We start from the raw sequence: 56,390 nt of genomic DNA, 5'->3' as shown, positions 1-56,390 counted from the left end.
GTAGCGCGCGTCCCAGCCCATGTACAGGTGGGCGCCGCCCGCCAATTCGTCCCAGTCGCCGTTCCAGGCGCGCGCGGGGTACACCGGACCACCTCGCTGGGCGCTGAACTCCTCGACGGCGCCGCGCGAATCCGCCCACAGGCGCCTGAAGACGCGGTTGAAGAGGTCACGGATGTTGTAGATCTCCCAGTGCTCACCGCGGTACTCGGTGTATTCGTACTCGCGCTCCCAGCCGCGCGGCCAGCCGCGCCGCGAGATCGCATCGAGGATCGGCGTGAGCCCGTCGTCGTCGATCGCCGCCGCTCCCGGCCGCGGCCACACCTCGACGAACCGGCCGGTCAGCTCGGCGCTGCGCTGCGAGATGGCGGCCGTGTTCCACGTTTCGACGTCCGCGATCGCACGCGTCGCCGCGACGGAGCTGCGGCGGTAGACATCGCGCTGGTCGGGGAACGAGGCATCCAGCGCCCGCTCGGCCAGCTCGGGTTCGAGGACCACCAGATTCCCCAGCGTGGGGGCGAGGGCGCGGTGGCTGTTCTGCTCGTCCTCGCTGTACTCCGCCCAGGTGCGCATGCCGTCGCCGGTCCAGGTGTCCGGGGGCGCGAGCGGAAAGACATGCAGGAGATCGTGGTCGACGCCGGGGTCCACGTCCGCGATGCGTTCCAGCACGTAGCGTGCGTGGGGCAGCTCGCCGAACTTGAGGGCGATGCGCACGCGCTCGTCGGAGGGCGTCACACGCGAGACCGCCGCCACGAGCGCCTCGTGTCCGTCGTCCCGGGCCCGGCACAGTCGGGCGACGAGTCGCGCATTGCCCAGGCCGGAGACGGCACGGCGCAGCAGAAGAGCCTGGATCATCTCGAGCGTGCCGATGGCGGCATCCGTCTGCAGAACGCCCTGTTCAAGGTCGCGCATCACGCGCATGACCAGCGGGAACATCCCGGTGCCGAAGGTCGCCGTATACGCCAGATGACGGCCCAGGCGAGGATCGGCCGCCTGCGGGGGATCGAGCAGGATGCGGTAGATGGCCGAGAAGTCCCGCCACTGTGCGGCGTACAGCCGCAGGGAATCGATGTCGAGCCGCGGGAACAGGGCGCGGAACGCGTCGTAGGCGGCATGTTCGCCCGAGACCTCGCGTCCGGTCTTCATCACCAGGTAGTGGCGCCAGAACTCACCGATCGCGTCGCCCGTGTTGCGCTCGATCGGCAGCCAGAACACATCCTCGATCTCACTCTGCTCCGCATGCGTCAGACCCATGAGCACGTAGTTGTGGATGAGCTCGTGGTCACGCAGCGGCTCACCCGTCGAGTTCAGGCTGGCGAAGATCTGCTGCGCGTTGGCCCCCGGGCCGAGCGTGATCGCGACGTGCTCGAGCTTCTGCAGCCCGCGCCAGATGCGTGGCGCCTCGTCGGCACTGATCTGGCTGCGGAAGAAGGCGTAGTTGTCGTCGAAGCGCGACTGGCGGCTCTCGCCCTCGGCCAGGTCGGTACCGAGGACGACGCGCTCGAAGACCCGTTCCCACTCCCGGTGGGGCTGGAGCTTGGTGCGCCCCGGTTCGTTCGACCGCACGAGCACGCGCTCGAGTTCGCCGGCCAGCCGCGGATCGGTCGCGCGGATGGTGTGATGCAGGGCGGCCACGAGCAGCATCAGGGTCGTCACGCGCTGCTGCCCGTCGATCAGGACCAGCTCGGGCGCCGGCGCATCGGAGGTGAGCGATGACAGCACCGAGCCGAGGAAATGCATGTGCTGCCCGTCGCTGTCGGCGACCGCGCGGATGTCGGCGAGCAGCTGCTCGCACCCGCCGATGTCCCACCGGTACTGACGCTGGTACACCGGCACCACGATCGTCGCGTCGGTCGCCGAGAGCCAGCGGATGGTGTTCACCGCGGTCGCATCGATGTTGGTTGCGCTCGTCGTCATGTGCCGTTGTCCTCGGTGCCGTCGATCCGTGCCTGCCTGCCCTGGCGCACCACCCAGCCGGCACGCCGCAACACTCGACTCTAGTTGCCCGTGCACCCCATTCCGGCGCGAAACGATGCGGTGGAACGGATGCCGCGGCACCGCCCGATATTCACGGCCCTGCTGCCCTGGCGCGTGCAGACGCCGAAGGTAGGGTGGCCTAAGTCGGGCCTGTAAAAACTTCGCTGGCCCCCTACGAAAGGTCATGATTCATCTCATGAGTTACATCAAGTCCGCCGCTCTCGAAGAGACCGGCTACGTCGTGCTCGATCGCTACAACAAGCAGATCGATCCCAAGGAGTGGCTCGACGTCGAGTACAACGACTGGAAGTCCTCCGGCGACACCCGGTTCGCCCCGCTCGCCAGCGCCTTCGGCGACATCGAGTGCAACGGCTTCTGGAACCACAAGCCGCCGCGCACCGACAAAGACGGAGTGTGGATCGACTCGCAGACCGAGAAGGCACCCACTCTCACGCAGCGCGCGAAGGAACCGGGGGCGAACGTCGGCCGGTGCCGCATCATCGAACTGCAGCCCAACACCTACGCGGACTGCCTCTACAACCTGCACCAGGACGACAACAACCGTCTCAACCCCGACGGCACCGGCTGGGTCGTGCGCGGCTTCTTCAACCTCACCGACGACAAGGACAGCTACTTCGTCCTGCGCGACAACCGCACCGACCCGGAGGGCGAGGTGCGCATCGCGCTCCCCGCCGGAGCCCAGCTGATCGTCGACACACAGCGCCTCTGGCACGCCGCGACGCACCCGGGCACCGAGCCGCGCTACTGCCTGATCACGTCGTGGACCTCGGGGCCCGAGCTCGACGCGTACATCGAGAAGTACAACGGCGTGCCCCGCGTGCCGAATGTCGAGGTGCCGCAGGACGAGCTCGACGCCGGTCAGGCGGAACAGACACGTCGGATCGCCGCCCGCGCCGCGTACTACGCCGCCAAGGGCCAGGCCGAGAAGACGGCGATGAGCGAGGCCTGAGCCGGCCCGATCATGACGGGGAGGGCCCGGTTGCCTGACCGCCGGGTCCTTCCCGCCCACGCCGGCCGCGCGGGCGGCGCGGCGTTGTTGTGAATCACGGCGGCACCGGGGCATAATGGCCCCACAACCGCACACGCCACCACTTCATCACCCCAGGTCGTAGGGGAAGACGCACCTGAGGAAACGGAATGTGGATATGGCGACATCACAAGCGCGCGGAGTGATCTATGTCCACTCCGCGCCGAAAGCACTGTGCCCCCACCTCGAGTGGGCGGTCGGTCGCGCCCTCGGGCGCGCCGTCAACTTCGAGTGGGCTGAGCAGCCCGTGCTCCCGGGTGCACGGCGCACCGAGTTCTATTGGGAGGCGCCGGCCGGCACGGGAGCCTCACTCGCCAGTGCGATCCGCGGCTGGGAGCATCTGCGGTTCGAGGTGACCGAGGATCCGACGCCCCGCTCGGACGGTGGCCGGTGGCTGCACACGCCGGATCTCGGCATCCACTACGCCCAGACGGATGCCGCAGGCAACGTCGTCATCGGCGAGGATCGCGTGCGCTACGCCATGGACATCGCCGCCGGAGACGCCCGCGAACTGCAGCGCGAACTCCAGGTGGCGCTCGGCGCCGCCTGGGACGACGAACTCGAGCCGTTCCGGCACGCCAGCGACGAAGCCCCGGTGGTGTGGCTGCACAAGGTTGGCTGACCCGGCGTCGGCTGACCTGTCGCGCGTCGTCGGTCAGATGGAGCGGAACGCGACGACGGCGTTGTGGCCGCCGAAGCCGAACGAGTTGCTGATCACGACCTGATCGCGCTCGCCGAGCGGCTGCGGCGTACCCGAGATCGACAGCGGAATCTCGGGGTCCTGCTCCGTCAGGTTGATCGTGGGCGGCGCCTGCCGGTCCCGGATCGCCAGCACCGAGAAGACCGCCTCGAGCGCACCGGTGCCACCGAGCAGGTGGCCGGTGGAGCCCTTCGTGCCCGAGACCGGGATCTCGTGCAGACGCTCGCCGAAGACGTTGCGCAGGGCGACGTACTCGGCGATGTCGCCCACCGGCGTCGAGGTCGCGTGCGCATTGATGTGGGTGACGTCGTCGGAGGAGAGGTCCGCCGCGTCCAGCGCGAGCTGCACGGCCCGCGCAGCACCCCGGCCTTCGGGGTCGTTGGCGGTGATGTGATACGAATCGGCGGTCACTCCGCCGCCCGCGACGACCGCGTAGATGTGCGCCCCGCGTGCGCGGGCGTGCTCCTCGGTCTCGAGCACAAGTGCGGCGGCCCCCTCGCCCATGACGAATCCGTCGCGGTCCACGCTGTAGGGTCGCGAGGCCGTCTCGGGTGCATCGTTGCGCCGTGAGAGAGCCTGCATCGACGCGAAGGACGCGATCGTGATGGGGTGCACGGCGGACTCGGTGCCGCCCGCGATCACCACATCCGCCAGTCCCGCGCGCAGGTGCTCGTAGGCGTTCACGATCGACTCGGTGCTCGAGGCGCAGGCCGACGCGACGGTGCGCGCGTACGCCCGGGCCTCGAAGTGCATCGAGACGGCCGCGGCCGCCGCGTTCGGCATCAGCATCGGCACGGTCATGGGCATGACCCGTCGGGGCCCCTTCTCCCGCAGTGTGTCCCAGGCGTCCAGCAGCGTCCAGACGCCGCCGATGCCGGTGGCGAAATCCACCCCGAGCCGCTCGGATGCGACCTCCGGTGCACCGGCATCCGCCCATGCCTCCTTCGCAGCGATCAGCCCGAACTGCGACGCGGGGTCGAGTCGACGGGCCTCGGGACGCGCCAGCACCTCTTCGGGGCGCACCTTGGCCTGTGCGGCGAAGGTGACGGGAAGCGCGTACTCCGACACCCAGTCGTACTCGAGGGAGCGTGCGCCCGAGGCGCCGGAGAGAAGGGCGTCCCAGCTCTCGCGCGCGGTTCCGCCGATGGGAGTGCTGGCGCCGATGCCGGTGACGACGATGCGGGGGGTGGTCATGACACGAATCCTCACGGATGACGAACTTCACTCCCGGGGGCGGACGCCCCCGGGAGTCGGGATCAGGACTGGTTGGTCGTGATGTAGGTGACGGCGTCGCCGACGGTCTTGAGGTTCTTGACCTCGTCGTCGGGGATCGTGACGCCGAACTTCTCCTCTGCGTTGACGACGATGGTCATCATCGAGATCGAGTCGATGTCGAGGTCGTCGGTGAACGACTTCTCCGCGGCTACCTCGTCGGCCGAGATGCCGGTCTCGTCGGTGATGAGCTCGGCGAGGCCTGCGAGCACCTCTTCCTGGGAAAGGGCCATGGTTTCTCCTTCTTCTTCGGTAATCGTGAACGTCAAAGTCGTGTCGGCGACCGCAGAACAGCCTACTGCGGCCCTGCGGGGGCGCCCGGCAGCACCACGACCTGCGCGCCGAAGACGAGGCCGGCGCCGAATCCGATCTGCAGCGCCAGACCACCGGCCAGCTCGGGGTGCTCCTCGAGCAGGCGATGCGTCGCGAGGGGGATGGACGCGGCAGACGTATTGCCCGTCGTCTCGATGTCGCGGGCGATCTCGACGCTGTCGGGCAGTTCGAGCTGCTTGGCGAACTCGTCGATGATCCGCATGTTCGCCTGGTGTGGCACGAACGCCGCCAGGTCCGCCGCCGTGATGCCGGCGGCCTCGAGGGCCTGCCGTGCGACCTTGACCATCTCCCACACCGCCCAGCGGAAGACCGTGGGACCTTCCTGCCGGAGGGTCGGCCACGGGGCGACCCCGTCGCGGAACTCGGTGAGCGTGTGGTTCATGCCGACGGCATCCGCCTTCGATCCGTCCGAGCCCCAGATCGTCGGTCCGATGCCCGGGGTGTCGCTCGGGCCCACCACGATCGCGCCGGCGCCGTCGCCGAGCAGGAACGAGATGCTGCGGTCGGCCGGGTCGACGATATCGCTGAGCTTCTCGGCTCCGACGACGACCGCGTGCGTCGCAGCTCCCGAGCGGATGAGGGCGTCGGCCTGCGCGACACCGTAGGAGAACCCCGCACACGCGGCGTTCAGATCGTACGCCGCCGCGGGGTTCGCGCCGATGCGATCGGCCACGATCGCCGATACCGACGGCGTCTGCTTGGGGTTGCTTACGGTGGCGACGATCACGAGATCGATCTGCGAGCGCTCCAGCCCCGACCGCACGACCGCCTCGTCGGCGGCACGGGTCGCGAGATCGATCGCGTCGGTGCCCTGGTCGGCCCGCATCCGGGTCACGATTCCGGTGCGCTGCCGAATCCACTCGTCACTGGAGTCGATGGGCCCGACGAGGTCATCGTTGACGACCGCGTTCTCCCCTCGCGCTGCTCCATAGGAGAGGATGCGGGTGTGCGCGGCGCCGGAACGCTGCGTGAGGGGTCGCGGGTTCATGCGGTCTCTTCCTGGAGCAGCGCCACGGCGGCGCCGATGTCTTCGGGGGTCTTCACGGCCACCGTCGGCACGCCGCGCAAGCCACGCTTGGCCAGCCCCACGAGCGTTCCCGCCGGAGCCAGTTCGATCAGACCGGTGATGCCGGCGTCGGCGAACCCCGCCATGCAGAGGTCCCAGCGCACCGGAGACGCGACCTGTCCGACGAGCAGATGGAGCGCCGCGTCGCCGCTCCCGACGACCGACCCGTCGCGATTCGACCAGAGGCTGATGCGCGGCTCCGCCGGTGTGACGTCGGCGGCCGCATCCTGGAGCGCGCTCACGGCGGAGGACATGTAGGCGGTGTGGAAGGCGCCGGCGACCTGCAGCGGGATCACTCGCGCGCCCCGGGGCGCGGCCTCGGCCAGCTCGGCCAGGGCCGACAGCGAGCCCGCCGCCACGATCTGCCCCGCCCCGTTGTGGTTCGCCGGGGTGAGCGACAGCTCGTCGATCCGGGCGAGCACCGCCGCTTCGTCGCCCCCGACGACCGCGCTCATGCCCGTCGGCTCGAGAGCCGCGGCATCCGCCATCGCCCGTCCCCGAACGCCGACGAGCCGCATGCCCTCTTCGGCCGAGAGCACGCCCGCGAGCACCAGGGCGGTGATCTCACCCACCGAGTGCCCGGCCACGCCGCCCGCCTGTGGCGCGTCGGCGCCCCCGCGAGCCTCGGCGAGGGTCTCGGCGGCGAGCAGTCCCGCCGCGACGATCAGCGGCTGGGCGATCTTCGTGTCACGGATCGCGTCTGCGTCCCATGTCGTGCCCGCGGCGACCAGATCGACGCCCGCGGCGTCGGCGAACGCCTCGATGCGCTCACGGCCGGCGGGCTGCTCGATCCAGGGTGCGAGAAAACCGGGGGTCTGCGAGCCCTGACCAGGGCATGCGAGGACGATCACTTGACTAGTCTGCCAATCTGCGGGGGCCGCTTTCTGGACACCTACGACGAAGAAGTCGCGGAACGTTTGTGGACACCCGACATCCCGGCGCGTCGCCAGGCGCCGTCCGGCGGGGCAACGTGGCCGAGCACCAGCGCCGCCTGCAGGATCAGCGCCTCGCGGGGTCCGGTCGCGTCCCAGCCGATCACGTCGCTGACCCGCTTGAGCCGGTAGCGCACCGTGTTCGGGTGCACGAAGAGCTCGCGGGCGGTCGCCTCGAGCGAACGACCGTTGTCGAGGTAGCTCCAGAGCGTCGTGACGAGGTCGGACGAATGCGCTTCGAGGGGGCGGTAGACGCGTTCGACCAGCGTCTGCTTGGCCAGCGCATCGCCCGCGAGTGCGCGTTCGGGGAGCAGGTCGTCGGCCTCCACGGGACGGGGAGCGTGGCGCCAGGCGCGCGCCACGGCGAATCCGGCCAGGGCGGCCCGGGCGCTGGTGCTCGCATCCACGAGCGCGGGCACGGCGGGTCCGAGCACGAGGTGCCCCGATCCGAATCCCGGTTCGAGACGCGCCGCGATGTCGGGGAAAGGCAGCTCCGGCCCTTGATCCTCGCCGCGCACCCCGGGTTCGGAGCGTCCCATCACGACGACCAGCCGCGAGCCCTGCACGCCGATGAGCACGTCGACGCCGAGCTTGCGCGCCATCCGGCGCAGCTGGTCGACGTCGAACTGCGGGGGAGTGGTGCCGACCAGCACGCTCACCTCGCCGTGCCCGTGCCAGCCGAGGGCGGCGATGCGGCTCGGCAGCTCGGCGTCGGCTTCGCCGGTGAGGATCGAGTCGACGACGAGGGCCTCGAGACGCGCGTCCCACAGTCCGCGCGCCTCGGCGGCTCGCGCGTAGACATCCGCCGCCGCGAAGGCGACGTCGCGCGAGTACTTGAGGATCGCCTCTCGAACGTTGCCACCGCGCCCGGCCACCCGCTCCTCGGTGACCTCGACGGTGACGCGGATCAGCTGGAGCGTCTGCTGCAGCGAGACACTGCGCAGCAGCTCGCGGGGCGCGGCCGCGAAGATGTCCGCAGCGATCCAGGGCGTGGCGTCAGGGTCCTCGTACCACTGGATGAACGACGTGATGCCCGCCTGGGCGACGAGTCCGACGGCGGAGCGACGCGCCGGCGGCATCTCGCGGTACCAGGGGAGCGTGTCCTCCAGCCGCTTGAGGGTGGCCGTCGCCAGGTCGCCCGAGATCCGTCGCAGCCAGGCGAGGGTCTCGATCCTCCGCTCGGCGGACGTCGTTGCGCCCACCCGCGCGTCAGCTCTCGCCGCCGGCGTTGCCGGTCGTGCCGGCCGCGACCTCGTGCAGTCGGTACTTCTCGATCGCTTCGGCGACGACGGCGCGCTCGATCGTGCCCTCGTCGGCCAGCGCCTGCAGCGTGCGGACCACCATGGACGGGCCGTCGATCTTGAAGTAGCGACGCGCCGCCGCCCGGGTGTCGGAGAAGCCGAAGCCGTCCGCGCCGAGCGTCCAGAAGTTGTGCTCCACCCAGGGGCGGATCTGGTCCTGCACGGCGTGCATGAAGTCGCTCACCGCGATGACCGGCCCGGGGGTGTCGCGCAGCTTCTCGGTGACGTAGGCGGTGCGCGGCTCCGCCTCGGGGTTCAAGAAGTTGTGCTCGTCGGCCGCGAGTCCGTCGCGGCGCAGCTCACCCCACGAGGTCACCGACCAGACGTCGGACGCGACGCCCCAGTCGTCCCGCAGCAGCTGCTGCGCCTCGAGCGCCCACGGCACGCCCACGCCGGAGGCGAGCAGCTGTGCACGCTTGTCGCCGCTCTGCGCGGGAGAGATGCGGTGGATGCCGCGCAGGATGCCGTCGACATCCACGTCCTCCGGCTCGGCCGGCTGCACGATCGGCTCGTTGTACACCGTGAGGTAGTACATGACGTTCGGGTCGGGGTGCTCGCCGCCGTACATGCGCTCGATGCCCGCACGCACGATGTGGGCGATCTCGTAGCCGTACGCCGGGTCGTACGACACCGTCGCCGGGTTCGTCGACGCCAGCAGCAGGGAGTGCCCGTCGGCGTGCTGCAGGCCTTCGCCGGTCAGCGTGGTGCGCCCCGCCGTCGCGCCGATCACGAACCCGCGCGCCATCTGGTCACCTGCCGCCCACTGGGCGTCACCGGTGCGCTGGAAGCCGAACATCGAATAGAAGACGTAGACCGGGATCAGCGGCTCGCCGTGCGTGGAGTACGACGTGCCGGTCGCGGTGAACGCCGCCACCGCGCCCGCCTCGTTGATGCCGACGTGCAGGATCTGACCCTCGGGGCTCTCCTTGTACGCCAGCAGCAGCTCGCGGTCGACGGAGGTGTAGTGCTGCCCGTGCGGGTTGTAGATCTTCGCGGTCGGGAAGAAGGCGTCCATGCCGAACGTGCGCGCCTCGTCCGGGATGATCGGCACGATCCGGTGGCCGAAGTCCTTCGCCCGCAGCAGGTCCTTCAGCAGACGCACGAACGCCATCGTCGTCGCGACCTCCTGCGTTCCCGAGCCCTTCTTGGGCTGCTTGTACGCGGAATCGTCGGGAAGAGTCAGGCCGACGTGGGTCGTGCGGCGCTCGGGGATGAACCCGCCGAGCTCGTTGCGACGCTCGAGCATGTACTGGATCGTCTTGTCGTCCGTGCCGGGGTTGTAGTACGGCGGCAGGTAGGGGTCCTTCTCGAGTTCGGCGTCGCTGACCGGGATGTGCATCGCGTCGCGGAACAGCTTGAGGTCGTCGAGCGTCATCTTCTTCATCTGGTGCGTCGCGTTGCGCCCCTCGAAGTGAGGACCCAGGCCGTAACCCTTGATCGTCTTCGCCAGGATGACGGTCGGCTGCCCCTTGTGCTCGACGGCCGCCTTGAACGCGGCGTACACCTTGCGGTAATCGTGCCCGCCGCGCTTGAGGCCCCAGATCTTGTCGTCGCTGTAATCCTTGACGAGCGCCGCGGCGCGCTCGTCGCGGCCGAAGAAGTGCTCCCGGACGTACGCGCCGTCCTCCGTCTTGTAGGTCTGGAAGTCGCCGTCGGGCGTGACGTTCATCAGATTGCGGAGGGCGCCGTCCTCGTCGCGCTCGAGCAGGTCGTCCCACTCGCGACCCCACACGACCTTGATGACGTTCCAGCCTGCGCCGCGGAAGTAGCTCTCGAGCTCCTGGATGATCTTGCCGTTGCCGCGCACCGGACCGTCGAGCCGCTGCAGGTTGCAGTTGACGATGAAGGTGAGGTTGTCGAGTCCTTCGTTCGCTGCGACCTGCAGCTGCCCGCGGCTCTCGACCTCGTCCATCTCGCCGTCGCCGAGGAACGCCCAGACATGGCCGTCGGAGACGTCTTTGATGCCGCGGCTCGTGAGGTACTTGTTGGCCATCGCCTGATAGATCGCGTTGATCGGGCCCAGGCCCATCGACACGGTCGGGAACTGCCAGAACTCCGGCATCAGGCGGGGGTGCGGGTAGGACGGGATGCCGTTCGGCGCGGCCGACTTCTCCTGGCGGAAGCCGTCGAGCTGCGCCTCGGTGAGCCGGCCCTCGAGGTAGGCGCGCGCGTAGGTGCCGGGGGAGGCGTGCCCCTGGATGAAGATCTGGTCGCCCCCGGACGGGTGGTCCTGACCGCGGAAGAAGTGGTTGAAGCCCACCTCGTAGAGCGCGGCGGACGAGGCATACGTCGAGATGTGCCCGCCCACGCCGATGCCGGGGCGCTGCGCGCGGTGCACCGTGACCGCCGCGTTCCAGCGGATCCAGGCCCGGTAGCGGCGCTCGATCTCTTCGTCACCGGGGAAAGCGGGCTCGTTCTCGGGGGCGATCGTGTTGAGATAGTCCGTCGTCGGAACCATCGGAACACCGAGGTGCAGGTCGTGCGAGGACTTCAGCAGGCTGAGCATGATCTCGCGCGCACGCCCGTGGCCCTTGGCCTGGACGAGCTGCTGCAGGGACTCCTGCCATTCCGAGGTCTCTTCGGGATCGCTGTCGGACGCGTCCTGCGAATAGGGGTCCTGGTCGTGAACAGTCACAGTGGGTGACCTTTCTTCGAGCCGGCAGGTCGTGCCGGGGTAACCGGGCATGAGGCGACGGGGGCCTTTGTCGGCTCCGCACAAATCGCGCACCGCGAACAGCCTAGCCATTCCCGCTCACCCCCGGCGCCGTGGCTGCGGAACACGCGGCATAGACTGGCGCCGAGGGCCTTTAGCTCAGCTGGTAGAGCGCCACGTTTACACCGTGGATGTCGTCGGTTCGATCCCGGCAGGGCCCACATGAACGCCAGCCCCGCCGACCAGCGCACGCTGCTCGAGATCGCCGACCTCGACGCCCGCATCACCCAGGCCGACAGCGCACGCCGAACACCCCCGCAGGCCGCTCGCGTCAAAGAGCTCGTCGCACAGCGCCAGAGCGTGTCGCAGGAACTCGTGACCCGCCTGGCCGCGCGCGACGACCTGCAGGCCGAGTTGAAACGGATCGAGAGCGATGTGAGCGTCGTCGAGGCGCGCCGCGCCCGCGACACCGAGATGCTGAAGACCGTGAGCAGCCCGAAGGATGCCGCGGGCCTCGAGCACGAGCTCGCTTCGCTCGCGAAACGCCAGGACGATCTCGAGACCTCGGAACTCGCCGTCATGGAGAGACTCGACGAGGCCAATGCGGCGGTCGCCGAGCAGGAGGCACTCGCGGCATCCACCAACGAAGAGGGCGCGCGGCTCTCGGCGGAGGCGAAGAAGCACGTCAGCGACGCGACCACACTGCACGAGCAGCTCACCCGCGACCGGGCAGCCGTGGCCGCACGCATCGCCCCGCAGCTGCTGGCCCAGTACGACCGCATCGCCGCGCGTGGCCCCGGGGCTGGCCTGCTGCGGGCGCGCACCTGCGGGGGCTGCCACATGATGCTCTCGGGCACCGACCTGCAGACGGTGCGGGCCGCCGCAGAGGACGAGGTCGTCACCTGTCCCGAGTGCGGCTGCATCCTCGTGCGCACCGACGAATCCGGGCTGTGACACGACTCGGCCTCGCCGCCGCCTGATTGGTAGCCTCGTTGCGGCCGCGCCCCTCGCGCGGCGCGCCCGAACCACAGGAGTGACGCGTGACCGAGAACCCCACCACCCTTGCCCCCGGCTCGCTCGCCGGCAAACGCGCGCTCGTCACCGGGTCTTCACGCGGCATCGGGGCCGACACCATCCGCTACCTGGCCCAGGCCGGTGCCGACGTCGTCATCAACTTCCGCAACAAGGCGCCCCGCGCAGAGAAGCTGGCCGCCGAGGTCCGCGAGCTCGGCGTGCGCGCCCTCGTCGTGGGAGCCGACCTGACCGACGCCGATTCTGTGAGCGCGATGTTCGCCGAGGTCGAGCGCGAGTTCGGCGGCCTCGACATCCTGGTCCTGAACGCATCGGGAGGCATGGAGAGCGGTGTCGCCGAGGACTACGCACTGCTGCTGAACCGTGATGCCCAGGTCGGCGCGCTGAACCGGGCGCTGCCCCTGCTCGGCACGGGGTCGCGCGTGGTGTTCGTGACGAGCCACCAGGCGCACTTCATCCGTACGACGCCGACCATGCCGGAATACGAGCCGGTCGCGCTCTCGAAGCGGGCGGGGGAGGATGCCCTGCGTGAGTTGATCCCCGATCTCGAGCGCCGCGGCATCGGATTCGTCGTCGTCTCAGGCGACATGATCGAAGGAACCATCACGGCCACCCTGCTCGAGCGGGCGAACCCGGGCGCGCTCGCGTCACGGCGCGAATCCGCGGGGCGGCTCTACAACGTCTCGGAGTTCGCCGCCGAGGTGGCGCAGGCCGCGCTCGATCCCGTGCCCGCCGACAACACCCGCCTCATCGGAGAGACGAGCGGTTTCGACGCAGAGTAGACGCCGCACACGCGAGAAGAGGGGGTCCCCGGTTCGGTCGGGGCCCCCTCTTCGTCGCAGTGGTTCGGCTCAGATGCCCTTGCCGAAGCTGAACGCGCGCACGATCTGGATGATCCCGAGCACGATCAGCGAGATGCCGAGGATCCACCACAGCACCGCGGCGGCCAACAGCGGCGAGAACAGCAGCACGATCCCGGCGATGATGCTGAGGATCGCGAAGAAGATCGTCCACCCCTTCGAGCCTGTCGTCCCGAGGGTCGTGAGGGCGACGACGCCCTCGACGATCCACATGATGCCGACGAGGATCGCGAGGAAGAGCGCGAGTCCGACGGTGGCGGCCGTCAGGTTGACGAAGGCGACGATTCCGGCGATGACGAAGACGAGGCCGAGCACGATGTGACCGACGCGGGCCCACCCGCCCATGGTCTTCGAGAAGATGCCGAGACCGGCATACACCAGTCCGGCGACGATCGCGTAGACGGCGATCATGGCCGTCACGACTTCCGCGGTGCGTCCGGGCCAGACGAGGATGAGGATGCCGACGATCAGGGCGATCGCGCCACCGATGCCGAACGCCGCGCGGATGCCGTTTATCGCGGTCTTTTCGGCCGGGATGTCTGTAGACATGAGGTGCCTTTCTGAGAAAATCCTGTGAGGGGCGACGCCAGGATAGCGGTGTGGCGGGGGAGCGGGCCAGAACCGCGCCCGTCGTGTCGCTCAGCCCAGCAGCACGCTGGCCACGAGAAGCACCGGAATGCATCCGATCGTCGTGAGCAGGATGGTGTCGCGGGCGATGATCTCACCGGTGTCATACCGCTGCGCGAAATTGAAGACGTTCTGCGCCGACGGCAGAGCGGCGAGCACCACGACGGCGAACAGCTGGTCGGGCGGGAGGACGAAGACCCAGGCGCACAGCGCCCAGGCGATCAGAGGCATCGCGATCAGTTTGAGAGAGGTCGCGAGCAGTACGTCGACGCGCGTGCCCGGGGTGCGCAGCACGCGGCCTCCGTGCAGGGAGATGCCGTAGGAGATCAACAGTATGGGGATGCACGCGTTGGCGATCAGCACGATCGGCTCGAGCACGATCGGTGGCAGCTCGACCTCTGTCAGCGAGACGACGACGCCGGCGGCCGCACCGATCAGCAGGGGGTTGCGGAGAGTCTGCACCGCGATCCGGCGCACCGAGCGCGAGCGGGCGCGCGCGGCATCCAGAAGAGCGAGGGCGACGGGCATGAAGACGAGCAGCTGCGCGAGGATCACGGGCGCCGAGAACGCGGCGTCGCCGAGCACGTACAGCGAGATCGGGATGCCGATGTTGTTGGCGTTGACATACCCGGCGCCGAGTGCGCCGACGACGGTGTCGCCCAGGCGACGATGCAGCACGAGCCGCGCCACGATGCCGTACATCGCGAAGACGATCAGTGCGGCGGCCGCCGACGCCGGCAGCAGCGACGAGAAGAGCGTGGCGACGTCGGCGCCCGAGAGCACCACGAAGAGCAGGAACGGCGACAGCACGAAGAACGTCAGCCGGCTCAGCACGTAGCGGGGGTTCTCACCGAGCAGGCCGGTGCGCCCGAGGACGTACCCGATGAAGATCGCCAGCCCGACGACGGCGAAGCCCGTGGCGACGCCGCTCACGCGGACGACGACGGCGAGTCGGATGCGGCGGTCACAGGTTCGAGCGTACCGAGGCCTGTCGGTATCGTGGCCGCCATGGAACGGCCCCGTGCACTCCGAATCCTCGTGACCGGTGCCGCCATGGCCGGCATGCTCGCGCTGGCCGGATGTGCGGAGCCAGCTGGGCCGGAATTCGCCGATCTCAGGCGGGAGGCCACCGCGTCAGACACGCTGCCCATCTCGCTTCCGGACTACGCGTTCGAGAACGTCGCCGCGTTGGTGTCGCCGCTCGCGGAGTGAGGCGGCCTCGTCGAGTGAGGCGATTCATTGCGCGGGAAGACAGCCGCCGTCGAGGATGTAGCCACCGACCTCGATGCTGATCACGCCCGACGTGATGTCACCGTACAGACAGCCGCCTTCGGGGCCGCTGACTCCGAAGAGAATGCGTGGGCCGTCATCACGCACCCGGGCGCCGGGAAGACCTACCGATGCGAGAACCTCGTGCAGGTCGGCCGCGGTGATCTCGCGATCGGCGCGCAGCGCCTGCAATTCGTCGGTGATCGGTCGGATCAACAGCTCATTCGTCTCTCGAGCTGCGTCGTCGAGGTCCATGCGATCCCGGTGGCGATCGTTCAGCGCCATGGATTCTTCGGGGTCGTACGACGCGCAGCCAGGAGGCGGTTCCGCATGTTCGCTCGACGGACAGGGAGCGGTCGTCGCCGGCGCGGGAGTCGAGGACCCGGCGCCCGACGTCGCTGAGGGTGACGCGCAACCCACCAGGAGGCAGATCGATGCGACGACGATGACGACGTGGCGCAATCTCACCTCTAACCGCCGAACTCGGCCGCGATGACGACCGGAGTCTGGTTCCCGTTGCAGGCCCGCATGATCTCGCCGATCGGGCCTTGGGTTTCGGGGGAGAGCGCTGCGCCGACGGTGCGACCGGAGTCGCTCACGGCCTGCTCGATCTGCGCGTACGCCTCCGCCCGCATGGAGGGTGCTTCTGCCGCGAGGGTTTCGAGGCCGGCGGCGGCGGCGTCCACCCGCGAGGCCCACTCCGTTGCGTCGAAGGCGTCGTACTGCGTGTAGCCGGTGTCGGCATTCACCAGTGCGCTGTAGACCTCGGAGAACTGCTCACATTCCCCGGTGAGCGCCTCATCCTCGGCGAATGCGCTGGCGGAGAATTCCGGCGTGGCGACCCACTCGACTCCCTCCGGGACGACCACGTAGAGGGTCGGACCGGTCTCGGCCGTGATGGGCCAGGAGAGCTCCTGCGTCCCCGCGCAGGAGCCTGTCACGGGCGCCTGTCCCAGCATCATCGAGTCGCCGAGCTCGACCGAGAAATCGCCCCCGCCGGTGCACTCGAACTCGACCACGACCGACGCGGCCTCGTCGGGGATGGCGAAGTCAACGCCGGGGAACTCCGTGGGACCTTCTCCGGACACCGCCGAAGGACCAGGGTCGGCAGCGGTCGGCTCGGGCGTCGCCGATGCCGCGTCGGCGACAGTCCCTGCGACCCGTGATGCGCATCCGCTGAGCAGCATCACGGCGAGCGCGACCGCCGTGAGAAGCGACACCAGTGTGCGCGCCGACCGAATGCCCACCATGGCGGACCTCGGATTGTGCGCGAACGTCATACCAGGTGTCTACCAGGCCGACGCGCGCGCTGTCTCGTCGGCGGACCGGTGACGAAGCTTTGGGTCTTCCTGTCTGTCACCGGTGAGCGGGCACCACTTCTCGGAAGTGCCGATAATGCACATTATGTCAGTTCGTAACGGCCCGCCGCGATCTCTTGCTCCCCGACCGTTCGCCGCGGGCTCAGAAATCGTCGTATTCGTTCCAGCCTTCCGTGCCACCCGAGGGGTCTGCTCCGATCGTCGGCGACGGCATGCCGTAGTGCCGCAGACGCTCGGCCTTGCGATGCATGCGCTCCGTCAGCGCTTCGTCGATGACCTCGTCACCGTCCATGTCCTCCTCGTGCGCGGCGAGTTGGCTCGCCGGTCCGATCAAGACCTCCGAGCGACCGATCGAACCATCCGCTTCTCGCGTCGGCACCTCGATCGTTGCGGATGCTTCGGCTTGCGAGAGAGCCTGCGCGTAATCGAGCAAGGCATGCGCAATTGCGCTGCCGGTGACGAACCAGTCACCTGCGTAGGTAATCCTGTGCATGTTCCATGTGTACTAGGGCAACGGAAGTCGCGGGCGCCCCTTTTCAACTCGCCGCCGATCCGCTAGTGATCACTCGGCCCCGCCGGCAGGATCGCGAGCGGTCGGCTTCCGTGCGGCAAGGAGGGCAGAAGCGCATGGAGGACGGACGCGAGTCCTTCGTCATCAAATCCGCCCACCACGGCGATAGGCAGGTCAAGATCGGCCGCGGCGAGATACAGATTCTGGCTCACGTGGCCGGCCTCCATCCAGGCGTAGCGCTCGCCACGGCGGCCTCGTGGCGGCTGCTCCTCGAAGTGGCGGGTGAGCGCGTCGATCTCCCCCGTCGCGATCACCTGAACCGGGGCTCGGGCGACCCACTCCGCGTCGACGAGCGTCGTCGCCGCGATCGCGGCGCGATGGTCGCCCGCGGCCGCCGGCACGAGCGCGTGGTCCTCGGGACTGTAGAGATACGCGCCGCTTGAGAGGCCCGCGACGTCGCCGGCGATGACGGCGATCGACAGCCGGTGCAGCGCGTGCGCGGAGGGAACGACGCGGCTCCCGCCCGGCTGCATCCCAGAGCCCGCCCACAGCAGTGACGACAGGTCGGACAGGGCGAGCGCTCCCCCACGGAAGACCCGCGTGGTTCTGCGCCGCTCGAGCAACGACGCCAGTGCGCTCGCGCCGTATCGGGGAAGCTCCACACGGTCGGCACCACTCATCCGCCCAGTCTCCCGCCCGCGGAGCACACCACGCACGTTCATCCGGCGCGAATTGCGGATGCCGCGGCATCCGACCCGCAATGTGCGCCGGATGAAGGCCGGGGGTGCGCCGTGGATGAGCGCGCGGGCCGGTGTCCGTCGCGAATCGCCTCATCGGGATGGTTGGGGCGCGGCGAGAACGGGTAAGCCCCTTGTGTCGGCTACGAGACAGGAGCATCAGATGAAGATCGGCTACAAGCTCGGCACGGAGGGGTTCCCTCCCGAAGAGATCATCCGGCAGGCGGTGCGGGCGGAGGAGGCCGGCTTCGACTTCGTCGAGATGAGCGACCACTACCACCCCTGGCTCGAAGCTCAGGGTCACAGTGGCTTCACGTGGTCGATGTTCGGCGCGATCGCCGCGAGGACCGAACGAGTGGGCCTCGTCACCGGCGTCACCTGCCCGACCATGCGCTATCACCCCGCGATCGTCGCGCAGGCCGCGGCCACGATGGCGATCATCTCGGACGGGCGCTTCACGCTCGGCGTGGGCGCGGGCGAGCGACTCAACGAGCATGTGATCGGCATGGACTGGCCCTCGGCCCGCAAGCGGCATGCGATGCTGCGCGAGGCGCTCGAGATCATCCGCCTGCTGTGGTCGGGCGGCTACCGCAACTACGACGGACGCTACCTGCAGCTCGAAGACGCCCGCGTGTTCGATCTTCCGAAGACGCTGCCGGTGATGGCGGTCGCGGCCAGCGGGAACGTCTCGGCGCGCATCGCGGCGGAACTCGGCGACGGGCTGTTCGCCACCGACCCCGAGTCATCGATCGTCGATGCCTTCCGCTCGCATGGCGGCAGCGGGCCGCGCTACGCGGAGGCGCCGCTGGCGTACGCCTCGACTCCCGAGGAGGGCGCGCAGGCCGTGGTCGAGAAGGTGCCGTGGTTCGTCACCGGCTGGAAGGTCATGAGCGAGCTGCCGAACCCCGTCAACTTCGCCTCGGCGACGACCACCGTGCGGGAAGAGGATGCGCTGGCGAACTTCGCCTGCGGCCCCGACGTCGAGCGGCACGCCGAGGTGATCGCGCAGTACACCGACGCCGGCTTCGATCACATCGTCCTGCAGAACGCCGGTCCCGACCCCGACGCCTTCATCGACTTCTTCGCCGAGAAGCTGCGCCCCCGGCTCACCGGGTGACGGGTTCGGAACGACGAGGGCGACGGATGCCGCTGACGGCGAGCACGACGGCGGCGACCATCGCCAGCACGCTTGCGGCGTAGAGCAGACGTGACCACGGCGAGTGGTCCGCTCCCCCGATGCCGTACGCGTCGGCCAGCCCCATGCCGGCGCCGAACGAGGCGATGAAGTAGGCAGGTGCTCCGAACATCAGCATGATCGCATAGGCGACCGCCGTGCCGCGCGGGGTGGCCGCCGCGTTGCGCCCGAGCAGGACGAGCAACAGCAGCGCGAGCCCGCAGCCCAGCCCGAGGATGCCGAGGGTGTAGGACTCCCCCAGTGATTCCCCGGCCGATGCCAGATCGGAGTGGATCTGTGCCAGGGTGCGATCCGGCGCGGCCGCGAGCGGGTTGAGGACGAGGATCTGCACCGCGGCGAGGGCGGCGTAGGCGACCACGAGAACGCTGCCGAGTGCCGCGATGAGAAGCACCGTCGAGCGGTTGCTACTCTCACCCGTGGATGCTTCGTCGGTCATGACCCTCCTCGCCCCTACTCTGGCGCATCCGCGCGCTGCACGTCGAAGATCACTCGGGCGAACTGCCCGACGGCTTTCGCCTCGATGAGGGTGAGCCGGTCGGACTCGATCCGGCGCGGGAACAGGGGCGCCCCCGCGCCGAGGGCCACCGGGGCGATCGAGATGGCGATGCGGTCGAGCGCGCCGGCATCCAGGAACTGCCCCGCGAGGTCTCCCCCGCCCACGACCCACACGTCGCCGCCGTCCGCCGCCGCGCGGATGACAGGCAGCGCATCGGCAACCGGTCCGCCGACGAATCGCACGTCGGCACCCTCGGGCACCGGGAGGTCTCGGGACGTGAAGACGAAGACCGGACGGTCGCCGTAGAACTCGTGCCACTTCTCGGGATGCGCGAGCAGGTCGGACTCGGCGAGCAGCCACTCGTACGTCGTCGAGCCCTCGACCATCACCCGGTGGCCGGAGGGAAGCAGCTCATCGTCGGGCGTCGTACCGTGCGGCACGGCGAACAGCCACCCGAGCGAGTTCGCCTCGTCGGCGATGAAACCATCGAGCGAGGTCGCGGTGTCGAACAGGAATCGCGTCATGCCCGGCACGATACGCCGGGGCGCCGACATCCTGCGGGCGGCGGATGCTGTGGATAACCGCGTGCGCCGGGCGACGGCCCGCTACCGTGAGCGCATGGGGCGCCGACTGCCGATCATCGTGGCGATCGCCGGCGTGCTCGCACTCGCCGCCTGTGCTCCCGAGACGAGCGCCGCCCCCTCACCCGCGCCGAGCGTGTCGTTCGCGACGGATGCCGAGGCGTTCGCCGCCGCCGAAGCCACCTACCGCGCCTACGTCGACGCGCTCAACCAGGTGGATCTGAGCGATCCCGAGACGTTCGAGGCCGTCTACGCGTGGACGACGGGTGATGCCAACGCGAATGCGCGAGAGTATCTGAGCGCGCTACACGCTTCGGGCTCCTCCGTGTCTGGAGACTCCGTTGTGGCCACTTTTGACGCCGTCTCGGAAAACGAATCGGCAGTCGTCGGCAATGCGTGTCTCGACGTTCGAGACGTGCAACTGCGTGACGCCGACGGTGACGCCATCGTGTCGCCGTCCCGGCCAGACGTTCAAAGCTTCCAAGTCTCGTTCATACCTGGATCAGACGGCTTGTTGATCTCAGCCTTCGAAGGAGGTGAGGCAAGCACATGCGCCTTGCTCTGGTGACCGTCGTCTTCGCGCTCCTGTCGGGGAGCGCAACCGCCCAAGGAACCGCTGCGGATTGCGGTGGAGGATTCGGCTGGAATGGTTCCTGCCACGCCACGACCGACGGCTCCCAGGTCGACGTCGGCGGCAGCACGACGCGCCCGGGTTCCTCGGGCGGCGGCGAGGCGGGATCCGGCGACCGCGGCTCGACGCCGAACACCCCCGGCGCCGGCGGCGGTGCCGCCGAACCCGATGCCGCGCCGTGCGCCAGCGACCTCTGCCGTCCTCTGTACACGGTGGTGTCCCTCCCCGACGTAACGGCGGCCGACCTCGCGTCGTTCGTGCCCGCGACGCCGGCCCTCACCGGCGAACCGCACGGCCTCGGCGTCGTGGGCATGCCGACCAACCTGGTCGCGACGGCATCCGCGCAGCAGCTGAGCGGCCCCCTGCTCGACTACGACGTGACGGTGCGCTTTCAGCCGATCGCGTTCCACTTCGACCACGGTGACGGCACGGCGGCCACGTCGGTCTCGGGCGGCGCGCGCTGGCAGGCGCTCGGACTGGCGGAGTACTCCCCCACGCCCACCAGCCACGTGTACACCGCACCCGGCCGCTACACGGCATCCGCCCGCGTGGTGTACGAGGCTCACGTCGATTTCGGGACCGGTTCGTGGCGGCCGGTCGACGGCGCGGTCACGTCCGCGGCGACGACTTATCCCGTGCGCGTCGTCGAGGTGCGCAGCGCTCTCGTCGCGGACACGTGCCTCGCGGCGCCTCACGCGACGGGGTGCTGAGCCTGTCGTGTCGGCTCGTCGCTGCGCTCCTCGCTCAACGACCGAGCACGTCGCCGCGCTCCTCGCTCAACGACCGAAACCTGCGATCCTCGCTCAGCGAGCGGACGGGCCCGACGGCGCCACGCTCGTCCACTCGGCGTACTTCGCCTCGCGACCGTCGCCCGAAGACGTTCCGGTCAGGCGGCGCCGCAGCCACGGACCCACGTGCTCGCGGTAGTACGACCAGCCCCGCGGTCCGGCGACAGTCGCCTCCGGAAGCGACCACCACTCCCCCGCCACCGGCAGACCCAGCGCCTCGAGCACCCGCGCCGCCACACGGTGGTGACCGCGGGCGTTCATGTGCAGGCGATCGGGTGACCAGAACGGCGGGCTCGACAGCACCCGGTCGGGCCAGTTCAGGGCCCGCACGATGTCGTCGCGTCCCTCGGCACGGGCCAGCACGGCACGCGAGAGCTCGTCGCCGCGCCGCTGGATCACGCGCCCCATCGGCAGCTGCGGCGAAGGGTTCGCGCCCGACAGCAGGATCACCGTCACGCCCTCGTCGTCGCAGCGTCGCAGCACCCGCGTGAACGCGTCGGCGATCCGCTCGATGTCGGCGCGCGGCCGCAGCATGTCGTTGCCCCCGCCGTTGAACGACAGGTGCGTAGGCTTCAGTGCGAGGGCGGGCTCGAGCTGCTGCTCGACGATCGGCCAGATCAGCTTGCCCCGAATAGCCAGGTTCGCGTACTGGATGCCGGAGCCCCTCGCGTTCGCCCAGCCCTGCGCCACGAGGTCGGCCCACCCGCGCTGCCGGCCGTCCGGAAGATCGTCGCCGACACCCTCGCTGAAGGAGTCGCCGATCGCGACGTAGCGCACGGATGTCACGGCGTCCACCCTAGGCGCTCGCCCGACGGCGGCATCACGACGAGGCGAGCAGCTCGTGCACCCGCGGGACCACCTGCGTGCCGTAGAGCTCGATGCTGCGCATCATCTTCTCGTGCGAGAGCGTGCCCGTCGAGAACTTCATGTCGAAACGGGTGAGGCCGAGGGCCCGCGCCGTACCCGCGATCTTGCGTGCGACGGTCTCGGGCGACCCCGCGTAGACCGACCCTTCGGGGCCGACGTCGTGCTGAAAGCGCAGCCGGTTGTAGGTGGGCCACCCACGCTCACGGCCGATCGTGTTGTGCAATGCCTCGAACCCCGGGTACGCCTCGTCCCACGCCTGCTGATCGGTGTCGGCGATGTGCCCGGGCGAGTGCACGCCGACGGGCAGCGCCGGCATCCCGAGCGCGTCGAGCGAGCGGTGGTACAGATCGACGAACGGGCGGAAGCGCTCCGGCGCTCCCCCGATGATCGCGAGCATCAGTCCCAGGCCGTGCCGCGCCGCCCGCACGACCGACTCGGGGCTGCCGCCGACCCCGATCCATGCCGTCAGACCGTTCTCGGTCTTCGGGAACACGTCGGCGCCGTTCAGGGGCGCGCGCGTGCTGCCCTGCCAGGTGACCGGCTGCTCTTTCATCAGAGCCGTGAACAGGTCGAGCTTCTCCTCGAAGAGCACCTCGTAGTCTGACAGCTCATAGCCGAACAGCGGGAAGGACTCGATGAACGAGCCGCGCCCGAGGATCACCTCCGCGCGTCCGTTCGAGATGGCGTCCAAGGTCGCGAACCGCTCGAACAGCCGCACCGGATCGTCCGACGACAGCACCGTGACGGCGGTGCCCAGATGGATGCTGCGCGTGCGCGCCGCCGCAGCGGCCAGCACGACCTCGGGGCTCGAGACCGCGAATTCGCGGCGGTGATGCTCCCCGACGCCGAAGAAGCTCAGGCCGACCTCGTCGGCCAGCACCGCCTCATCGACGACGTTGCGGATGGTCTGCGCGTGCGTGAGGGGCTCGCCGTCCACTCCATGGGTGATGTCCCCGAACGTGTCGAGGCCGAGTTGCAGGGTTCCAGGATCGGTCATGATCCGCCTTTCCATTCATGAGCATGCAACGGATTCGGGGGCGTCCTCATTCCCTGTACAGACCGGCGATCAAGAGCGTAGCGTCGGCGCATGGTGGGCGAACGATTCCGTGACCGCCGGGGTGCCGCGCGGCAGCTGGTGCCCGTCGTGCGGGACTGGCTCGAGAAGAACTCCCCGCCACAGGCGCCCGTTGTCGTGCTGGGCATCGCGCGGGGCGGCATGGTGCTGGCGGCCGTGATTGCCGAGGCCCTCGAGGCGCCCCTCGACGTCGCCGTGGTGCGCAAGCTCGGTCATCCCGCGCACCCGGAGATGGCCATCGGCGCCATCGCCGACGGCGTGCGGGTCCTGCGCGACGACAGCCGGGTCTCGGCGGGCGACCTGGCAGCGGTCGAAGAGGCCGAGCAGCGCGAGCTCGCGCGACGCCGCGAGCGCTTCGGCGCCGGGGATCGCGCCCCCGTCGAGGGCGCGACGGCGGTCGTCGTCGATGACGGCGTCGCCACCGGCGCCACCGCTGTCGCCGCATGCCGGGGGCTGCGGGCCCGGGGCGCCGCACGCGTCCTGCTCGCCGTCCCCGTCGCGCCGCCGCTCTGGCAGCCCGAGCCGAGCGCCACCGATGGGTTCATCGCGCTGCAGACCCCGCGGGATTTCTGGTCCGTCGGACAGTCCTACGAGGACTTCGCCCAGACGAGCGACGACGAGGTGGTGCGCCTGCTCGCCGCTGCGCGCTGAGCAGGCCCGATCAGGCGAGTAGGGCGGCGCGCAGGGTGTCGAGCCGCACGCCCCCGATCCCGAGTGCCCGCCGGTGAAACTCCTTGATCGAGAACTCCTCGCCGCGGGCGGCGCGATACGCATCGCGCACCTGCTCCCAGATGCGCTGACCCACCTTGTACGACGGAGCCTGCCCCGGCCATCCCAGGTAGCGGTTCACCTCGAACCGCACGAATTCGTCGGGCATGTTCACGTTCGCGCGCATGAAGTCCAAGGCGTAGCCGGCATCCCACACGCCCCCGCCATCGGGCCTGCGCTTGCGCAGATGCACGCCGATGTCGAGCACGACCCGGGCAGCCCGCATGCGCTGTGCATCCAGCATCCCGAGACGATCGGCGGGATCGTCGAGGTAGCCGAGCTGTTCCATCAGACGCTCCGCGTAGAGCGCCCAGCCCTCCGCGTGCCCCGACGTGCCGGCGAGCAGCCGTCGCCAGGAGTTCAGGGTGCCCCGGTTGTACACCGCCTGACCGATCTGCAGGTGATGGCCGGGCACGCCCTCGTGATACACGGTCGTCAGCTCCCGCCAGGTGTCGAAGTCCTCGACGCCCTCGGGCACCGACCACCACATCCGGCCCGGCCGCGAGAAGTCCTCCGTGGGGCCGGTGTAGTAGATCCCGCCCTCGTTCGTCGGCGCGATGCGGCACTCGAGGCGTCGCACCGGGTCGGGGATGTCGAAGTGGCTCGCCGAGAGCTGGGCGACCGCCACGTCGCTGACCGACTGCATCCACCGCTGCAGCGATTCCGCGCCGTGCAGCCGTCGCGCGGGGTCGGCCTCGAGCAGGGCGACGGCTTGCTCCACCGTCGCGCCGGGGGCGATCTGGTGTGCGACGCGCTCCTGCTCGTCGACCATCCGGGCCAGTTCGGCCAGACCCCATTCGTACGTCTCATCGAGGTCGACGTCGGCGCCCAGAAAGCGCCGGGAATGCAGCGTGTACAGGTCGCGTCCCACGGCGTCGTCGTCGCTGCCCGCCGGCCAGACCTCCTCCCGCAGGCAGGTCGCGAGCCGGTCGTACGCCGCGCGGGCCTCGTCGCCGCGGCGGCCCAGATCCCCGACGAGAGAAGCCGGCACCACGCCCTCGGCCGACGCGGCGGCGGCGACGAAGCTCGCGAAGAAGCCACCGTCGGCCGTGTAGCGATCGATCTGCCCCGCCACCTCGCTCGCCTGACGGCGCGCGGGGACGACACCCGACCGAACGCCCTCCCGCAGCGCCTGGATGTAGCCGTCCACGGCGGCGGGGAGCGCGTCCAAGCGCGCGGAGACAGCGGTCCAGTCCCGCTCCGACTCGGTCGGCATCAGGTCGAATACTCCCCGGATGTCCTGCGCTGCGGAAGCGATCACGTTCACGTCGCGCAGCGCCCAGCGGCTCTCGTGCACCTCGAGATCCGAGCGCAGCGTCGCCGCGAGGTCGGCGTGCGTCACGCGATCGACATCGTCCCGCGGCCGTTCCTGGAGTAGCGCGGCAAGCGTGCGCCGCGCGGCGTCCGCGTACTCCTGCCGGCCGTCCGGGGAGAAGTCGTCGAACCCGCCCGTGTGCTCCTCACGTCCGATGTAGGTGGCGAGGATCGGCGACAGCCGCGCAGACGTCTCGGTCCACGCCTCCGCGACCGCGTCGATCGCCGACGGAGCGCGCTCGCCCGCCGTCATCGGCGCACACCGCATCCGGGGGCCACCATCAGCGCGCCACCATCAGTGCGCCGCCTCGTCCCAGTTGCCCCCGCGTCCGATCTGCACGTCGAGCGGCACGGACAGGTCGGCGGCATCCCCCATGCGATTGCGCACGATCTCGGCGGCGGCATCCCACTCCCCCGGCGCGACCTCGACCACGAGCTCGTCGTGGATCTGCATGAGGATGCGCGAGCGCAGCCCCTGAGCACGCAGGGCGTCGTCGATGCGGAACAGCGCGATCTTCATGATGTCGGCGGCGCTGCCCTGGATCGGGGCGTTCAGAGCCGCCCGCTCGGCGTTCTCGCGCAGCACGCGATTCGGACTCGACAGATCCGGGAACGGCCGCCGCCGTCCGAAGATCGTCTCGGTGTATCCGTCGATCTTCGCCTGCGACACCGACGCGCGCAGATAGTCGCGCACCGCGCCGAACCGCGCGAAGTACTCCGTCATCAGCTCCTTGGCCTCGCTCTGCTCGATGCGCAGCTGCTTCGACAGTCCGAACGCCGACAGCCCGTAGACGAGGCCGTACGACATCGCCTTGACCTTGGTGCGCATCGGCGCGGTGACCTCCCCCGGGTCTACGCCGAACACCCGCGCGCCCACGAAGCGGTGCAGGTCCTCGCCCGAGCGGAAGGCCTCGATCAGCCCCGGGTCCTCGGACAGATGCGCCATGATCCGCATCTCGATCTGCGAGTAGTCGGCCGTCAGGAGCGTCTCGTAGCCCTCGCCCACCTCGAACGCCGCCCGGATGCGGCGGGACTCCTCGGTGCGCACGGGAATGTTCTGCAGGTTCGGCTCGGTGCTCGAGAGCCGCCCGGTCTGGCTGCCCGTCTGCAGGTAGGTCGTGTGGATGCGGCCGTCCGCGGCGATCGCCGCGTCGAGCGACTCGATGATCTGCCTCATCTTGGTCGCCTCGCGGTGCTCGAGCAGGAGGTTGAGGAAGGGATGCGGCGCGCTCTGCTGCAGGTCGGCGAGCACCGCCGCATCGGTCGAGTACCCGGTCTTGGTCTTGCGGGTCTTGGGCAGCTGCAGCTCCTCGAACAGCACCTCTTGCAGCTGCTTGGGCGAGCCGAGGTTCACTTCGTGCCCGATGGTGTCGTACGCGGCGCGCGCGATGCGCTCGGCGCGCTCGGCCAGTTCCACCGAGAATCCGCTCAGCTTGTCGTGCGACACGGCGACTCCGGTCAGCTCCATGTCGGCGAGCGCCCCGACGCTCGGGATCTCGATCACCCGCAGCACCGCCCGCACCGACTCGGGCATGTCGTCGTGCAGTTCCGCCCCCGCGCGCACCGTGTACCACGCGAGCTGGCCGACGGTGGCCCCCGGCGATTCGGGGACGAGCTGGTTCGGATCGGCCTCGGGCAGCCGCTCGTGCAGGTAGCGGTCCACCAGGTGCGCGAGGGTCTTGTCGGGCAGGTTCGGGCGCAGCAGCCAGCCCGCGAGAAGGGTGTCGAAGACGACGCCCCCGAGCCGAACGCCGACGCGGCGCAGCGCCTTCACCTGGGGCTTCGCGTCGTGCAGCACCTTGGGTGCCTCCGACGACAGCCACGGCTCCAGCACGGAGTGGGTCGTGGCCTCCGGATCCCATTCGACCTCGACGGCGCCGCGGGTCGTCGACAGGCCGACCCGCAAGGGCAACCCGCCGGCGACGTCGACCGTCACGCCCACGCCCCCGACCTCGGTGGATGCCGCGTCGCGCAGCCACGCCTCAAGACCCGCGGCGTCGGGGCGATCCGGCTGCGGCGCCTCGACCTCTCGCTCGGGCTCGGAGGCTTCGCCCGATCCTGTCGCCTCGAAGACGCGCGGCATGAGGGTGCGGAACTCGAGTCGTGCGAAGACGTCGCGCACGGCCTGTGCATCGATGGGACGCGTGACCAGCTCGTCGAGCTGCACGCCCACCTCGACGTCGGTGAGCAGCCGGTTCAGCGAGCGGTTGCGGCGCACGTCGTCCAGATGCTCGCGCAGGTTGCCGCCGACCACGCCCTTGATCTCGTCGGCGCGCGCGAGCAGATCATCGAGGGTTCCGAACTGCGTCAGCCACTTCACCGCGGTCTTCTCGCCGACCTTCGGCACGCCGGGCAGGTTGTCGCTGGTCTCGCCGACCAGCGCTGCGATGTCGGGGTACTGCTCCGGGGCCAGCCCGTACTTCTCGACCACCGCGGCCGGGTCGTAGCGCTTCAGCTGCGAGACGCCCTGCACGTTCGGATACAGCAGCGTGACGTCATCCGTGACGAGCTGGATGGTGTCGCGATCGCCCGAGACGACGAGCACGTCGTACCCCTCGCCCGCCCCGCGGGTCGCGAGCGTCGCAAGGATGTCGTCGGCCTCGATGTCCTCGAGCTGCAGCACCGGGATGCGCATGGCCGCGAGGCACTCCTGCAACAACGGGATCTGTCCCTTGAACTCTGCCGGCGTCTCGCTGCGATTGGCCTTGTACTCGGCGTACTCCCGCGTGCGGAACGAGACCCGCGAGGTATCGAAGGCGACGGCCAGATGCGTCGGGCGCTCTGCCTTGATCAGGTTCACGAGCATCGACAGGAAGCCGTAGATGGCGTTCGTGTGCTGGTGGTCCTTGGTGGTGAAGTTCTCGACGGGGAGGGCGAAGAAGGCCCGGTACGCCAGCGAGTGGCCGTCGACGATCATGAGGGTAGGCTTTGCGGAATCCGGCACCCTGACAGCCTAGTCAGCGGCTCCGACGGCGGCCGGTGCGCTCGGGGCCGCGGCCGAGGATCGAATGAACGACGTCGCCCCCCACCACTCCGCCCCTCTCGATTGGGCGCGCGCCCGCGGCGTGGGAGCGCTCGCCGAGAAGATGGGGTTCGCCTGGGTCGAGTTCACGGCCGAGCGCGCCGTCGCGACGATGCCCGTCGAGGGCAACACCCAGCCCGTCGGCCTCATGCACGGCGGCGCGTACGTGGTGCTCGGCGAATCGCTCGGCTCCATGCATGCGAACCTGCACGCCGGACCCGGTCGCCTCGCCGTCGGCGTCGACATCAACGCCACGCACACACGATCGGCACGCTCGGGTCTCGTGACGGGGATATGCACCCCCGTGCACCTGGGGCGCAGCATGACGGTGCACGAGATCGCCGTCGTCGACGATCAGGACCGCCGCATCTCGACCGTCCGGATCACCAACATGATCACGGACCGCAAGGGCTGAGTCGGCTCAGCCCTTCTTCGCGGAGAGCTGCTCGATGATCGCCTTCGCGACGTCCTGCATCGTGAGGCGACGATCCATCGATGCCTTCTGGATCCAGCGGAAGGCCTCGGGCTCCGCCAGGCCCATCTTCTCGTTCAGCAGGCCCTTCGCGCGGTCGACGAGCTTGCGCGTCTCGAAACGCTCGACCATGTCGGCCACCTCGGACTCGAGGGTGATGATCTGCTGGTAGCGGCTCAGGGCGATCTCGATCGCCGGGAGGAGGTCGTTCGGGGTGAACGGCTTGACGACGTACGCCAGCGCGCCCGCCTCGCTGGCCCGCTCGACGAGCTCCTTCTGGCTGAAGGCGGTGAGGAGCACGACGGGGGCGATGTTGTTCTTGTTCAGCTTCTCGGCGGCGCTGATGCCGTCCATGATCGGCATCTTCACATCCATCACGACCAGGTCCGGCCGCAGCTCGGTCGCCAGCTGCACGGCCGTCTCGCCGTCACCGGCCTCTCCCACGACGTCATAGCCGTTGTCGCGGAGGATCTCGACGATGTCGAGGCGGATCAGGGATTCGTCCTCGGCGACGACGACGCGGCGGGGGCTGGATGGGGCGGCGGTCGCGGCCGGGTCTTGGTCAGTCACCCTTGCATCCTACGATATCGTCGTTGGCGAACGCGCGGCGGCAGCCGCACGTGCCGGTGTGGCGGAATGGCAGACGCGACCGACTCAAAATCGGTTGCCCGAAAGGGCATGTGGGTTCGAGTCCCACCACCGGTACTCCCCCGAGGCCATCCGCCCGGCGCCCCTGCCGGACCGGCATCAGTTGGCCAGACTGTCCAGCCAGCTGCTCCGCATGCGCAGGGCGCGCTCCGTGCTCCCCATCGCCGCCGCGATCGCGAGCGCGATGTTGGCGGCGATCGGCAGCCGAAGGGGCGATTCGAGCCTGCCGACGAGCTCGTACACCGGCGGGATGCTCGAGAGCGGTTCGACGAGCTGCAGCAGGGTGAGCGCCACGCCCGCCAGCACGGCCGCCGTGGCCAGCAGACCGATGCCCCGGCTGAGGGCCGGATGGTTCCGGTGCAGACGGGCCCGACGACCCTCCGCCGACGCCGGGTGCGGCGTCAAGAGGCGGTCGTCCCCCGCCTCGGTCACGTGGTGGCAGCGCTTGACGCCGAACCCGCCCGCGTCGACCTCGATCGCCCCGTCCTCCACGATGAAGCGGGCGGGGAGCTTCGCGACGGCATGCTGCACGCCGTCGCGGTAGAGCCGGGCGCGCACGACCCCGTCGTCCCGGTCCCCCCACTGGCGGATGTCGACGGCGTAGGTGACGACGTTCCCCGTGGCGCCGGCGAGCCTCAGGGTGAAGACCGAACGTCCGAGCAGCTGCCACCACCGGAAGGGGCGAAAGCCCCGTCCGTCGCCTGGCCGTGTCCGCCGCATCGCTCGGCGTTGCCGCCAGTTCTCCTTCACGGGGAACCTCGCTTCCGTCCTCGAGTAGCACGCTGTGATAGTCGGTCGGCGAACACGCTAGCACAGTGTGCTACTAAGGTGGCATGAGGAGGTATCGCATGACGACATCGAGCGACGGCGGTCACAGCACGCGGGACAGGATCCTCATCGCCGCGGCGCAGATGCTGGGGCAAGACCCGACAGCGAGGCTGAGCGTGCGCGCGGTCGCTGCACGCGCCGGCGTCAGCACCGGATCGCTGCGCCACTTCTTCCCCCGTCAGAGTGCCCTCCTCCACGAGGTCCTTGCCGGCATCTACCAGACGGTGCAGGCGACCGACCCGATCGGCGACCTGTCCCGGCCCGCGGAAGAGCGGCTCGTCGCCTGCCTGCAGCAGGCCCTCGCCCAGGTAGGAACGGGCGAGCAGGCACGCCAGACGTGGCGCACGATGCACCGCGCCTATATCGAGTCCGAGCCGACGACCGATGCCGGCGAGACCTATCTGACGCTCGAGCGCGCCGGACGCCGCCGCATCGAAGGCTGGCTGCGGGCGCTCACCGACGAAGGTGCGCTGACGCCGGGCGACACCGAGAATCGCGCCCGCTACCTGAGCACGGTGCTCAACGGGCTCGCGATCGAACGCGCCCTTCCCGCCGACGGGCCGCGCCTCGCCGCCGAGACCGCGACGCTGCAGCTGGCCGTCACCGCCGTCTTCGCCGACGACGCCCGCGGTCGGGACGACGTGCAGCCAGGGTCATGACACCTCATGACATCTCCGGCCATTCGCGTCGCGCGTTCACCGCCGCGCGGACCTACTCGCGCGTCTGATAGATGGGGGCGGCGCCGTGCACGGCGTCCCCCACCTTGTGCACCCGGATGTCGTTGGTCGACCCGACGATTCCGGGCGGGGAACCCGAGATGACGACGATCTTGTCGCCGACCTTCGCCAGATCCCGCGACAGCAGGTAGTCGTCGACCTGGATGAACATCCGGTCGGTGTGTGGCACGTGCGCCACGAGAGCCGACTCGATCCCCCAGGTGAGCGCCATGCGGCGGCGGATCGCCGGGTCGGGCGTCAGCGCGATCATCGGGATCTCGGGCCGCAGGCGCGACATGCGGCGGGCCGAGTCCCCCGATTCGGTGAAGATGCAGAGGTACTTCGCCTCGACGAAGTCCGCGACCTCGATCGCCGCGAGCGTGATGGCGCCGCCCTGAGTGCGCGGCTTCGCGTCCAGCCGCGCGATGCGGTCCAGCCCGTGCTCCTCCGTCGAGGCCACGATGCGCGCCATCGTCTCCACGACGATGACCGGGTACTCCCCGACACTCGTCTCGCCCGAGAGCATCACCGCATCCGCACCGTCGAGCACGGCGTTCGCGACGTCACTCGTCTCGGCGCGCGTGGGCACCGGGCTGCTGATCATCGACTCGAGCATCTGCGTGGCCACGATGACCGGCTTCGCCATGCGGCGTGCCAGATCCACCGCCCGCTTCTGCACGATCGGCACGGCCTCGAGCGGAAGTTCGACCCCGAGGTCGCCGCGGGCGACCATGATGCCGTCGAACGCGTCGACGATCTCCTCGAGATTGTCAACGGCCTGGGGCTTTTCGATCTTCGCGATGATCGGAACGTAACGCCCCTCCTCGGCCATGATCACGTGCGCACGCTGCACGTCCTTCGCCGAGCGGACGAACGACAGCGCGATGATGTCTGCGCCGATGCGCAGCGCCCAGCGCAGGTCGGCCTCGTCCTTCTCGCTCAGGGCGGGGACGTTCACCGCCACGCCCGGCAGGTTGATGCCCTTGTTGTTGGACACCGTGCCGGCCACGACGACCTCGGTGGTGACCACCGTGTCGTCGGTCTCGATGACCTTGACGCGCACCTTGCCGTCGTCGATCAGCAGGAAGTCGCCGGGGCGCACATCCTGCGGCAGCCCCTTGAACGTGGTCGAGCAGATCTCCCCCGTGCCCGGGATGTCCTCGACCGTGATCTTGAAGATGTCGCCGACCTCGAGGTCGTGCGGGCCGTCGGCGAAGCGGCCGAGGCGGATCTTCGGCCCTTGCAGGTCCACGAGCACCGCAACCGGGCGGTGGGCATCGTCAGCCGCCTTGCGCACGTTCGCGAAATTGTTCTCGTGGACGGAGTAGTCGCCGTGGCTCAGGTTGAACCGGGCGACATCGACGCCCGCCTCGATGATCGAGCGCACCATGTCGTAGGACGACGTGGCGGGGCCGAGGGTGGCGACGATCTTGGCGCGTCTCATCGTGTGGAGCTCCAGAGGGATCGGTGTGGGGGGCGGGGAGGGGAATACCGAACGCGGAACGCGTCAGATGAAGACTACGCAGGCTGCAGGCCGATGGCCACGTCCGAGGGCGCGACCGGCGAGGGCAACTGGGTCTCCCCCATCAGGTAGCGGTCAACGCTCGCGGCCGCCGCGCGACCCTCGGCGATCGCCCAGACGATCAGCGACTGGCCGCGCCCCGCATCGCCGGCGACGAAGACGCCCGGCACGGTGCTCTGGTACTCGGCGTCGCGCTCGACGTTGCCCCGCCCCGTGAAGCCCGCGCCCAGCTGCTCGTCGAGCCATTCCCGCTCGGGACCCGTGAACCCCATCGCGATCAGGACGAGATCGGCGGGGATCTCACGCTCGGTGCCCTTCTTCGGCACGCGACGCCCGTCGACGAAATCGGTCTCGGCCACCAGCAGCGCCCGCACCTCGCCGGCGTTGTTGCTGAGGAACTCGACGGTCGAGGCCAGATACTCGCGCTCGCCGCCCTCCTCGTGGGCAGAAGAGACCTCGAAGATCGTCGGGGTGGTCGGCCACGGCTGGTGCTCCGGGCGCTCGGCGGGCGGCTGCTTGCCGATCGCCAGGTTGGTCACGCTGAGCGCGCCCTGACGGTGCGCCGTGCCGATGCAGTCCGCACCGGTGTCACCGCCGCCGATCACGATGACGTGCTTGCCCTCGGCCGAGATCTGATTGGGCACGGCGTCGCCGGCCACCGCGTGATTGGACTCGACCAGGTACTCCATGGCGAAGTGCACGCCCGCCAGGTCGCGTCCGGGGATCGCGAGCTCGCGCGGGACGGTCGACCCCGTGGCGACGACGACCGCGTCATAGCGCGCGCGCAGTTCGTCCCACGAGATATCCTTGCCGATCTGCACACCAGCGCGGAAGCGGGTGCCTTCGTCGCGCATCTGACGCAGACGCATCTCGATGTGGCGCTTCTCCATCTTGAAGTCGGGGATGCCGTAGCGCATCAGACCGCCGATGCGGTCGTCCCGCTCGTAGACCGCGACCGTGTGCCCGGCACGCGTGAGCTGCTGGGCGGCCGCGAGGCCGGCCGGGCCGGACCCGACCACGGCGATCGTCTTGCCGGTCAACCGCTCGGGCGGCTCGGGCTCGACCCACCCGCTGCCGAACGCCTGGTCGATGATCGACACCTCGACCTGCTTGATCGTGACGGCGGGCTGGTTGATGCCCAGCACGCAGGAGTCCTCGCACGGGGCCGGGCACAGCCGGCCCGTGAACTCGGGAAAGTTGTTCGTCGCATGCAGACGCTCGATGGCGGCGCGGCCCTCGCCGCGCCACATCAGGTCGTTCCACTCGGGAATCAGGTTGCCGAGCGGACACCCCTTGTGACAGAACGGGATGCCGCAGTCCATGCAGCGACCGGCTTGACGGCGCAGCACCGCGGAGTCACCGGGTTCGTACACCTCTTTCCAGTCCATGATGCGGACGGGGACGGGTCGGCGAGCCGGAAGCTCGCGCTCCGTGACCTTGAGAAAACCCTTCGGGTCAGCCACCGGTCACCTCCAGAATTCGGGTCCAGACGACGTCGCTGTCGGGATCAAGTCCCTCATCGACGGCCTTCTGACGGGTTTGCAGCACCGCCGCGAAATCACGCGGCAGCACACGAACGAAGTTGTCGACCTCGGTATCGAAGTCGTCGAGCAGTCGACGTGCGAGCGCCGAGTCGGTCTCGGCGACGTGCTGTTCGAGCAGGTCGCGCAGCATCTCGACGTCGCCCGAGCCCATCTCGAGCAGTTCGAGCTCGCCGGTGGCCAGGGCGTCGTGGTTGACCATCGCGGTCTCGAGTCTGTAGACGTAGGCGGTGCCCCCCGACATCCCTGCACCGAGGTTTCGCCCGGTGCGGCCGAGGATGACGGCGAGCCCACCGGTCATGTACTCGAGCGCGTGGTCGCCCACGCCCTCGACGACCGCCGTGGCCCCGGAGTTGCGCACGAAGAAGCGCTCCCCCACGACGCCGCTCAGGAACATCGTCCCCTGGGTGGCGCCGTAGCCGATGACGTTGCCCGCGATGACGTTCTGCGATGCCTCGAAGGCGGCGCCGCGAGGCGGACGCACGACGATCTGTCCGCCGGAGAGCCCCTTGCCCACGTAGTCGTTCGAGTCACCCTCGAGCCGCAACGTGATGCCCGCCGGCATGAACGCCCCGAAGGACTGCCCGGCCGAGCCACGCAGATTGACGGTGATGGTTCCCGCGGGCAGACCGTTCTCGCCGTGCGCGAGCGTGACGTGGTGCCCGAGCAGCGTTCCGACGGCCCGCGCCGTGTTGCGGATGGGCAGATCGATCGTGACCTCTCCACCGTGGTCGATGACGTCGCGGGCGCGCTCGATCAGCTGCACGTCGAAATGCTCGTCCAGCTCGTGTTGCTGCGGACGCATGCTGCGCCGCGCCTCGGTGTCGGCGAACGCGATCCCCTGCAGGATCGGAGCCAGGTTCAACCCGCTCGTCTTCCAGTGATCGATCGCGTCCTGCACGTCGAGCAGCTCATGGTGACCGATCGCCTCGTCGAGCGTGCGGAAGCCGAGTTCGGCGAGGTACTCCCGCACCTCTTCGGCGATGAACTCCATGAAGTTCACGACGAACTCGGGCTTGCCGTTGAACCGCGCGCGCAAGGTGGGGTTCTGCGTCGCCACTCCGACGGGACAGGTGTCGAGGTGGCACACGCGCATCATGATGCAGCCCTCGACGACCAGCGCGGCCGTCGCGAAGCCGAACTCCTCCGCACCCAGCAGCGCGGCGATCAGCACGTCGCGGCCGGTCTTCATCTGACCGTCGGCCTGCACCACCACGCGATCGCGCAGACCATTCAGCATGAGCGTCTGCTGCGTCTCGGCCAGCCCGAGCTCCCAGGGCGTCCCGGCGTGCTTGAGGGAGTTCATCGGGCTCGCACCCGTGCCGCCATCGTGCCCCGACACGAGGATGACGTCGGAGAGCGCCTTGGCGACACCCGCCGCCACCGCGCCGATACCGGACTGGCTCACGAGCTTGGTGTTGATGCGCGCGCCGGGATTGGCGCGTTTGAGGTCGAAGATCAGCTGCTTCAGATCCTCGATCGAGTAGATGTCGTGGTGCGGCGGGGGCGAGATCAACCCGACACCCGCAGTCGCGTGCCGGGTGCGGGCCACCCAGGGGTAGACCTTGCCCGGAGGCAGCTGCCCGCCCTCGCCCGGCTTCGCGCCCTGCGCCAGCTTGATCTGGATGTCGTCGGCATGGGTCAGGTACATGCTCGTCACGCCGAAACGGCCGGAGGCGACCTGCTTGATCGCGCTGCGACGCTCGGGGTCGAGCAGCCGCTCGACATCCTCACCGCCCTCGCCGGTGTTGGACCTGCCACCGATCCGGTTCATGGCGATCGCCAGCGTCTCGTGCGCCTCGCGCGAGATCGAGCCGTAGCTCATGGCCCCGGTCGAGAAGCGCTTGACGATCGCCGAGACGGGCTCGACCTCGTCGAGCGGCACGGGCTGACGGTCCTCGGTGCGCAACCGGAACATGCCGCGCAGCGTCTTGAGCTCGGCTGCCTGCTCGTCCACGAGCGCGGTGTACTCGCGGAAGATGTCGTACCGGCGCGTGCGCGTCGAGTGCTGCAGACGGAACACGGTGTCCGGGTTGAACAGGTGGGGCGCGCCGTCCCGGCGCCACTGGTACTCCCCACCGGTCCACAGCCGCTCATGCGCGCGCACAGCGCCGTCCTCGGGGTAGGCGTACGCGTGCCGCGCCGCGTTCTCGGCCGCGATGACGTCGAGCCCGACGCCACCGAGCTTCGTCTCGGTGCCGGTGAAGTACGTGTCCACCAGCTCCTGCGAGAGCCCGACCGCCTCGAACACCTGCGCACCCGCGTAGGACGACACCGTCGAGATGCCCATCTTGGACATGATCTTCAGCACGCCCTTGCCGAGCGCGTAGATGAGGTTCTTCACGGCCTTCTGCGGCGTGACGCCGGTGATGAAGCCCGCACGGACCAGGTACTCCACCGTCTCCATGGCCAGGTAGGGGTTCACCGCGGACGCGCCGAATCCGATCAGCGTGGCGACGTGATGCACCTCGCGCACGTCGCCGGCCTCGACCACCAAGCCGACCTTCATGCGGGTCTGGTTGCGGATCAGGTGGTGGTGCACCGCCGCGACGAGCAGCAGCGACGGGATCGGCGCGAGGTCCTTGTTGGAGTCGCGGTCAGAGAGCACGATGAACTCCGCACCGTCCTCGATCGCCGCGTCGACTTCGCGGCAGATCTTCTCGATGCGCTTCTCGAGGCCCTTCTGGCCGGCCTCGACGCGGTAGAGCCCCCGCACCGTGACGGACGAGCGACCGGGCAGGGCCGTGTCGATGTGCTGGATCTTCGCGAGCTCGTCATTGTCGAGCACGGGGAAGTCCAGCGTGACCGTGCGCGCGTGGTCCTCGCCCCAGGTCAGCAGGTTCGGCTCCGGGCCGAGGTCCATCTTCAGGCTCGTGACGATCTCTTCACGGATCGAGTCGAGCGGCGGGTTCGTCACCTGCGCGAACTGCTGCACGAAGTAGTCGAAGAGAAGGCGCGGGCGCTTGCTCAGCACCGCGATCGGTGTGTCGGAGCCCATCGCACCGATCGGCTCCATGCCCTTCTGACCCATCGGCGTCAGGAGGATGCGCACCTCTTCCTCCGTGTAGCCGAACGTGCGCTGGCGGCGCGTGATCGACGCGATCGGGTGCACGATGTGCTCCCGCTCGGGAAGGTCCGCGAGACGTACGACGCTCTTGTCGACCCATTCCTGCCACGGGTGCAGGGAGGCGAGCTCGGCCTTGACCTCGTCTTCCTCGACGATGCGGCCCGCAGCCGTGTCGACGAGGAACATGCGTCCGGGACGCAGGCGCCCCCGGCGCTTGATGCGCTCCGGCTCGATGTCGAGCACGCCCGTCTCGCTGCCGATCACGATCAGCCCGTCGGTCGTCTCGGTCCAGCGCCCGGGGCGCAGTCCGTTGCGGTCGAGCGTCGCGCCCACGAGCGTGCCGTCGGTGAAGATCAGGGCCGCCGGTCCGTCCCACGGCTCCATCTGCATCGCGTGGTACTCGTAGAACGCACGCAGGTCGGGATCGAGGTCCTCCTGCTTCTCGTACGCCTCCGGCACCATCATCATCATGGCGTGGGGCAGACTGCGGCCGGTCAGCGTGAGCAGCTCGAGCACCTCGTCGAACGACGCGGAGTCGCTCGCGCCGACGGTGCAGATCGGCAGCAGGGGCGAGAGGTCGCCCAGCAGCTCGGATTCGAGCTGGGACTGCCGCGCCCGCATCCAGTTGCGGTTGCCCTTGACGGTGTTGATCTCGCCGTTGTGGGCGAGCATGCGCAGCGGCTGCGCAAGCTGCCACGAAGGGAAGGTGTTCGTGGAGTATCGCGAGTGCACGACCGCGAGCTCCGACGCGAACCGCTCGTCCTGCAGGTCCGGGTAGAACGGCTCGAGCTGGAGCGTCGTGACCATGCCCTTGTACCCGAGCGTGCGCGCCGAGAGCGAGACGAAGTAGGCCTGGTGCTCGTGACGGGAGCGCTTGCGCAGGCGGTACACGCGGCGATCGAGCTCGATGCCGGACAGCGCGGGCTGCCCCGCGCGTGCCGGGCGCGAGACGAACAGCTGCTCGAACGACGGGCGGGCGTCGTGGGCGAGCTTGCCGAGGTTGTCCGCGGCGGTCGGCACCTCGCGCCACCCGAGCACCACCAGGTCCTCGTCGTCGGCGATGCGCGCGATGCCGGCCTTGACGGCCTCGCGCTCGTCTTCGTCACGCGGAAGGAACGCCATCCCGACCGCATACTCCCCCATCGGGGGCAGGTCGAAGTCGACGACCTCGCGCAGGAACGCGTCGGGGATCTGCGTCAGGATGCCGGCCCCGTCACCGGTTCCCGCGTCCGACCCGATCGCACCGCGGTGCTCGAGATTGCGCAGCGCGGTCAGAGCCTGATCGATGATGTCGTGACCCGGCGTTCCGCGCAGGGTCGCGACCATCGCCAGTCCGCACGCGTCGCGTTCGAACTCAGGGTTGAACATGCCCTGTTTCGCGGGATAAACGGTGTTGTCACCGAAAGGAGGGCTCGCGGCCATGTCAACCGTCCTCACTGGGGTATTGCTTGAAGGGACGACGTCGGCCCGGGTGCTATGTCGTGGCGGTTGAGCTTGTGGCTGTTCTTCCGCTCTCGGGTTCTGCGGCGGGCGGTTCGCTCACGTCCACGAACTCCGTGGTGTCCTCCGATTGTACCGCAGGGCCACCCGGACGCTCCCGTCCCGGCACGTAAGGGCTGGGCTCCAGGCCCGGGTGCCGGCGACGCTGGACGATGATGATCGCGAGACCGACCGCCACACCGAGGATGGCGGCCCAGACGTTCGTGCGCAAACCGAGGATGATCACGCTCGGATCGATCCGGATCGATTCCCAGACGATGCGGCCCGCGCTGTACCACACCAGATACAGCCCGAACAGGCGTCCCCACTGCAGCCGCAGGCGCTTGCCGGCCCAGAACAGCACGGCCACGCCCACCAGATTCCAGATCACCTCGTACAGGAACGTGGGGTGGAACAGGGTCCCCTCCGGCAGGCCGGCGGGGAACGCGGGGTTGTCGGCGTCGATCTCGAGTCCCCACGGCAGGTCGGTGGGCAAGCCGAACAGCTCCTGGTTGAACCAGTTGCCGAAGCGACCCATCGCCTGTGCGAGCAGGATGCCGGGGGCGAGTGCGTCCGCGAAGGACCAGAACCGGATGCCGGTCCACCGGCATCCGAGCCACGCTCCCACGGCACCACCGAGCAGGGCGCCGTAGATGGCGATGCCGCCCTCCCAGATCGCCCAGACCGAACCGGGTTCGAAGACGTTCCAGGGATTGCTGCCGGGACCGAAATAGAAGCCGGGATGCGTGACCACGTGGTAGATGCGCGCGCCGATGATCGCCAGGACCACGGCCGGGAGCCCGACATCGAGCACGAGCCACGGCTCTGCCCCGCGCCGGGTGAGCCGGTGGTTGACGATGAGCGTGGCGGCGACGATGCCGGCGATGATGCAGAGGGCGTAGAAGTGGATGCGCAGCGGCCCGAGGTCGATGAAGCTGATCGTGGGGCTCGGGATGCTCGACACCACCTGCATCGCTGCACCGTTCAGGGCATGCGGAAGCGCAAGAGTCATGCGTGCGAGTCTATCCAGCCGCGGGTGCGTGCTCGGGACGCGCTGTTCCGCGAGCCAGAGCGGCCGCCACCTGTGACATGCCCTCGACGCCGCCCTCGCGCAGGGCGCGCACCAGCGCCGTCCCCACGATGGCGCCGTCGGCGTACTCGAGCACTCCGGTGACCTGCTCCGGAGTCGAGATGCCGATGCCCACGCAGGCGTGCGCAGCACCATGCTCACGCAGGCGACCCACGAGTGTGCGTGCCGCACGATCGAGCTGGGCGCGCTCGCCGGTGATGCCCATCGTCGAGACGGTGTAGACGAAGCCGGTGGAGTTCTGCACCACGAGATCCAGGCGCTCATCGGTCGACGTGGGCGCCGCGAGGAAGATGCGATCGAGCCCCGTGCGCGTGCTCGCGGCGATCCACTCGCCCGCCGACTCGGGAGTGATGTCGGGCGTGATCAGGCCGGCGCCGCCGGCGGCGAGCAGGTCGTCGGCGTACCGGTCGACGCCGTACTGCCACACGGGGTTCCAGTAGGTCATCACGAGCACCGGCACGTCGACGCGGGAGGCGATCTCGCGCACGGCCGGGAACACGTCGCGCAGTCGGAAGCCGCCCGCGAGCGCGGCCTGTGTGGCCTCCTGGATGACGGCGCCGTCCATCACGGGGTCCGAGTAGGGGGGACCGAGCTCGATGATGTCGGCGCCGCTGTCGGCCAGGGCCACCGCCGCCTCGATGCTCGTGGCGGTGTCGGGATACCCGAGCGGCAGGTAGCCGATGAAGGCTCCCCGCCCTTCGGCGTGCGCGGCGTCGATCGCCGCGGCCACTCGCGAGGTCATTGGGCGGCCCCTTCGTCGTAGAGCTCGAAGTACCGTGCCGCGGTGTCCATGTCCTTGTCGCCCCGCCCGGACAGCGAGACGAGGATGACGGCGTCGGGACCCCATTCGCGGCCGAGACGCAGTGCGCCGGCCAGCGCGTGCGCGGACTCGATCGCGGGGATGATGCCCTCGGTCTCGGACAGTAGACGAAGGGCCTGCATCGCCTCGGCGTCGGTTGCGGGAATGTACTCGGCGCGGCCGATGGAGGCGAGCCAGGCGTGCTCGGGCCCGACGCCCGGGTAGTCGAGACCCGCCGAGATCGAGTGCGACTCCGTGGTCTGGCCGTCCTCGTCTTGCAGCACGAACGTCTTGGAGCCGTGCAGCACCCCAGGCCTGCCCCGCTCGATGGAAGCCGCGTGACGCAGGGTGTCGACCCCGTCGCCGGCCGCCTCGACGCCGTAGAGACGCACGCCGTCGTCATCGAGGAACGCATCGAACATGCCGATGGCGTTCGACCCTCCCCCGACACACGCGAAGACGGCATCCGGCAGGCGGCCGACCGTCTCGAGCATCTGGGCCCGGGACTCCTCGCCGATCACCTTCTGGAAGTCCCGCACCATCGCCGGGAACGGATGCGGCCCGGCGGCTGTACCGAAGACGTAATTGGTCGTCTCGACGCTCGCGACCCAGTCGCGGTACGCCTCGTTGATCGCATCCTTCAGGGTGCGGGAGCCCGTCGTGACGGGCACGACCTCGGCGCCGAGGAGTCGCATGCGCGCCACGTTCAGCGCCTGACGCTCGGTGTCGACCTCGCCCATGTAGATCGTGCAGTCGAAGCCGAAGAGCGCGGCCGCCGTGGCCGTGGCCACGCCGTGCTGCCCCGCCCCGGTCTCGGCGATCACGCGCGACTTGCCCAGGCGCTTGGTGAGCAGCGCCTGCCCGATGACGTTGTTGATCTTGTGGGAGCCGGTGTGATTGAGGTCCTCGCGCTTGAGGAACACGCGTGCTCCGCCGGCGTGCTCGGCGAACCGCGACACCTCGGTGAGCGCGGAAGGGCGGCCGGCGTAGGTCTGCAGCAGATGGTCGAGCTCGGCGTGGAACGCAGGGTCGGCCATGGCGTCCTCGTACACGGCTGTCAGCTCATCGATCGCCGCGATGAGCGACTCCGGCATGTAGCGTCCGCCGAAGTCGCCGAAGAATGGTCCGGGCATCTCGCGCAGGCTCATGCGGAGACCCCCCGGAAGCGGCGCAGTGTGGCCACCGGATCACCGGTCACGAGCGCCTCGCCGATCAGCACCGCATCCGCACCCGCACGACGATAGTGCGCGACGTCTTCGGGCTCGAGCACGGCTGACTCCGCGATCTTCACGGCACCGGCCGGAATGCGCTCGACCAGCGTGCCGAACAGATCGCGGTCGAGCTCGAAGGTGCTGAGGTCACGCGCATTGATGCCGATGAGCTGCGCGCCCACGTCGACGGCGCGATCCACCTCGTCGGCCGCGTGCGCCTCGACGAGAGGCGTCATGCCCAGCTCGCGCACCAGCTCGTGCAGCGTGACCAGGGTCTGCTGCTCGAGCGCGGCCACGATCAGCAGCACCATGTCGGCACCGGCGGCCCGCGCCTCGAACACCTGGTACGGCGTCGCGATGAAGTCCTTGCGCAGCACGGGCAGCGAGACGGCTCGGCGCACGGCGTCGAGATCATCGAGGCTGCCCTTGAACCGGCGCTGCTCGGTGAGCACGCTGATGGCCGAGGCGCCGCCCTGTTCGTAGAGCAGCGCCTGCGCCGCGGGATCCGGGATCTCGGCGAGATCGCCGCGCGACGGGCTCGCCCGCTTGACCTCGGCGATGATCTTGACCTCATCGGCGGGGGCGAGCGCCGCGAGCGCATCGCGCACGGGCACAGCGGCGAGCGCAGCGCGCTCGACCTGCGCGAACGGCCGCGCGCCCTCGCGCTCCCGCGAATCGGCGACCGCGCCGGCCGTCAGGTCGGCGAGCATGCTCAGTGCCCCTTCGTGAGGTACTTGTGCCCGCCCGCGCCGTAGCCGGCCTTCGCCATGATCCAGCCCACGAGCGCGCCGACGACGAGCAGCACTGCGGACGCCCATACGAGCCACACCACGTCGAAGAAGTAGGCCGTCGTGCCGATCGCGACGGCCACGAGCATGATGACGACAGCGGTCCAGGCGGCGGGCGAGTGTCCGTGACCGGGGTCGGCGAGGTCGTTGCTCATGGGTCTCCTTCGATCGGGTTCGTCGTCCAGTCTACCGGCCAGCAGGCGGCGGACAGCGAAGGGCCGAGCGCGGGCGTCGACGGCCGCGCACGCGCCCGCAGGGGTCAGCGGGTCGGGTCGTCGCCCCGGCTGAGGTCGTCCCACGAGTCCACGGCGTCGAGTCTCTCCGGCGCCTGCTCGGGGGCGGATGCTGGGCGCGGAGCGTCGGTGCGATAGCGCCGTCCCCCCGTTCGCCATGACGTCGCGGTGATCGCGCCGAAGATCCCGGCGGCCAGGATCAGCAGCGCGAAGACGCCGGCGAGCACGGGCCACGCCGTCACCCGAACGACGTCGAGCAGCTGCGCCACGGCGTCGTCGCCGGCGATGCCGGTCGCCTCCGTCACCGCGGGGGCGACGGCGGCCAACGTATCCCCTGCCACGAGCGGCGCGATGAGCACGAGCAGCACGGCGCCGAGCAGCACCGCGCCGAGGGTCAGAATGACTCCGAGCAGCCGACCGGCGAGCGTCATGGCGGCGCCGAGCGCGAGGCCGGCGAGTGCGAGGGGGGCCAGGACCGGCACCGCGTCCGCACCGACGACGCTCAGCGTTCGCCCGGATTCATCGACGAGGACGACCGTGAACCAGGTCTGCGTCGAGGCGATCAGCACCAGAGCCGAGGCGCCGAGCGTGGTCAGGACCGCGGTGAGCCGCGCGCGGCGCATCACCCGGACGCGTCCTGGGGAGCCGCGACCGCCTCGAGATCGCCCGCGTCGAAGCACGTCCGGGTGCCCGTGTGGCAGGCGGGTCCCACCTGGTCGACGCGGATGAGCAGGGCGTCGCCATCGCAGTCCAGCCGCGCCTCGCGCACCAGCTGGATGTGGCCGGACGTGTCGCCCTTGCGCCAGTACTCACGTCGCGAACGCGACCAGAAAGTCACCCGGCCGGAGGTGAGCGTACGATGCAGTGCCTCGGCATCCATCCACCCGAGCATGAGGACCTCGCCCGTGTCGTGCTGCTGGATGATCGCCGGCGCCAGGCCCTCGTCGTTGAAACCCACGCGCGCGATGCGCTCGTCCGTGCTCTTCCCCGTGGTCTCTTCTGCGCTCATGCTCGAACCTCCACCCCGTCCTGACGCATTCGCGCCTTCACCTGCGCGATGGTGAGCTGCCCGGAGTGGAACACGCTCGCCGCCAGCACCGCGTCGGCCCCGGCGTGGATCGCGGGCGCGAAGTCATCGAGCCCCCCGGCGCCGCCGGACGCGATCACCGGCACCCGCGAGACCTCGCGCATCAGGCGCACGAGCTCGAGGTCGAAGCCCTCCTTGGTGCCGTCCGCGTCGATCGAGTTGACCAGCAGCTCTCCCGCGCCGCGCTCGATGGCCTCGCGCGCCCACTCCAGGGCGTCGAGCGTCGTCTCGGTGCGACCGCCGTGCGTCGTCACCACGAATCCCGATGGCGCGGCCTCCGAGCGCTTGACATCGAGCGAGAGCACCAGCACCTGGGCCCCGAACCGGTCGGCGATCTCATCGACCAGGCCCGGTCGCGCGATCGCCGCGGAGTTGACGCCGATCTTGTCGGCCCCGCAGGCCAGCAGCCGCGCGACGTCGTCGCCGGTGCGCACCCCTCCCCCGACCGTGAGGGGGATGAACACCTCTTCGGCGGTGCGGCGCACCACCTCGTACGTCGTCGCCCGTGCGTCGACGGTGGCGGTGACGTCGAGGAACGTGATCTCGTCGGCGCCCTGCGCGAAGTATGCGCGCGCCAACTCGACCGGGTCGCCCATGTCGCGCAGATTCTGGAAGTTGACGCCCTTGACCACGCGCCCGGCGTTCACGTCGAGGCACGGGATGACCCGGCTGACCAGACTCATGTGCGCGTCACCCCCGTCACAGCCGAGCCGCGTGGATCGCGGTGACGAGGATCGCACGCGCACCGAGCGCGTACAGGGCATCCATCACCTGGTTCACCCCTCCGCGCGCCACCATGATGCGCACCGCGACCCACTCGGGATCGCGCAGCGGCGAGATGGTCGGCGATTCGATCCCGGGGGCCAGCGCGACCGCCTCGTCGACGAGGGCCGCGGGCAGGTCGTAGTCGAGCAGCACATAGCGCCGCGCGACCATCACCCCGCGCAGGCGACGCAGCAGCGTGTCCATCCCCTCGGCCTCGCGGGGACCCTGGATCAGCACCGCCTCGGACTCGAGGATCACGGGTCCGAAGATCTCGAGACCGGCCTGACGGAGCGTCGTGCCGGTCGAGACGACGTCCGCGACGGCATCCGCCACGCCCAGGCGAACCGCCGATTCCACGGCACCATCGAGCGGCACCAGATCGACCGCGACGCCGCGCTCTTCGAGGAAGGCGTCGACGAGTCCCGGATACGCGGTGGCCACCCGCGTGCCCTCGAGATCGCTCAGCTGGGCGAACCGTCCGGGCGGACCGGCGAAGCGGAACGTCGACGCCCCGAACCCGAGCGACTCCACCTCACGCGAGCGAGCCCGGACGTCGAGAAGGAGGTCGCGGCCGGTCACGCCGACATCGAGCGCCCCCGAGCCGACGTAGGTCGCGATGTCGCGCGGGCGCAGATAGAAGAACTCCACGTCGTTGTCGGGGTCGATGACGTGCAGGTCCTTCGGGTCGCGACGACCGACGTAACCGGCCTCCTGCAGCATCTCGGCGGCGGTGTCGGCGAGCGAGCCCTTGTTGGGCACGGCGATTCGCAGCATGGGTGGGGAGCCTTCGGTTCGGGGTGGGACGGCGAGGTCGGAAGCGGCCTCAGAGATGTCGGTAGACGTCCGCCGGCGAGAGCCCCTTGGCCAGCATCATCACCTGCAGGTGGTAGAGCAGCTGCGAGATCTCCTCGGCCGCGGCCTCACGCGATTCGTACTCGGCGGCCATCCAGACCTCGGCGGCCTCTTCGACGATCTTCTTGCCGATCGCATGCACGCCGGCATCCAGCTGCGCCACCGTGCCGGAGCCTTCGGGCCGCTGGGCGGCTTTCGTCTCGAGCTCGGCGAACAGCGCGTCGAAAGTCTTCACCCCGCCAGGCTACCGCTCCGCGGCGGCGCCGGCCGCGCCGTGCAGCGGCGCGCTCAGGGAGCCGGTGGGCGCGCCGAGGTGGGCGCGGCGTGGGCGTGCGCGCCGGCCGTGCGCCGCAGCTCTCGGATCGCGCGATCGGGGTCGTCTGCGCCGAACACCGCCGATCCCGCGACGAACGTGTCGGCGCCGGCCTCGGCCGCCTGCGCGATCGTCGATTCCGAGACGCCGCCGTCCACCTGCAGCCACACGTCCGAGCCCCGGCGACGCGCCTCGGTGGCGAGCGCCCGCAGCTTGGGCATGGTCTCGGGCATGAACGACTGCCCGCCGAACCCGGGCTCCACCGTCATCACGAGGATCTGATCGAACTCGTCGAGCACGTCGAACAGTCCGTCCACGGGCGTATCCGGCTTCACGGCCACACCCGCGCGGGCCCCGATCGCACGCAGCTCCCGGGCGAGGGAGATCGGATCGGCCGCGGCCTCGAGGTGGAACGTCACCGAGGCCGCTCCCAGCTCGGCGTAGCCGGGAGCCCATCGCGCGGGGTCGTCGATCATGAGGTGAACATCGAGGGGCACCGGGCTCGTAGCCTGGATCCGCTGCACCATCTGGGGTCCGAACGTCAGGTTCGGCACGAAGTGGTTGTCCATCACATCCACGTGCACGAAGTCGGCGCCCGGGATGCGGGCGAGCTCGGACTGCATGTTCGCGAAGTCGGCGGCGAGGATGCTGGGGTTGATGCGCGGGGAGGAGGGCCCCGCGGTCGCGTCGTTGGGCACGTGCCCATTATGGCGGCACGTCCGGCCCGCCGATGCCCGGTCCACCGGCCGCGACGGCCCCCGGCGCGCCGCCGCGGCGCAGCGCACGCGGCCGGCTGCCGAAGACGGGGGCCGCTAGTGTGTGCGCGTGGATCCCATCGAACGCATGCTCGACGCCGTGCTCGCCGACGTGCGTCCCGACCATTCGGGAGCCGTGGCGGACTACATCCCCGCCCTGGCCGCGGCCGAGCCCGAGCGACTCGCCTTCGCGGTGGTGGGCCCGCGCGGCCGCGTCACGTCCGTGGGCGACGATGAGGTCGAGTTCACCATCCAATCCGTCTCGAAGCCCTTCGTGCTCGCGCACGCGCTCGAGAGGCTCGGCCGCGACGAGGTGTTCCGCCACGTCGGCGTCGAACCCAGCGGCGAGCCCTTCAACGCCATCAGCCTCGAGCTCGGGACGGGTCGCCCGGCCAACCCCATGGTCAACGCCGGAGCCATCGCGACGTCCGCGCTCGCGGCATCCGGATCCCTCGAGGAGCGGTCCCGCACCCTCACGGACGCGCTCTCGCGCTTCGCGGGGCGGTCGCTCAGCGTCGATGAGGAGGTGTACCGCGGCGAGTCCGAGACGGGTCACCGCAACCGTGCCCTCGCCCACCTGCTCCGCTCGCACGCCATGATCGACGGCGACGTCACCACGGCGGTCGAGGCGTACTTCCGCCAGTGCTCCGTGCGGGTCACCGTGGTCGATCTGGCCGTCATGGCCGGAACGCTCGCGTTCGGGGGCCGCAACCCCCTCACCGGGGAGCGCGTCGTGCGCGAGGATGTCGCCCGCGACGTGGTCTCGGTGATGGCCAGCTGCGGCATGTACGACTACTCCGGCGAGTGGCTGCTGCGCGTCGGGATGCCGGCCAAGAGCGGGGTCAGCGGGGATCTGCTCGCGATCGCCCCCTCCCAGTTCGGCATCGCGACCTTCAGCCCCCGCCTGGACCGGCACGGCAACAGCGTGCGCGGCATCCGCATCCTCGAGCGCCTGGCCGGCGAGTTCGGCATGCACGCCTTCGAACCGCACGAGGCGATCGCCGCCCCCGGCATCCGCGTCGAGCACACGGCCGAGGGCACCCTCGTGCACCTGGGGGGCGAACTGGCCTTCAGCGGCGCGGAGCGCGTGATCGGCGTGCTGCGGGATCTGGCGGCGGGCAAGGCGACCGGCGACGGGGTGATCCTCGTGGACGCCCGCGAGCTGGGCAGGGCCCATCCGGCGGCGCTCGAGGTGCTGCGCACCGAATTGGCCGACGCCACCGGAGCCGTGCGACTGCTGGCGTGAGGCGCGGCACGCTCGTCGCCGCGCCGCTATCCGTCGGTGCGGCGGAACAGCGAGATGAACATCGCGTCGGTGCGGTGCCGGTGCGGCCAGAGCTGCGCTGACGACCCGGTCGCCGCCAGATCCAGCGGCCGGCGTGCGATGCTCTGCAGGACGGCGCGGGTGTCGAGGGGCTCCAACCGGTCTCCCCACCGCCGCATCCTGGACTGCACGACGCCGCTGGTCTCGGACCGGTGCGGCGAGCACGTCACATAGGCCAGCACGCCCCCCGGCCGGAGTGCTCGCGCACCCGCGTCGAACAGTTCTTCCTGCAGGGCGCTCAGGTCCGCCACATCCGACGGCTCCTTGCGCCAGCGGGCCTCCGGGCGCCTGCGCAGCGCCCCCAGCCCCGTGCAGGGGGCGTCGATGAGCACCCGGTCGAACCCGCCGAGGTCACGTTCCACCCGCTCCCGGCCATCCTCTTCGGTGACCTCGACGGTGAGCGGAACCGCGCTCAGGGCCGAACGGACGAGACCCGCGCGAGCCCGCACCGGCTCGTTGGCGCTCACGGACGCGCCGCCGGCGAGAGCCTCGGCGGCCAGCAGCGCGGTCTTGCCGCCGGGCCCGGCGCACAGGTCCAGCCATCGCTCCCCCGGGCGCACCGGATCGGCGCGGGTCAACGCGAGCGCCGCGAGCTGAGACCCTTCGTCCTGCACCCGCCAGCGCCCGTCCGATGAGCGCACGAGCGGCTCAGGATCGCCCCCGCCCAGGCGGAAGCCGACCGGCGAGTACGCGGCGTGCGCGGCGTGGGCGGGTGGCTCCGCCAGCCCGGGCAGGGCGAGCATCGACACCTCCGGAGAGGCGTTGTCGGCGGCGAGCAGGTCGTCGAGCTCGTCGACCCGCCCCTCGGCATCCAATGCCCGTCGCAGTGCGCGGACGATCCACACCGGGTGGGCGTGCGCCAGCGCCAGCCGCTCGAGGTCGCTCTTCGCCGTCTCGAGGACCCGGGTGCGCCACTGCCCGGGGTCGTCCCGGGCGATGCTGCGCAGCACGCCGTTGGCGAAGCCGGCCACGCCGCGTCCGCCGTGCTCGCGTGCCAGCTCGACGCCCTCGTTGACGGCCGCGTGCGACGCCACCCGCGTGGCGAGAAGCTGGTGTGCGCTCACGCGCAGCGCGTCGAGCACGGGCGCGTCGATCCGCTCGACGTCGCGACGGGCGGCGAGGGCGATGACGGCGTCGTAGTATCCGCGTCGGCGGAGGGTGCCGTAGGTCAGCTCGGTCGCGAAGGCCGCGTCCGCCGCGGACAGTCCGGCGCGGGCGATCGCCGCGGGCAGCAGCAGATTGGCGTAGGCGTCGGATGCGGTGACGCCGTGCAGGACGTCGAATGCCACCCGCCGCGCCGGCTGCACCCTCACGAGTCCGCCACCAGCTCCGGCAGGCGCAGGCCGCGCCACCAGTCGCCCGCCTTCATCGACGTCTTGCCGGCGGGCTGAACCTGCTCGAGCAGTATCGCGCTGGTACCGGTTCCCACCAGCACATCCCGCCCCGCCCCGGCGAACTCCCCCGGGCGCAGCCACACCTCGGACGCATGCGCCCGCGCCGAGAGGATCTTCACGCGCCCGCCGCCCGCCATCGTGAACGCGCCGGGTTCCGGCGTCGTTCCCCGCACCCGGGCGAGGATGGCCTCGGCAGGCTCCTCCCACCGGATCCGGCCGTCCTCCTGATCGAGCTTGGGGGCCGAGGTCGCCTCGCCGGACTGGGGCCGCGTGCGCGCACGGCCCGCGGCGATGTCCGCCACGACGTCGCGGAGCAGCTCCGCGCCCATTCCGGCCAGGTCCCGCAGGACCTCTCCCGCGGTCGCCTCGTCGCCGACGACGTACTCGCGCACGCCATAGAGGGCTCCGGCATCCAGCTCGGGGACGAGCCCGAAGATGCTCACGCCGGTGACCTCGTCACCGGCGATCAGCGCATGCTGCACCGGGGCAGCGCCACGCCACCGCGGAAGCAGCGAGAAGTGCAGGTTGATCCAGCCGTGGGTCGGCACCGACAGCAGCGGCTCCCGCACGAGGCCGCCGTACGCCACGATCACTCCGAGCTCAGGGCGCAGCTGCTCGATCTGCCTCGTCGCGTCGTCATCGAGCCGCGCCGTCTTGAGCACGGGTGCGCCGAGGTCAGCCGCGGCATCCGCGACGGCGGACGGGGTCAGGCGGCGCTTTCGGCCGGTCGGTGCGTCGGGCCGGGTCACCACGGCCGCGATCTCGTGGTCGGATGCCGCCAGCACCCGCAGCGACGGCACCGCCGCCTCGGGTGTGCCGGCGAAGACGATGCGCACGTGTGCTCCCTCCGGCCGCAGATCGGCTATAGCGCGGGATCGATCACGTCGACCCGCACTCTGAGTGTATTGCGCGGGCGGGCGCCCCTTGCTGAACGCCGGCCGCGTACGGCCGTCTGCACGACGGATGCCCGCAGCGATGCCGTCACCCGCGGACCGCTCGCGTAGTCGAACAGCACGAGCGCCCGCACACCTTCCTCGCCTCTGCGCGGACCGAGCATCGCCTCGACGGGGCCGACGACGGCGTCTTCGGCCAGTTCGACCGCTGCGCGCAGTTCGTCCAGCGCGCGCTCCACGGCCCCCGCCTCGCCCTCGATGGCGGCGACCCGGGCGGTCGGCGGAAGATGCAGCGGGGCCCGATCCGCGAGCTCGGCCCGCGCGTACACGGCCTGCGTCCACGTCGCCAGCGCCCGCGCGACGGCGCCCGCGACACCGACCAGATGCACGGGTGCCCCGGGCGCAGCGAGCGCCGCGGCGTTCGACCACCACCGCAGGCAGTCCTCGCCGATTCGCAGCGAGTCGGCCATCAGCATCCGCTCTCCGTCGAGGAGCAGCACTGCACCGTATCCGTTCGCGGCGACCGGCTCCGCGCCGCGCGTGGCGACCACGAGCGCCGGCTCGTCGGCGACCTCCGCCACGGCGTGCGTCCCGTCCGAGAGGATCACCCGCACGCCGGGGAACGCGCGTCCGAGCTCGTCGGCCGTGCGGGAGCTGCCCGACGAGGCCAGGCGCAGCGCGGTTCCCTCGCAGTGCCCACACGACCACACCGGCGCGGATCTGCCGCACCAGCGGCAGCTGGGGACGCTGCCACGGCTCTCCGCCTGCAGCGGTCCGGCGCAGTGCCGACAGCGGGCCGCCCGGCGACACGAGGCACAGACGAGCACCGGCGAATATCCCGGCCGGGCGACCTGCACGAGCACCGGCGAGCTCTCGAGGGCGGTGCGCGCGGCCGCGAACGCCCCCGACGAGATGCGCGCGGGCGCGGCATCCCCCTGCGTGGCGCTCAGCACGATGCGGGGTGTGGGACGCCGGTGCGCGGCCACCTCGCGCACCCAGCCGATCTCGACGAGGCGCTGCACATCGGTCGTGCGCGTGTGGCCCGCGAACACCAGGGCGACCTGCTCGAGTCCCTGGCGCACCAGCGCCGCGTCACGCGCGTGCACGTAGGGGGCGAGGGGTTCGCTGAGGAGAGGATCGCCGTCGTCCCAGAGCGCGATCAGACCGAGCCGGTGGACGGGTGCATAGATGGCGGAACGGTTGCCGAGCACCACGACGGGACGCTCCTCGACCGTGCGCAGGAAGTCCCGGTAGCGCTCGCCGGCGGGTCGGTCGGAATGGTCGCTCACGACGGCATCGGCGGGCAGCAGCCCGGCCAGTGCGCGTGCCAGCTGTTCCAGGTCGCGGTGGTCAGGCACGACCAGCACCGCACTGCGCCCCTCGGCCAGCGTGAGTGCGGCGGCCGCGGCGAAGAGCGCAGCCCACGCCGCCGTCGACGCTCCCGAGAAGGCGCGCTCGGCGCGGGGCGGCGCGTCGATCGCGAGCCGGGAGCCCTCACCCACCGCCTCCGCCAGGCCGGGAAAGCCGGCCAGCGCCCGCCTGGCCCAGTCCTGCGCCTCCGGTGCGACGACGGGCTCCGGCGCGCTCTCGCGCGCGAGCCACGTCTTCTCGACGCGCACCAGGCGGCGGGGGATCGCGAGGCGCAGGATGTCGGCGGCCGATCCCGCCGCCCGGTCGGCCGTCCTGCGCGCCAGCTCGTAGAGGTGGGGCGGCACGATGCGCGCCGCCGACACGACGGCGTCGATCTCGGAGAGCGGGCGGTCCGGGTCGACCGCCTCCCCGATCTCGATCACGAACGCGTCGATGATGCGTCCCGCGGTGCGAAGCGGCACGCGAATGCGGATGCCGGGCTCGACCTGGTCCGCCAGCGACGGCGGGATGGCGTAGTCGAGCAGGCGGTCAAGCTGCGGCAGCGGCGAGTCCAGGAGCACCCGGGCCACGGGGCGCCCACTCACGTCAGAGCCCGGCTGCGGCCCGCAGCTCCTCGACGCGGTCGGTGCGCTCCCACGTGAAATCGGGCAGCTCGCGCCCGAAGTGTCCGTAGGCCGCGGTCTGCGCGTAGATGGGGCGAAGCAGGTCGAGCCGCTCGATGATGGCCGTGGGACGAAGATCGAACACGTCCGTGATGGCGCGCGTCAGCACGGCATCCGACACCCGTCCCGTGCCGAACGTCTCGACGTACACCCCGACGGGTCGGGCCTTGCCGATCGCGTAGGCGACCTGCACCTCGAGCCGCTCGGCGAGCCCCGCCGCGACGGCGTTCTTGGCGACCCAGCGCATGGCGTAGGCGGCGGAGCGATCCACCTTGGAGGGGTCCTTGCCGCTGAACGCGCCCCCGCCGTGACGTGCCGCGCCGCCGTAGGTGTCGATGATGATCTTGCGGCCGGTGAGGCCCGCGTCGCCCTTCGGGCCGCCGATGAGGAACGGCCCGGCGGGGTTGATGAAGTACTGCACGTCGGGCAGGTCCAGGCCCGTGTCGGCGAGGATGGGGTCGATGACCTCGGTGCGCACCCGCGCGCGCAGCTCCTCCTGGGAGATGTCGGGATGGTGCTGGGTCGAGAGCACCACGGATTCGACGGTGCGCGGGGTGTGCCCCTCGAAGCCGAGGGTGACCTGCGTCTTGCCGTCGGGTCGGAGGAACGGCAGGCGACCGTCGCGGCGCACTGCGGCCAGCCGCTCCGCGATGCGGTGCGCCGTCCAGCTGGCCATCGGCATCAGCTGCGGCGTCTCGGTCGTCGCGAATCCGAACATGATGCCCTGGTCGCCGGCGCCCTGTTCGTCGTGCGGGTCGAGCGAACGCTGCTCCCGCTGCTCGAACGCCTTGTTCACTCCCGAGGCGATATCGGAGGATTGCGCGCCGATCGACACGCTCACCCCGCAGGAGTCGCCGTCGAAACCGGTTTCGCTCGAGGTGTAGCCGATCCGGTTGACGACGTCGCGCACGATCGCCGGGATCTCGACGTACGCCGCTGTCGAGACCTCGCCCGCGACGTGCACCAGGCCGGTGGTCACGAGGGTCTCGACGGCGACGCGACCCCGGGGATCCTCCGTCAGGATGGCGTCGAGGATGCTGTCGGAGATCTGGTCGCAGATCTTGTCCGGGTGCCCCTCCGTGACCGACTCCGAAGTGAAGAGGCGAAGATCGCTCACAGGATCAGGAGGTGCGCAGGCGCAGCTTGTCTTCGGCGATCTCGTGCAACGCGATCGTCAGCGGCTTGTCCTCCACGGAGGAGTCCACCAGCGGCCCGACGTTGTCGAAGAGATTGCCCTCGTGCAGGTCCGAGTAGTAGTCGTTGATCTGGCGCGCGCGGCGGGCGGCGTAGATGACCAGCTGGTACTTCGAGAGCGCGCCGCCCTCGGAGTCGGTCTTGTGCAGAAGGGTCTCGATGGGGGGCTCGATGATGCCCTGATTCGTTCCGGCCACGGCGGATCCTCTCGATAGAAGCAATGCGGCAGCGGGTCGACGCCGAAACAGCATCGACCCGCGCGGTCATGAACGCGCGGGTGCCTGCACCAAGTCTACGACCTCGCGCGCGGCGGCGGCGACGTCGGCGTTCACGACGCGGTGGTCGAACTCGCTCTTCGCCGCCAGTTCGCGCTTGGCCGTCTGCAGCCGGAGCGCCCGCTCCGCGGGTCCCTCGGTGCCGCGACCCACGAGACGCTCCACCAGTTCGTCCCAGCTCGGCGGCAGCAGGAAGACCAGCATGGCCGAAGGATCCGCCGCGCGCACCTGGCGGGCCCCCTGCAGATCGATCTCGAGCAGCACGCTGCGTCCCTCCGCGAGGGCGCGCTCGATCGGCGCCCGTGGGGTGCCGTACCGGTGGCTGTTGTGCACGGTGGCGTGCTCGAGCAACTCGCCCTCCGCGATCATCCGGTCGAAGCGGTCGTCGTCGACGAAGTAGTAGTGCTCCCCGTCGATCTCACCGCGTCGTGGCGGGCGCGTCGTCGCCGACACCGACAGGAGCATCTCCGGATGGTGCCGCGCGATGTGCGTGGCCACCGTCCCCTTGCCCACTGCCGTCGGCCCCGCCAGCACGACCAGACGGCTCCGGCCCGGACGCGGTTCGGGCTCCGGCATCCGTTCGTCGAGGAACGCGAGAAGGTCGCGGCGCTGCCGCAGGCCCAGACCGCCGAGCCGCTTCACGGGCGAGATGCTCAGGTGCTCGAGGATGCGATCGCGCTTGCCTGCCCCGATCGCGGGGATGCTGGTCAGGAAATCCGGCACGCGCATGGCGCCCGCCGCCGACTCGGGGTGTGCCCAGGCGCGGCGGAGCAGTTCCTGCGGCGCGATGACCCGCGTGGCGACATCCCGCTTGAGCGCGGCCCGTTCGCGGCGTGCTGCCACGGCCCGCTCGGATGCCGCGCGCCGATCCACCTCCGGGGGGCGCGAGGCCGAAGCGTCGCGCTCGGTCTCGCTCCGCTCAGCCACGACGGCCTCCCGCTCTGCGGCACGCGTCGTCGATCGCGTCGACGATCCCCTCCGGCCCGGCCACCAGGATGCTGCGGCTCTCGCTCACGAGCGCCGCGGGTGCGAAAGCTCCGAGGATGCGGTCGACGTCCTCTGCCCGGGCACCCTGGTGACCGAATCCGGGAGCGAGGACCGGCGTCACCGGTTCGCCGACGTCGGCGAGGCCGGCGGCGTCGCGGTCGACCGTCGCCCCGATGACCAGTCCCACGCTCCCCCATTCCCCCCGCGGCGTGCTGCCCGCGTTGAACGCCGTCACCTCGTGCGCGACCCGCGCCGCAACGGTCTGCGGCGGCGCGACGGCATCCGCCGCCACGCGGGCCTGCTGCACGGCAGTCGCCTCCGGGTTGCTGGTGGCCGCGAGAACGAACGCGCCCTTGCCATGGCTCACGGCGACCTCCAACGAGTCGCGCAGCGCACCGACGCCGAGGTAGGGGTTCAGCGTCAGCGCATCCACCTCGAGCGGTGAGCCCGGCGCGAACCAGCCCCGCGCGTAGGCCGACATGGTCGATCCGATGTCGCCCCGCTTGGCATCGGCGAGCACGAGCAGACCCGCCTCGCGGGCAGCGGCGAGCACGTCCTCGAGCGCCGAGAACCCCGCCGAGCCGAAGCGCTCGTAGAACGCCACCTGAGGCTTGACCACCGCGACCCGGCCCGCGCAGGCCGACACGACCCGCAGGCCGAATTCCCGGGCCGACGCGGCCGACACGCTCATGTCCCACCGCGTCAGCAGGGCCTCGTGCGGGTCGATGCCGACACACAGCCTCCCGCGTTCTCCGATGGCGGCGCGCAGGCGGGCACCGAACGCGACGGGGTCGTTCGTCATGCCCGGGCCGCCCGATCGGCGGCATACTCCTGCAGGCTGCGCACGTCGAACCCCGCGCGCACGGCATCCATCGCCGTCACGGCGGCGCCGAGGACGGCGATCGTCGTGAAAAGGGCACGGTCCGCCGCGACGGCAGCGGCGCGGATCTCGTAGCCGTCCGCCCGGGCCGAGCCACCGCTCGGCGTGTTCACGACGATGTCGATCCGGCCCTGGTTGATCAGGTCGACCACGTTCGGCGCCCCGGTGCCCTGGGTCTCGCTGTACTTGGCGACCACCTCGACGTCGATGCCGTTGCGCGCGAGGATCTCGGCGGTGCCCTCGGTGGCGACGATGTCGAAGCCCAGCTGCCGCAGCCGGTGGGCGGGCAGGATGACGGCGCGCTTGTCGGAATCGGCCACCGAGAGGAAGACCGTTCCCGAGAGCGGCATGCCTCCGTAGGCGGCTTGCTGGCTCTTCGCGAACGCGGTCGGGAAATCGCGGTCGATACCCATCACCTCGCCGGTGGAGCGCATCTCGGGACCGAGCACGGAGTCGACGATGTGCCCCTCCTTGGTGCGGAACCGTTTGAACGGCAGCACCGCCTCCTTCACCGAGACGGGGGAATCCAGCGGCACGCGTGATCCGTCCTGCTCAGGGAGCAGGCCCTCGGCCTTCAGCTCGGCGATGGTGGAGCCCGACATGATGCGCGAGGCCGCCTTCGCCAACGGGATGCCGAGGGCCTTCGACACGAACGGCACGGTCCGGCTCGCACGAGGGTTGGCCTCGATCACGTAGAGCACGCCCGCGCTGATGGCGAACTGCACGTTCAGCAATCCCCGCACGCCGACACCGGCGGCGATGCCGTGGGTCGCCTCGCGCACGCGGTCGACCTCGGTGCGTCCGAGCGAGATCGGCGGGAGCGTGCAGCTCGAGTCGCCCGAGTGGATGCCCGCCTCCTCGATGTGCTCCATG

55 protein-coding genes and 2 tRNA genes (2 of these 57 only partly in view) are annotated in these 56,390 nt (G+C 70.1%); 14 read left to right on the top strand and 43 right to left on the bottom strand.

What is annotated here, in order from left to right; genetic code table 11:
- Window positions 1–1,914, bottom strand: the 5' portion of a protein-coding gene (locus tag M4I32_RS01345; RefSeq protein ID WP_319032689.1) for a DUF262 domain-containing protein. Its footprint begins 90 nt before the window's first position; the window shows 1,914 of its 2,004 coding nt (coding positions 1–1,914); it begins with the start codon at window positions 1,912–1,914; its stop codon lies off the left edge, out of view.
- A 256-nt stretch (window positions 1,915–2,170) separates the two neighbouring features.
- Between M4I32_RS01345 and M4I32_RS01340 the strand changes: the two genes are divergently transcribed.
- Both M4I32_RS01340 and M4I32_RS01335 read left to right on the top strand, forming a co-directional pair.
- Complete coding sequence (locus M4I32_RS01340; RefSeq protein ID WP_319032688.1) at window positions 2,171–2,944, top strand: hypothetical protein; 774 nt, start codon at window positions 2,171–2,173, stop codon at window positions 2,942–2,944.
- A 196-nt stretch (window positions 2,945–3,140) separates the two neighbouring features.
- Window positions 3,141–3,644 (top strand): DUF3145 domain-containing protein, encoded by a 504-nt coding sequence (locus M4I32_RS01335; RefSeq protein ID WP_319032687.1) that lies wholly within the window; start codon window positions 3,141–3,143, stop codon window positions 3,642–3,644.
- Window positions 3,645–3,677: 33 nt separating this feature from the next.
- Here the strand turns inward: M4I32_RS01335 and M4I32_RS01330 are convergent, their stop codons facing one another.
- From M4I32_RS01330 to aceE, 6 genes are all read right to left on the bottom strand, one after another.
- Window positions 3,678–4,916, bottom strand: coding sequence for a beta-ketoacyl-[acyl-carrier-protein] synthase family protein (locus M4I32_RS01330; protein ID WP_319032686.1), 1,239 nt, complete (start codon window positions 4,914–4,916; stop codon window positions 3,678–3,680).
- Window positions 4,917–4,978: 62 nt separating this feature from the next.
- Window positions 4,979–5,227 carry an acyl carrier protein gene (locus M4I32_RS01325; RefSeq protein WP_319032685.1) on the bottom strand — a complete coding sequence of 83 codons (249 nt, stop codon included), beginning with the start codon at window positions 5,225–5,227 and terminating at the stop codon, window positions 4,979–4,981.
- Window positions 5,228–5,289: 62 nt separating this feature from the next.
- Window positions 5,290–6,315, bottom strand: coding sequence for a beta-ketoacyl-ACP synthase III (locus tag M4I32_RS01320; protein WP_319032684.1), 1,026 nt, complete (start codon window positions 6,313–6,315; stop codon window positions 5,290–5,292).
- Window positions 6,312–7,244: an ACP S-malonyltransferase gene (locus M4I32_RS01315; RefSeq protein ID WP_319032683.1), complete on the bottom strand. Its 933-nt coding sequence runs from the start codon at window positions 7,242–7,244 to the stop codon at window positions 6,312–6,314. The genes M4I32_RS01320 and M4I32_RS01315 overlap by 4 nt, the downstream gene beginning before the upstream one ends.
- Window positions 7,245–7,285: 41 nt before the next feature.
- A complete protein-coding gene (locus M4I32_RS01310; protein ID WP_319032682.1) occupies window positions 7,286–8,527 on the bottom strand; it encodes a helix-turn-helix domain-containing protein in 1,242 nt (413 codons plus the stop codon).
- 7 nt (window positions 8,528–8,534) lie between these two features.
- A complete protein-coding gene (gene aceE / locus M4I32_RS01305; protein ID WP_319032681.1) occupies window positions 8,535–11,261 on the bottom strand; it encodes a pyruvate dehydrogenase (acetyl-transferring), homodimeric type in 2,727 nt (908 codons plus the stop codon).
- Between the two features lie 166 nt (window positions 11,262–11,427).
- Here aceE and M4I32_RS01300 point away from each other — a divergent pair.
- The 3 genes from M4I32_RS01300 (at window position 11,428) to M4I32_RS01290 (ending at window position 13,093) form a co-directional block, all read left to right on the top strand.
- A tRNA-Val gene (locus M4I32_RS01300) sits at window positions 11,428–11,500 on the top strand.
- Between the two features lies 1 nt (window position 11,501).
- The gene (locus M4I32_RS01295) at window positions 11,502–12,233 is read left to right on the top strand and encodes a zinc ribbon domain-containing protein (protein WP_319032680.1); all 732 of its coding nucleotides are present in this window, start codon (window positions 11,502–11,504) and stop codon (window positions 12,231–12,233) included.
- A gap of 86 nt (window positions 12,234–12,319) precedes the next feature.
- A complete protein-coding gene (locus tag M4I32_RS01290) occupies window positions 12,320–13,093 on the top strand; it encodes an SDR family oxidoreductase (RefSeq protein WP_319032679.1) in 774 nt (257 codons plus the stop codon).
- A 69-nt stretch (window positions 13,094–13,162) separates the two neighbouring features.
- Here the strand turns inward: M4I32_RS01290 and M4I32_RS01285 are convergent, their stop codons facing one another.
- Complete coding sequence (locus M4I32_RS01285; RefSeq protein ID WP_319032678.1) at window positions 13,163–13,720, bottom strand: HdeD family acid-resistance protein; 558 nt, start codon at window positions 13,718–13,720, stop codon at window positions 13,163–13,165.
- Between the two features lie 90 nt (window positions 13,721–13,810).
- Window positions 13,811–14,731 (bottom strand): AEC family transporter, encoded by a 921-nt coding sequence (locus tag M4I32_RS01280; RefSeq protein WP_319032677.1) that lies wholly within the window; start codon window positions 14,729–14,731, stop codon window positions 13,811–13,813.
- A 75-nt stretch (window positions 14,732–14,806) separates the two neighbouring features.
- Here M4I32_RS01280 and M4I32_RS01275 point away from each other — a divergent pair, with 75 nt between their 5' ends.
- Window positions 14,807–15,010: a hypothetical protein gene (locus M4I32_RS01275; protein WP_319032676.1), complete on the top strand. Its 204-nt coding sequence runs from the start codon at window positions 14,807–14,809 to the stop codon at window positions 15,008–15,010.
- Window positions 15,011–15,034: 24 nt separating this feature from the next.
- On the opposite strand, the gene M4I32_RS01270 is transcribed toward M4I32_RS01275, so the two are convergent.
- The 4 genes from M4I32_RS01270 to M4I32_RS01255 form a co-directional block, all read right to left on the bottom strand.
- A complete protein-coding gene (locus M4I32_RS01270) occupies window positions 15,035–15,352 on the bottom strand; it encodes a hypothetical protein (protein ID WP_319032675.1) in 318 nt (105 codons plus the stop codon).
- Window positions 15,353–15,537: 185 nt separating this feature from the next.
- Window positions 15,538–16,347 carry a hypothetical protein gene (locus tag M4I32_RS01265; RefSeq protein ID WP_319032674.1) on the bottom strand — a complete coding sequence of 270 codons (810 nt, stop codon included), beginning with the start codon at window positions 16,345–16,347 and terminating at the stop codon, window positions 15,538–15,540.
- 181 nt (window positions 16,348–16,528) lie between these two features.
- A complete protein-coding gene (locus tag M4I32_RS01260; protein WP_319032673.1) occupies window positions 16,529–16,879 on the bottom strand; it encodes a hypothetical protein in 351 nt (116 codons plus the stop codon).
- A 62-nt stretch (window positions 16,880–16,941) separates the two neighbouring features.
- Window positions 16,942–17,577 carry a SagB/ThcOx family dehydrogenase gene (locus M4I32_RS01255; RefSeq protein WP_319032672.1) on the bottom strand — a complete coding sequence of 212 codons (636 nt, stop codon included), beginning with the start codon at window positions 17,575–17,577 and terminating at the stop codon, window positions 16,942–16,944.
- A gap of 220 nt (window positions 17,578–17,797) precedes the next feature.
- On the opposite strand from M4I32_RS01255, the gene M4I32_RS01250 reads away from it, so the two are divergent.
- Window positions 17,798–18,751 carry a TIGR03557 family F420-dependent LLM class oxidoreductase gene (locus M4I32_RS01250; protein ID WP_319032671.1) on the top strand — a complete coding sequence of 318 codons (954 nt, stop codon included), beginning with the start codon at window positions 17,798–17,800 and terminating at the stop codon, window positions 18,749–18,751.
- Here M4I32_RS01250 and M4I32_RS01245 read toward each other — a convergent pair.
- Both M4I32_RS01245 and M4I32_RS01240 read right to left on the bottom strand, forming a co-directional pair.
- On the bottom strand, window positions 18,741–19,265 hold the full coding sequence (locus M4I32_RS01245) for a hypothetical protein (protein WP_319032670.1): 525 nt from the start codon (window positions 19,263–19,265) through the stop codon (window positions 18,741–18,743). The two genes, M4I32_RS01250 and M4I32_RS01245, sit on opposite strands and share 11 nt — an antisense overlap.
- Window positions 19,266–19,279: 14 nt before the next feature.
- Window positions 19,280–19,849 carry a dihydrofolate reductase family protein gene (locus M4I32_RS01240; protein WP_319032669.1) on the bottom strand — a complete coding sequence of 190 codons (570 nt, stop codon included), beginning with the start codon at window positions 19,847–19,849 and terminating at the stop codon, window positions 19,280–19,282.
- Between M4I32_RS01240 and M4I32_RS01235 the strand changes: the two genes are divergently transcribed.
- Together M4I32_RS01235 and M4I32_RS01230 are read left to right on the top strand one after the other, a co-directional pair.
- Entirely contained in the window at window positions 19,848–20,474 is a 627-nt protein-coding gene (locus tag M4I32_RS01235; RefSeq protein ID WP_319032668.1) for a hypothetical protein, read from the top strand. The two genes, M4I32_RS01240 and M4I32_RS01235, sit on opposite strands and share 2 nt — an antisense overlap.
- Window positions 20,456–21,247: a hypothetical protein gene (locus M4I32_RS01230; RefSeq protein ID WP_319032667.1), complete on the top strand. Its 792-nt coding sequence runs from the start codon at window positions 20,456–20,458 to the stop codon at window positions 21,245–21,247. The genes M4I32_RS01235 and M4I32_RS01230 overlap by 19 nt, the downstream gene beginning before the upstream one ends.
- A gap of 93 nt (window positions 21,248–21,340) precedes the next feature.
- Here M4I32_RS01230 and M4I32_RS01225 read toward each other — a convergent pair whose 3' ends face one another.
- Both M4I32_RS01225 and M4I32_RS01220 read right to left on the bottom strand, forming a co-directional pair.
- On the bottom strand, window positions 21,341–22,111 hold the full coding sequence (locus M4I32_RS01225) for an SGNH/GDSL hydrolase family protein (RefSeq protein ID WP_319032666.1): 771 nt from the start codon (window positions 22,109–22,111) through the stop codon (window positions 21,341–21,343).
- Window positions 22,112–22,145: 34 nt separating this feature from the next.
- Entirely contained in the window at window positions 22,146–23,189 is a 1,044-nt protein-coding gene (locus M4I32_RS01220; protein ID WP_319032665.1) for an LLM class flavin-dependent oxidoreductase, read from the bottom strand.
- Window positions 23,190–23,279: 90 nt separating this feature from the next.
- Between M4I32_RS01220 and M4I32_RS01215 the strand changes: the two genes are divergently transcribed.
- A complete protein-coding gene (locus M4I32_RS01215; protein WP_319032664.1) occupies window positions 23,280–23,918 on the top strand; it encodes a phosphoribosyltransferase in 639 nt (212 codons plus the stop codon).
- A gap of 10 nt (window positions 23,919–23,928) precedes the next feature.
- Here the strand turns inward: M4I32_RS01215 and M4I32_RS01210 are convergent, their stop codons facing one another.
- Window positions 23,929–25,602 carry a DUF885 domain-containing protein gene (locus tag M4I32_RS01210; RefSeq protein WP_319032663.1) on the bottom strand — a complete coding sequence of 558 codons (1,674 nt, stop codon included), beginning with the start codon at window positions 25,600–25,602 and terminating at the stop codon, window positions 23,929–23,931.
- A 42-nt stretch (window positions 25,603–25,644) separates the two neighbouring features.
- The gene (polA, locus tag M4I32_RS01205) at window positions 25,645–28,293 is read right to left on the bottom strand and encodes a DNA polymerase I (RefSeq protein ID WP_319032662.1); all 2,649 of its coding nucleotides are present in this window, start codon (window positions 28,291–28,293) and stop codon (window positions 25,645–25,647) included.
- Between the two features lie 64 nt (window positions 28,294–28,357).
- On the opposite strand from polA, the gene M4I32_RS01200 reads away from it, so the two are divergent.
- Complete coding sequence (locus M4I32_RS01200) at window positions 28,358–28,786, top strand: hotdog fold thioesterase (protein ID WP_319032661.1); 429 nt, start codon at window positions 28,358–28,360, stop codon at window positions 28,784–28,786.
- A 6-nt stretch (window positions 28,787–28,792) separates the two neighbouring features.
- Here M4I32_RS01200 and M4I32_RS01195 read toward each other — a convergent pair whose 3' ends face one another.
- Entirely contained in the window at window positions 28,793–29,413 is a 621-nt protein-coding gene (locus tag M4I32_RS01195; RefSeq protein WP_319032660.1) for an ANTAR domain-containing response regulator, read from the bottom strand.
- 52 nt (window positions 29,414–29,465) lie between these two features.
- Here M4I32_RS01195 and M4I32_RS01190 point away from each other — a divergent pair.
- Window positions 29,466–29,548 (top strand) — tRNA-Leu (locus M4I32_RS01190).
- A gap of 42 nt (window positions 29,549–29,590) precedes the next feature.
- On the opposite strand, the gene M4I32_RS01185 is transcribed toward M4I32_RS01190, so the two are convergent.
- Entirely contained in the window at window positions 29,591–30,241 is a 651-nt protein-coding gene (locus tag M4I32_RS01185; protein ID WP_319032659.1) for a hypothetical protein, read from the bottom strand.
- A 98-nt stretch (window positions 30,242–30,339) separates the two neighbouring features.
- Here M4I32_RS01185 and M4I32_RS01180 point away from each other — a divergent pair, with 98 nt between their 5' ends.
- Window positions 30,340–30,978, top strand: coding sequence for a TetR/AcrR family transcriptional regulator (locus M4I32_RS01180; RefSeq protein WP_319032658.1), 639 nt, complete (start codon window positions 30,340–30,342; stop codon window positions 30,976–30,978).
- A 52-nt stretch (window positions 30,979–31,030) separates the two neighbouring features.
- On the opposite strand, the gene pyk is transcribed toward M4I32_RS01180, so the two are convergent.
- The 14 genes from pyk to rpe all read right to left on the bottom strand — a co-directional run bounded on the left by pyk (window position 31,031) and on the right by rpe (window position 46,480).
- The gene (pyk, locus tag M4I32_RS01175; protein ID WP_319032657.1) at window positions 31,031–32,479 is read right to left on the bottom strand and encodes a pyruvate kinase; all 1,449 of its coding nucleotides are present in this window, start codon (window positions 32,477–32,479) and stop codon (window positions 31,031–31,033) included.
- A gap of 74 nt (window positions 32,480–32,553) precedes the next feature.
- A complete protein-coding gene (locus M4I32_RS01170; RefSeq protein WP_319032656.1) occupies window positions 32,554–34,020 on the bottom strand; it encodes a glutamate synthase subunit beta in 1,467 nt (488 codons plus the stop codon).
- A complete protein-coding gene (gene gltB / locus M4I32_RS01165) occupies window positions 34,013–38,587 on the bottom strand; it encodes a glutamate synthase large subunit (protein ID WP_319032655.1) in 4,575 nt (1,524 codons plus the stop codon). The genes M4I32_RS01170 and gltB overlap by 8 nt, the downstream gene beginning before the upstream one ends.
- 52 nt (window positions 38,588–38,639) lie before the next feature.
- Window positions 38,640–39,656, bottom strand: a complete 1,017-nt coding sequence (gene lgt, locus M4I32_RS01160; protein WP_319032654.1) for a prolipoprotein diacylglyceryl transferase — start codon at window positions 39,654–39,656, stop codon at window positions 38,640–38,642.
- A gap of 10 nt (window positions 39,657–39,666) precedes the next feature.
- Complete coding sequence (gene trpA, locus M4I32_RS01155; protein WP_319032653.1) at window positions 39,667–40,476, bottom strand: tryptophan synthase subunit alpha; 810 nt, start codon at window positions 40,474–40,476, stop codon at window positions 39,667–39,669.
- Window positions 40,473–41,681 carry a tryptophan synthase subunit beta gene (gene trpB, locus M4I32_RS01150; protein WP_319032652.1) on the bottom strand — a complete coding sequence of 403 codons (1,209 nt, stop codon included), beginning with the start codon at window positions 41,679–41,681 and terminating at the stop codon, window positions 40,473–40,475. Before trpB ends, trpA begins: the two co-directional genes overlap by 4 nt.
- A complete protein-coding gene (gene trpC, locus M4I32_RS01145; RefSeq protein ID WP_319032651.1) occupies window positions 41,678–42,454 on the bottom strand; it encodes an indole-3-glycerol phosphate synthase TrpC in 777 nt (258 codons plus the stop codon). The genes trpB and trpC overlap by 4 nt, the downstream gene beginning before the upstream one ends.
- A 2-nt stretch (window positions 42,455–42,456) precedes the next feature.
- Entirely contained in the window at window positions 42,457–42,687 is a 231-nt protein-coding gene (locus M4I32_RS01140; RefSeq protein ID WP_319032650.1) for a DUF6704 family protein, read from the bottom strand.
- Between the two features lie 104 nt (window positions 42,688–42,791).
- Window positions 42,792–43,388 (bottom strand): Trp biosynthesis-associated membrane protein, encoded by a 597-nt coding sequence (locus M4I32_RS01135; RefSeq protein WP_319032649.1) that lies wholly within the window; start codon window positions 43,386–43,388, stop codon window positions 42,792–42,794.
- Window positions 43,388–43,774: a phosphoribosyl-AMP cyclohydrolase gene (hisI, locus tag M4I32_RS01130; RefSeq protein WP_319032648.1), complete on the bottom strand. Its 387-nt coding sequence runs from the start codon at window positions 43,772–43,774 to the stop codon at window positions 43,388–43,390. The genes M4I32_RS01135 and hisI overlap by 1 nt, the downstream gene beginning before the upstream one ends.
- Entirely contained in the window at window positions 43,771–44,535 is a 765-nt protein-coding gene (hisF, locus tag M4I32_RS01125; protein ID WP_319032647.1) for an imidazole glycerol phosphate synthase subunit HisF, read from the bottom strand. Before hisF ends, hisI begins: the two co-directional genes overlap by 4 nt.
- Before the next feature lie 16 nt (window positions 44,536–44,551).
- Window positions 44,552–45,391: an ATP phosphoribosyltransferase gene (hisG, locus tag M4I32_RS01120; RefSeq protein WP_319032646.1), complete on the bottom strand. Its 840-nt coding sequence runs from the start codon at window positions 45,389–45,391 to the stop codon at window positions 44,552–44,554.
- 49 nt (window positions 45,392–45,440) lie between these two features.
- Entirely contained in the window at window positions 45,441–45,704 is a 264-nt protein-coding gene (locus M4I32_RS01115) for a phosphoribosyl-ATP diphosphatase (protein WP_319032645.1), read from the bottom strand.
- A 53-nt stretch (window positions 45,705–45,757) separates the two neighbouring features.
- The gene (gene rpe, locus M4I32_RS01110; protein ID WP_319032644.1) at window positions 45,758–46,480 is read right to left on the bottom strand and encodes a ribulose-phosphate 3-epimerase; all 723 of its coding nucleotides are present in this window, start codon (window positions 46,478–46,480) and stop codon (window positions 45,758–45,760) included.
- A gap of 127 nt (window positions 46,481–46,607) precedes the next feature.
- Here rpe and glsA point away from each other — a divergent pair, with 127 nt between their 5' ends.
- The gene (glsA, locus tag M4I32_RS01105) at window positions 46,608–47,783 is read left to right on the top strand and encodes a glutaminase A (RefSeq protein WP_319032643.1); all 1,176 of its coding nucleotides are present in this window, start codon (window positions 46,608–46,610) and stop codon (window positions 47,781–47,783) included.
- A gap of 26 nt (window positions 47,784–47,809) precedes the next feature.
- On the opposite strand, the gene M4I32_RS01100 is transcribed toward glsA, so the two are convergent.
- The 8 genes from M4I32_RS01100 to carB all read right to left on the bottom strand — a co-directional run.
- Complete coding sequence (locus M4I32_RS01100; protein WP_413466762.1) at window positions 47,810–49,150, bottom strand: RsmB/NOP family class I SAM-dependent RNA methyltransferase; 1,341 nt, start codon at window positions 49,148–49,150, stop codon at window positions 47,810–47,812.
- A gap of 20 nt (window positions 49,151–49,170) precedes the next feature.
- The gene (gene fmt, locus M4I32_RS01095; protein ID WP_319032642.1) at window positions 49,171–50,091 is read right to left on the bottom strand and encodes a methionyl-tRNA formyltransferase; all 921 of its coding nucleotides are present in this window, start codon (window positions 50,089–50,091) and stop codon (window positions 49,171–49,173) included.
- Between the two features lie 26 nt (window positions 50,092–50,117).
- On the bottom strand, window positions 50,118–52,103 hold the full coding sequence (locus M4I32_RS01090) for a primosomal protein N' (RefSeq protein WP_319032641.1): 1,986 nt from the start codon (window positions 52,101–52,103) through the stop codon (window positions 50,118–50,120).
- A 1-nt stretch (window position 52,104) separates the two neighbouring features.
- Window positions 52,105–53,298, bottom strand: a complete 1,194-nt coding sequence (metK, locus tag M4I32_RS01085; protein ID WP_319032640.1) for a methionine adenosyltransferase — start codon at window positions 53,296–53,298, stop codon at window positions 52,105–52,107.
- 4 nt (window positions 53,299–53,302) lie between these two features.
- Window positions 53,303–53,572, bottom strand: coding sequence for a DNA-directed RNA polymerase subunit omega (gene rpoZ / locus M4I32_RS01080; protein WP_319032639.1), 270 nt, complete (start codon window positions 53,570–53,572; stop codon window positions 53,303–53,305).
- Between the two features lie 66 nt (window positions 53,573–53,638).
- A complete protein-coding gene (gene gmk, locus M4I32_RS01075; RefSeq protein WP_319032638.1) occupies window positions 53,639–54,577 on the bottom strand; it encodes a guanylate kinase in 939 nt (312 codons plus the stop codon).
- Complete coding sequence (gene pyrF / locus M4I32_RS01070) at window positions 54,570–55,439, bottom strand: orotidine-5'-phosphate decarboxylase (protein ID WP_319032637.1); 870 nt, start codon at window positions 55,437–55,439, stop codon at window positions 54,570–54,572. Before pyrF ends, gmk begins: the two co-directional genes overlap by 8 nt.
- Window positions 55,436–56,390 carry the 3' portion of a carbamoyl-phosphate synthase large subunit gene (gene carB, locus M4I32_RS01065; protein WP_319032636.1) on the bottom strand. 2,333 nt of this gene lie beyond the right edge of the window, so 955 of the gene's 3,288 nt are visible here — the last part of the coding sequence; its start codon lies beyond the right edge, outside the window; the stop codon is at window positions 55,436–55,438. Before carB ends, pyrF begins: the two co-directional genes overlap by 4 nt.

It is taken from the genome of Microbacterium sp. LRZ72, assembly GCF_033792225.1.
GTDB lineage: Bacteria > Actinomycetota > Actinomycetes > Actinomycetales > Microbacteriaceae > Microbacterium.
This window is presented reverse-complemented; position numbering and strand designations above follow the sequence as displayed.

What these genes read in the sequence shown, in the direction of transcription:
- lgt (WP_319032654.1), bottom strand. Translation starts at nt 39,656, where the DNA reads ATGACTCTTGCGCTTCCGCATGCCCTGAACGGTGCAGCGATGCAGGTG.
- M4I32_RS01275 (WP_319032676.1), top strand. Translation starts at nt 14,807, where the DNA reads ATGGAACGGCCCCGTGCACTCCGAATCCTCGTGACCGGTGCCGCCATG.
- M4I32_RS01325 (WP_319032685.1), bottom strand. Translation starts at nt 5,227, where the DNA reads ATGGCCCTTTCCCAGGAAGAGGTGCTCGCAGGCCTCGCCGAGCTCATC.
- M4I32_RS01230 (WP_319032667.1), top strand. Translation starts at nt 20,456, where the DNA reads ATGCGCCTTGCTCTGGTGACCGTCGTCTTCGCGCTCCTGTCGGGGAGC.
- M4I32_RS01335 (WP_319032687.1), top strand. Translation starts at nt 3,141, where the DNA reads ATGGCGACATCACAAGCGCGCGGAGTGATCTATGTCCACTCCGCGCCG.
- hisF (WP_319032647.1), bottom strand. Translation starts at nt 44,535, where the DNA reads ATGAGTCTGGTCAGCCGGGTCATCCCGTGCCTCGACGTGAACGCCGGG.
- M4I32_RS01140 (WP_319032650.1), bottom strand. Translation starts at nt 42,687, where the DNA reads ATGAGCAACGACCTCGCCGACCCCGGTCACGGACACTCGCCCGCCGCC.
- M4I32_RS01180 (WP_319032658.1), top strand. Translation starts at nt 30,340, where the DNA reads ATGACGACATCGAGCGACGGCGGTCACAGCACGCGGGACAGGATCCTC.
- M4I32_RS01210 (WP_319032663.1), bottom strand. Translation starts at nt 25,602, where the DNA reads ATGACGGCGGGCGAGCGCGCTCCGTCGGCGATCGACGCGGTCGCGGAG.
- M4I32_RS01285 (WP_319032678.1), bottom strand. Translation starts at nt 13,720, where the DNA reads ATGTCTACAGACATCCCGGCCGAAAAGACCGCGATAAACGGCATCCGC.
- M4I32_RS01215 (WP_319032664.1), top strand. Translation starts at nt 23,280, where the DNA reads ATGGTGGGCGAACGATTCCGTGACCGCCGGGGTGCCGCGCGGCAGCTG.
- trpA (WP_319032653.1), bottom strand. Translation starts at nt 40,476, where the DNA reads ATGACCTCGCGAGTGGCCGCGGCGATCGACGCCGCGCACGCCGAAGGG.
- pyrF (WP_319032637.1), bottom strand. Translation starts at nt 55,439, where the DNA reads ATGACGAACGACCCCGTCGCGTTCGGTGCCCGCCTGCGCGCCGCCATC.
- M4I32_RS01270 (WP_319032675.1), bottom strand. Translation starts at nt 15,352, where the DNA reads ATGGCGCTGAACGATCGCCACCGGGATCGCATGGACCTCGACGACGCA.
- M4I32_RS01245 (WP_319032670.1), bottom strand. Translation starts at nt 19,265, where the DNA reads ATGACCGACGAAGCATCCACGGGTGAGAGTAGCAACCGCTCGACGGTG.
- gltB (WP_319032655.1), bottom strand. Translation starts at nt 38,587, where the DNA reads ATGGCCGCGAGCCCTCCTTTCGGTGACAACACCGTTTATCCCGCGAAA.
- hisI (WP_319032648.1), bottom strand. Translation starts at nt 43,774, where the DNA reads ATGAGCGCAGAAGAGACCACGGGGAAGAGCACGGACGAGCGCATCGCG.
- M4I32_RS01135 (WP_319032649.1), bottom strand. Translation starts at nt 43,388, where the DNA reads ATGCGCCGCGCGCGGCTCACCGCGGTCCTGACCACGCTCGGCGCCTCG.
- M4I32_RS01320 (WP_319032684.1), bottom strand. Translation starts at nt 6,315, where the DNA reads ATGAACCCGCGACCCCTCACGCAGCGTTCCGGCGCCGCGCACACCCGC.
- M4I32_RS01240 (WP_319032669.1), bottom strand. Translation starts at nt 19,849, where the DNA reads ATGACGCGATTCCTGTTCGACACCGCGACCTCGCTCGATGGTTTCATC.
- M4I32_RS01200 (WP_319032661.1), top strand. Translation starts at nt 28,358, where the DNA reads ATGAACGACGTCGCCCCCCACCACTCCGCCCCTCTCGATTGGGCGCGC.
- hisG (WP_319032646.1), bottom strand. Translation starts at nt 45,391, where the DNA reads ATGCTGCGAATCGCCGTGCCCAACAAGGGCTCGCTCGCCGACACCGCC.
- M4I32_RS01330 (WP_319032686.1), bottom strand. Translation starts at nt 4,916, where the DNA reads ATGACCACCCCCCGCATCGTCGTCACCGGCATCGGCGCCAGCACTCCC.
- M4I32_RS01255 (WP_319032672.1), bottom strand. Translation starts at nt 17,577, where the DNA reads ATGAGTGGTGCCGACCGTGTGGAGCTTCCCCGATACGGCGCGAGCGCA.
- M4I32_RS01235 (WP_319032668.1), top strand. Translation starts at nt 19,848, where the DNA reads ATGCCCGGCACGATACGCCGGGGCGCCGACATCCTGCGGGCGGCGGAT.
- M4I32_RS01250 (WP_319032671.1), top strand. Translation starts at nt 17,798, where the DNA reads ATGAAGATCGGCTACAAGCTCGGCACGGAGGGGTTCCCTCCCGAAGAG.
- M4I32_RS01260 (WP_319032673.1), bottom strand. Translation starts at nt 16,879, where the DNA reads ATGCACAGGATTACCTACGCAGGTGACTGGTTCGTCACCGGCAGCGCA.
- pyk (WP_319032657.1), bottom strand. Translation starts at nt 32,479, where the DNA reads ATGAGACGCGCCAAGATCGTCGCCACCCTCGGCCCCGCCACGTCGTCC.
- M4I32_RS01340 (WP_319032688.1), top strand. Translation starts at nt 2,171, where the DNA reads ATGAGTTACATCAAGTCCGCCGCTCTCGAAGAGACCGGCTACGTCGTG.
- trpC (WP_319032651.1), bottom strand. Translation starts at nt 42,454, where the DNA reads ATGCTCGCCGACCTGACGGCCGGCGCGGTCGCCGATTCGCGGGAGCGC.
- M4I32_RS01220 (WP_319032665.1), bottom strand. Translation starts at nt 23,189, where the DNA reads ATGACCGATCCTGGAACCCTGCAACTCGGCCTCGACACGTTCGGGGAC.
- trpB (WP_319032652.1), bottom strand. Translation starts at nt 41,681, where the DNA reads ATGAGCCTGCGCGAGATGCCCGGACCATTCTTCGGCGACTTCGGCGGA.
- M4I32_RS01295 (WP_319032680.1), top strand. Translation starts at nt 11,502, where the DNA reads ATGAACGCCAGCCCCGCCGACCAGCGCACGCTGCTCGAGATCGCCGAC.
- M4I32_RS01265 (WP_319032674.1), bottom strand. Translation starts at nt 16,347, where the DNA reads ATGACGTTCGCGCACAATCCGAGGTCCGCCATGGTGGGCATTCGGTCG.